At 55.9% G+C, this 55,190-nt stretch carries 65 protein-coding genes, 2 tRNA genes and 1 riboswitch (2 of these 68 only partly in view); of the genes, 35 read left to right on the top strand and 32 right to left on the bottom strand.

The window, feature by feature from the left end; translation table 11 throughout:
- Positions 1–346, bottom strand: partial view of a BtpA/SgcQ family protein gene (locus L2097_RS03015; protein ID WP_047369697.1) — the beginning only. The gene continues 455 nt to the left of window position 1, outside the view; only the first 346 of its 801 coding nucleotides appear in the window; the start codon lies at positions 344–346; its stop codon lies beyond the left edge, outside the window.
- Between the two features lie 42 nt (positions 347–388).
- Positions 389–1,246, bottom strand: a complete 858-nt coding sequence (locus L2097_RS03010) for a DeoR/GlpR family DNA-binding transcription regulator (RefSeq protein ID WP_250352100.1) — start codon at positions 1,244–1,246, stop codon at positions 389–391.
- A gap of 144 nt (positions 1,247–1,390) precedes the next feature.
- Here L2097_RS03010 and L2097_RS03005 point away from each other — a divergent pair, with 144 nt between their 5' ends.
- The 5 genes from L2097_RS03005 to L2097_RS02985 all read left to right on the top strand — a co-directional run bounded on the left by L2097_RS03005 (position 1,391) and on the right by L2097_RS02985 (position 6,507).
- Positions 1,391–2,191: an SDR family NAD(P)-dependent oxidoreductase gene (locus L2097_RS03005; protein WP_047369696.1), complete on the top strand. Its 801-nt coding sequence runs from the start codon at positions 1,391–1,393 to the stop codon at positions 2,189–2,191.
- Between the two features lie 99 nt (positions 2,192–2,290).
- Positions 2,291–3,427: an ABC transporter ATP-binding protein gene (locus L2097_RS03000; protein WP_250352099.1), complete on the top strand. Its 1,137-nt coding sequence runs from the start codon at positions 2,291–2,293 to the stop codon at positions 3,425–3,427.
- A gap of 9 nt (positions 3,428–3,436) precedes the next feature.
- Positions 3,437–4,237 carry a carbohydrate ABC transporter permease gene (locus L2097_RS02995; RefSeq protein ID WP_250352098.1) on the top strand — a complete coding sequence of 267 codons (801 nt, stop codon included), beginning with the start codon at positions 3,437–3,439 and terminating at the stop codon, positions 4,235–4,237.
- A gap of 65 nt (positions 4,238–4,302) precedes the next feature.
- Positions 4,303–5,577: an extracellular solute-binding protein gene (locus L2097_RS02990; RefSeq protein WP_085007207.1), complete on the top strand. Its 1,275-nt coding sequence runs from the start codon at positions 4,303–4,305 to the stop codon at positions 5,575–5,577.
- An 18-nt stretch (positions 5,578–5,595) separates the two neighbouring features.
- Positions 5,596–6,507, top strand: coding sequence for a carbohydrate ABC transporter permease (locus L2097_RS02985; protein ID WP_250352097.1), 912 nt, complete (start codon positions 5,596–5,598; stop codon positions 6,505–6,507).
- A 64-nt stretch (positions 6,508–6,571) separates the two neighbouring features.
- On the opposite strand, the gene L2097_RS02980 is transcribed toward L2097_RS02985, so the two are convergent.
- From L2097_RS02980 to L2097_RS25745, 3 genes are all read right to left on the bottom strand, one after another.
- Positions 6,572–6,647: transfer RNA gene (locus tag L2097_RS02980), tRNA-Asn, on the bottom strand.
- Between the two features lie 111 nt (positions 6,648–6,758).
- Entirely contained in the window at positions 6,759–8,192 is a 1,434-nt protein-coding gene (locus L2097_RS02975; RefSeq protein WP_120785370.1) for an EmmdR/YeeO family multidrug/toxin efflux MATE transporter, read from the bottom strand.
- 88 nt (positions 8,193–8,280) lie between these two features.
- A complete protein-coding gene (locus L2097_RS25745; protein WP_222708277.1) occupies positions 8,281–8,373 on the bottom strand; it encodes a DUF5951 family protein in 93 nt (30 codons plus the stop codon).
- Between the two features lie 6 nt (positions 8,374–8,379).
- Between L2097_RS25745 and L2097_RS02970 the strand changes: the two genes are divergently transcribed.
- A tRNA-Asn gene (locus L2097_RS02970) sits at positions 8,380–8,455 on the top strand.
- Between the two features lie 141 nt (positions 8,456–8,596).
- Here L2097_RS02970 and L2097_RS02965 read toward each other — a convergent pair.
- Together L2097_RS02965 and L2097_RS02960 are read right to left on the bottom strand one after the other, a co-directional pair.
- Complete coding sequence (locus L2097_RS02965) at positions 8,597–8,926, bottom strand: type II toxin-antitoxin system PemK/MazF family toxin (RefSeq protein ID WP_250352096.1); 330 nt, start codon at positions 8,924–8,926, stop codon at positions 8,597–8,599.
- 9 nt (positions 8,927–8,935) lie between these two features.
- Entirely contained in the window at positions 8,936–9,847 is a 912-nt protein-coding gene (locus tag L2097_RS02960) for a LysR family transcriptional regulator (protein ID WP_250352095.1), read from the bottom strand.
- Positions 9,848–9,946: 99 nt separating this feature from the next.
- On the opposite strand from L2097_RS02960, the gene L2097_RS02955 reads away from it, so the two are divergent.
- The 5 genes from L2097_RS02955 (at position 9,947) to L2097_RS02935 (ending at position 13,407) form a co-directional block, all read left to right on the top strand.
- A complete protein-coding gene (locus L2097_RS02955; protein ID WP_250352094.1) occupies positions 9,947–11,056 on the top strand; it encodes an alkene reductase in 1,110 nt (369 codons plus the stop codon).
- A 4-nt stretch (positions 11,057–11,060) separates the two neighbouring features.
- A complete protein-coding gene (locus L2097_RS02950; RefSeq protein WP_250353120.1) occupies positions 11,061–11,780 on the top strand; it encodes an SDR family oxidoreductase in 720 nt (239 codons plus the stop codon).
- 76 nt (positions 11,781–11,856) lie between these two features.
- Positions 11,857–12,396: an ester cyclase gene (locus tag L2097_RS02945; RefSeq protein ID WP_250352093.1), complete on the top strand. Its 540-nt coding sequence runs from the start codon at positions 11,857–11,859 to the stop codon at positions 12,394–12,396.
- Positions 12,397–12,656: 260 nt separating this feature from the next.
- On the top strand, positions 12,657–12,947 hold the full coding sequence (locus tag L2097_RS02940; protein WP_085007213.1) for a DUF3601 domain-containing protein: 291 nt from the start codon (positions 12,657–12,659) through the stop codon (positions 12,945–12,947).
- Positions 12,948–13,071: 124 nt separating this feature from the next.
- Positions 13,072–13,407, top strand: a complete 336-nt coding sequence (locus L2097_RS02935; RefSeq protein ID WP_250352092.1) for a gamma-glutamylcyclotransferase family protein — start codon at positions 13,072–13,074, stop codon at positions 13,405–13,407.
- Positions 13,408–13,465: 58 nt separating this feature from the next.
- Here the strand turns inward: L2097_RS02935 and L2097_RS02930 are convergent, their stop codons facing one another.
- A complete protein-coding gene (locus L2097_RS02930) occupies positions 13,466–14,491 on the bottom strand; it encodes an LLM class flavin-dependent oxidoreductase (RefSeq protein WP_047369684.1) in 1,026 nt (341 codons plus the stop codon).
- A 144-nt stretch (positions 14,492–14,635) separates the two neighbouring features.
- On the bottom strand, positions 14,636–15,550 hold the full coding sequence (locus L2097_RS02925) for a LysR substrate-binding domain-containing protein (RefSeq protein WP_250352091.1): 915 nt from the start codon (positions 15,548–15,550) through the stop codon (positions 14,636–14,638).
- A gap of 100 nt (positions 15,551–15,650) precedes the next feature.
- On the opposite strand from L2097_RS02925, the gene L2097_RS02920 reads away from it, so the two are divergent.
- The 3 genes from L2097_RS02920 to L2097_RS02910 are packed head-to-tail and all read left to right on the top strand — an operon-like array spanning position 15,651 to position 16,886.
- On the top strand, positions 15,651–15,953 hold the full coding sequence (locus L2097_RS02920; protein ID WP_047369682.1) for a carboxymuconolactone decarboxylase family protein: 303 nt from the start codon (positions 15,651–15,653) through the stop codon (positions 15,951–15,953).
- A 4-nt stretch (positions 15,954–15,957) separates the two neighbouring features.
- Complete coding sequence (locus L2097_RS02915; protein ID WP_047369681.1) at positions 15,958–16,344, top strand: tautomerase family protein; 387 nt, start codon at positions 15,958–15,960, stop codon at positions 16,342–16,344.
- Positions 16,344–16,886, top strand: coding sequence for a DUF4865 family protein (locus tag L2097_RS02910; RefSeq protein ID WP_250352090.1), 543 nt, complete (start codon positions 16,344–16,346; stop codon positions 16,884–16,886). Before L2097_RS02915 ends, L2097_RS02910 begins: the two co-directional genes overlap by 1 nt.
- A 395-nt stretch (positions 16,887–17,281) precedes the next feature.
- Here L2097_RS02910 and fusA read toward each other — a convergent pair whose 3' ends face one another.
- Positions 17,282–19,384, bottom strand: coding sequence for an elongation factor G (gene fusA / locus L2097_RS02905; protein ID WP_047369680.1), 2,103 nt, complete (start codon positions 19,382–19,384; stop codon positions 17,282–17,284).
- Positions 19,385–19,625: 241 nt separating this feature from the next.
- On the opposite strand from fusA, the gene L2097_RS02900 reads away from it, so the two are divergent.
- Entirely contained in the window at positions 19,626–19,937 is a 312-nt protein-coding gene (locus tag L2097_RS02900; protein WP_047369679.1) for an ArsR/SmtB family transcription factor, read from the top strand.
- A 568-nt stretch (positions 19,938–20,505) separates the two neighbouring features.
- Here L2097_RS02900 and cobT read toward each other — a convergent pair.
- From cobT to pduF, 22 genes are all read right to left on the bottom strand, one after another.
- Positions 20,506–21,564, bottom strand: coding sequence for a nicotinate-nucleotide--dimethylbenzimidazole phosphoribosyltransferase (gene cobT / locus L2097_RS02895; RefSeq protein WP_250352089.1), 1,059 nt, complete (start codon positions 21,562–21,564; stop codon positions 20,506–20,508).
- A gap of 28 nt (positions 21,565–21,592) precedes the next feature.
- Positions 21,593–22,333, bottom strand: coding sequence for an adenosylcobinamide-GDP ribazoletransferase (cobS, locus tag L2097_RS02890; RefSeq protein ID WP_250352088.1), 741 nt, complete (start codon positions 22,331–22,333; stop codon positions 21,593–21,595).
- Complete coding sequence (gene cobU, locus L2097_RS02885; RefSeq protein WP_250352087.1) at positions 22,330–22,875, bottom strand: bifunctional adenosylcobinamide kinase/adenosylcobinamide-phosphate guanylyltransferase; 546 nt, start codon at positions 22,873–22,875, stop codon at positions 22,330–22,332. Before cobU ends, cobS begins: the two co-directional genes overlap by 4 nt.
- Entirely contained in the window at positions 22,869–24,392 is a 1,524-nt protein-coding gene (locus L2097_RS02880) for a cobyric acid synthase (protein ID WP_250352086.1), read from the bottom strand. Before L2097_RS02880 ends, cobU begins: the two co-directional genes overlap by 7 nt.
- A complete protein-coding gene (locus tag L2097_RS02875; RefSeq protein WP_250352085.1) occupies positions 24,389–25,204 on the bottom strand; it encodes an energy-coupling factor ABC transporter ATP-binding protein in 816 nt (271 codons plus the stop codon). The genes L2097_RS02880 and L2097_RS02875 overlap by 4 nt, the downstream gene beginning before the upstream one ends.
- Positions 25,205–25,212: 8 nt before the next feature.
- The gene (locus L2097_RS02870; RefSeq protein WP_250353119.1) at positions 25,213–25,893 is read right to left on the bottom strand and encodes an energy-coupling factor ABC transporter transmembrane protein; all 681 of its coding nucleotides are present in this window, start codon (positions 25,891–25,893) and stop codon (positions 25,213–25,215) included.
- Positions 25,877–26,158, bottom strand: coding sequence for an energy-coupling factor ABC transporter substrate-binding protein (locus L2097_RS02865; protein WP_047369673.1), 282 nt, complete (start codon positions 26,156–26,158; stop codon positions 25,877–25,879). Before L2097_RS02865 ends, L2097_RS02870 begins: the two co-directional genes overlap by 17 nt.
- A gap of 1 nt (position 26,159) precedes the next feature.
- Positions 26,160–26,897, bottom strand: a complete 738-nt coding sequence (cbiM, locus tag L2097_RS02860) for a cobalt ECF transporter S component CbiM (protein ID WP_250352084.1) — start codon at positions 26,895–26,897, stop codon at positions 26,160–26,162.
- On the bottom strand, positions 26,894–27,604 hold the full coding sequence (locus L2097_RS02855) for a cobalt-factor II C(20)-methyltransferase (protein WP_229221855.1): 711 nt from the start codon (positions 27,602–27,604) through the stop codon (positions 26,894–26,896). Before L2097_RS02855 ends, cbiM begins: the two co-directional genes overlap by 4 nt.
- Entirely contained in the window at positions 27,601–28,395 is a 795-nt protein-coding gene (gene cbiK / locus L2097_RS02850; protein WP_085007226.1) for a sirohydrochlorin cobaltochelatase, read from the bottom strand. The genes L2097_RS02855 and cbiK overlap by 4 nt, the downstream gene beginning before the upstream one ends.
- A 10-nt stretch (positions 28,396–28,405) precedes the next feature.
- On the bottom strand, positions 28,406–29,191 hold the full coding sequence (locus L2097_RS02845) for a cobalt-precorrin-6A reductase (RefSeq protein ID WP_250352083.1): 786 nt from the start codon (positions 29,189–29,191) through the stop codon (positions 28,406–28,408).
- The gene (locus L2097_RS02840) at positions 29,188–29,913 is read right to left on the bottom strand and encodes a precorrin-3B C(17)-methyltransferase (RefSeq protein ID WP_250352082.1); all 726 of its coding nucleotides are present in this window, start codon (positions 29,911–29,913) and stop codon (positions 29,188–29,190) included. Before L2097_RS02840 ends, L2097_RS02845 begins: the two co-directional genes overlap by 4 nt.
- Positions 29,913–30,968, bottom strand: coding sequence for a cobalt-precorrin 5A hydrolase (gene cbiG, locus L2097_RS02835; RefSeq protein ID WP_250352081.1), 1,056 nt, complete (start codon positions 30,966–30,968; stop codon positions 29,913–29,915). Before cbiG ends, L2097_RS02840 begins: the two co-directional genes overlap by 1 nt.
- A complete protein-coding gene (locus tag L2097_RS02830; RefSeq protein WP_085007230.1) occupies positions 30,949–31,722 on the bottom strand; it encodes a cobalt-precorrin-4 methyltransferase in 774 nt (257 codons plus the stop codon). Before L2097_RS02830 ends, cbiG begins: the two co-directional genes overlap by 20 nt.
- A complete protein-coding gene (locus tag L2097_RS02825) occupies positions 31,715–32,284 on the bottom strand; it encodes a decarboxylating cobalt-precorrin-6B (C(15))-methyltransferase (protein ID WP_250352080.1) in 570 nt (189 codons plus the stop codon). The genes L2097_RS02830 and L2097_RS02825 overlap by 8 nt, the downstream gene beginning before the upstream one ends.
- The gene (cbiE, locus tag L2097_RS02820; RefSeq protein ID WP_250352079.1) at positions 32,274–32,879 is read right to left on the bottom strand and encodes a precorrin-6y C5,15-methyltransferase (decarboxylating) subunit CbiE; all 606 of its coding nucleotides are present in this window, start codon (positions 32,877–32,879) and stop codon (positions 32,274–32,276) included. The genes L2097_RS02825 and cbiE overlap by 11 nt, the downstream gene beginning before the upstream one ends.
- The gene (gene cbiD / locus L2097_RS02815) at positions 32,873–34,012 is read right to left on the bottom strand and encodes a cobalt-precorrin-5B (C(1))-methyltransferase CbiD (protein ID WP_250352078.1); all 1,140 of its coding nucleotides are present in this window, start codon (positions 34,010–34,012) and stop codon (positions 32,873–32,875) included. The genes cbiE and cbiD overlap by 7 nt, the downstream gene beginning before the upstream one ends.
- Positions 34,012–34,641, bottom strand: a complete 630-nt coding sequence (locus tag L2097_RS02810; protein WP_250353118.1) for a cobalt-precorrin-8 methylmutase — start codon at positions 34,639–34,641, stop codon at positions 34,012–34,014. The genes cbiD and L2097_RS02810 overlap by 1 nt, the downstream gene beginning before the upstream one ends.
- Positions 34,642–34,649: 8 nt before the next feature.
- Positions 34,650–35,612 (bottom strand): adenosylcobinamide-phosphate synthase CbiB, encoded by a 963-nt coding sequence (gene cbiB, locus L2097_RS02805; RefSeq protein WP_250352077.1) that lies wholly within the window; start codon positions 35,610–35,612, stop codon positions 34,650–34,652.
- On the bottom strand, positions 35,609–36,988 hold the full coding sequence (locus tag L2097_RS02800) for a cobyrinic acid a,c-diamide synthase CobB (protein ID WP_250352076.1): 1,380 nt from the start codon (positions 36,986–36,988) through the stop codon (positions 35,609–35,611). The genes cbiB and L2097_RS02800 overlap by 4 nt, the downstream gene beginning before the upstream one ends.
- Positions 36,989–37,087: 99 nt before the next feature.
- Positions 37,088–37,266, bottom strand: a riboswitch (cobalamin riboswitch).
- A gap of 218 nt (positions 37,267–37,484) precedes the next feature.
- The gene (gene pocR, locus L2097_RS02795) at positions 37,485–38,396 is read right to left on the bottom strand and encodes a transcriptional regulator PocR (RefSeq protein ID WP_041851902.1); all 912 of its coding nucleotides are present in this window, start codon (positions 38,394–38,396) and stop codon (positions 37,485–37,487) included.
- Positions 38,397–38,620: 224 nt separating this feature from the next.
- Positions 38,621–39,430 carry a propanediol diffusion facilitator PduF gene (gene pduF, locus L2097_RS02790; RefSeq protein ID WP_047369660.1) on the bottom strand — a complete coding sequence of 270 codons (810 nt, stop codon included), beginning with the start codon at positions 39,428–39,430 and terminating at the stop codon, positions 38,621–38,623.
- Positions 39,431–39,959: 529 nt separating this feature from the next.
- On the opposite strand from pduF, the gene pduA reads away from it, so the two are divergent.
- The 20 genes in view from pduA to L2097_RS02690 are tightly spaced (at most 35 nt apart) and all read left to right on the top strand, a layout consistent with a single transcriptional unit that may run on beyond the window.
- Positions 39,960–40,244, top strand: a complete 285-nt coding sequence (gene pduA, locus L2097_RS02785; protein WP_041851904.1) for a propanediol utilization microcompartment protein PduA — start codon at positions 39,960–39,962, stop codon at positions 40,242–40,244.
- Complete coding sequence (pduB, locus tag L2097_RS02780) at positions 40,241–41,053, top strand: propanediol utilization microcompartment protein PduB (protein WP_047369659.1); 813 nt, start codon at positions 40,241–40,243, stop codon at positions 41,051–41,053. Before pduA ends, pduB begins: the two co-directional genes overlap by 4 nt.
- Positions 41,054–41,071: 18 nt before the next feature.
- Entirely contained in the window at positions 41,072–42,736 is a 1,665-nt protein-coding gene (pduC, locus tag L2097_RS02775; RefSeq protein ID WP_142517942.1) for a propanediol dehydratase large subunit PduC, read from the top strand.
- 10 nt (positions 42,737–42,746) lie between these two features.
- A complete protein-coding gene (locus L2097_RS02770) occupies positions 42,747–43,418 on the top strand; it encodes a propanediol/glycerol family dehydratase medium subunit (RefSeq protein ID WP_085007237.1) in 672 nt (223 codons plus the stop codon).
- 12 nt (positions 43,419–43,430) lie between these two features.
- Positions 43,431–43,958: a propanediol dehydratase small subunit PduE gene (gene pduE / locus L2097_RS02765; RefSeq protein WP_085007238.1), complete on the top strand. Its 528-nt coding sequence runs from the start codon at positions 43,431–43,433 to the stop codon at positions 43,956–43,958.
- 15 nt (positions 43,959–43,973) lie between these two features.
- On the top strand, positions 43,974–45,806 hold the full coding sequence (locus tag L2097_RS02760) for a diol dehydratase reactivase subunit alpha (RefSeq protein WP_047369655.1): 1,833 nt from the start codon (positions 43,974–43,976) through the stop codon (positions 45,804–45,806).
- Positions 45,796–46,134 (top strand): glycerol dehydratase reactivase beta/small subunit family protein, encoded by a 339-nt coding sequence (locus L2097_RS02755; RefSeq protein WP_047369654.1) that lies wholly within the window; start codon positions 45,796–45,798, stop codon positions 46,132–46,134. The genes L2097_RS02760 and L2097_RS02755 overlap by 11 nt, the downstream gene beginning before the upstream one ends.
- A gap of 32 nt (positions 46,135–46,166) precedes the next feature.
- Complete coding sequence (pduJ, locus tag L2097_RS02750) at positions 46,167–46,442, top strand: propanediol utilization microcompartment protein PduJ (protein WP_041851911.1); 276 nt, start codon at positions 46,167–46,169, stop codon at positions 46,440–46,442.
- A 22-nt stretch (positions 46,443–46,464) separates the two neighbouring features.
- On the top strand, positions 46,465–46,956 hold the full coding sequence (locus L2097_RS02745) for a BMC domain-containing protein (RefSeq protein WP_250352075.1): 492 nt from the start codon (positions 46,465–46,467) through the stop codon (positions 46,954–46,956).
- 2 nt (positions 46,957–46,958) lie between these two features.
- Positions 46,959–47,591, top strand: a complete 633-nt coding sequence (locus L2097_RS02740; RefSeq protein WP_047369652.1) for a phosphate propanoyltransferase — start codon at positions 46,959–46,961, stop codon at positions 47,589–47,591.
- Complete coding sequence (gene pduM, locus L2097_RS02735; protein ID WP_047369651.1) at positions 47,588–48,079, top strand: microcompartment protein PduM; 492 nt, start codon at positions 47,588–47,590, stop codon at positions 48,077–48,079. The genes L2097_RS02740 and pduM overlap by 4 nt, the downstream gene beginning before the upstream one ends.
- 3 nt (positions 48,080–48,082) lie before the next feature.
- Positions 48,083–48,358 carry a EutN/CcmL family microcompartment protein gene (locus L2097_RS02730; RefSeq protein WP_041851915.1) on the top strand — a complete coding sequence of 92 codons (276 nt, stop codon included), beginning with the start codon at positions 48,083–48,085 and terminating at the stop codon, positions 48,356–48,358.
- 9 nt (positions 48,359–48,367) lie between these two features.
- Positions 48,368–49,372, top strand: a complete 1,005-nt coding sequence (pduO, locus tag L2097_RS02725) for a two-domain cob(I)yrinic acid a,c-diamide adenosyltransferase PduO (RefSeq protein ID WP_250352074.1) — start codon at positions 48,368–48,370, stop codon at positions 49,370–49,372.
- Positions 49,372–50,763: a CoA-acylating propionaldehyde dehydrogenase PduP gene (pduP, locus tag L2097_RS02720; RefSeq protein WP_250352073.1), complete on the top strand. Its 1,392-nt coding sequence runs from the start codon at positions 49,372–49,374 to the stop codon at positions 50,761–50,763. Before pduO ends, pduP begins: the two co-directional genes overlap by 1 nt.
- A gap of 11 nt (positions 50,764–50,774) precedes the next feature.
- Positions 50,775–51,887, top strand: coding sequence for a 1-propanol dehydrogenase PduQ (locus tag L2097_RS02715; RefSeq protein ID WP_250352072.1), 1,113 nt, complete (start codon positions 50,775–50,777; stop codon positions 51,885–51,887).
- Positions 51,888–51,922: 35 nt separating this feature from the next.
- Complete coding sequence (locus tag L2097_RS02710) at positions 51,923–53,254, top strand: 4Fe-4S dicluster domain-containing protein (RefSeq protein WP_250353117.1); 1,332 nt, start codon at positions 51,923–51,925, stop codon at positions 53,252–53,254.
- 2 nt (positions 53,255–53,256) lie between these two features.
- Entirely contained in the window at positions 53,257–53,811 is a 555-nt protein-coding gene (gene pduT, locus L2097_RS02705; protein WP_047369647.1) for a propanediol utilization microcompartment protein PduT, read from the top strand.
- A complete protein-coding gene (gene pduU, locus L2097_RS02700; protein WP_041851920.1) occupies positions 53,811–54,161 on the top strand; it encodes a propanediol utilization microcompartment protein PduU in 351 nt (116 codons plus the stop codon). The genes pduT and pduU overlap by 1 nt, the downstream gene beginning before the upstream one ends.
- Positions 54,162–54,165: 4 nt before the next feature.
- The gene (locus L2097_RS02695; RefSeq protein WP_047373220.1) at positions 54,166–54,618 is read left to right on the top strand and encodes a EutP/PduV family microcompartment system protein; all 453 of its coding nucleotides are present in this window, start codon (positions 54,166–54,168) and stop codon (positions 54,616–54,618) included.
- On the top strand, positions 54,603–55,190 hold the start of the coding sequence (locus L2097_RS02690) for an acetate/propionate family kinase (protein WP_165158326.1). 621 nt of this gene lie beyond the right edge of the window; only the first 588 of its 1,209 coding nucleotides appear in the window; it begins with the start codon at positions 54,603–54,605; its stop codon lies off the right edge, out of view. The genes L2097_RS02695 and L2097_RS02690 overlap by 16 nt, the downstream gene beginning before the upstream one ends.

Raw genomic sequence — 55,190 nt, 5'->3', positions numbered from 1 at the left:
CAAAGCTCGCGCCGGTGGCAGCGCCAATAGCGACGCTGGCGTTAGGATCCCACAGGTAGTTCACACCGAACGGGACCTTGAGCACCGACTTCGCCGCCTGCACCACAGCAGACATGGCAGAGACACCTTCCAGCGAGGCTTTGAACACATAAGGACGGTCATTTTCGTTGCCGAACATGATCGCATCCACACCGCCTGCCTGTAGTTTTTCTACATCGCTTATCACATCGTCGATGAGTTTGTTGAGTCCACCTTTAGCGTCGTACAACGGCGCGCCCGGCAGCGCGCCAATATGGGCCATTGCGATAACCGCTTTTTTCTTATTACCCAGGAATTCAAAGATCATAACTTTCTCCGGTGTTGGCTGATATGTCATGGAAAAAAGAAATCACGCGCCTTTTGGTAACGCAGGCGCGATGATCACATCAATATTTGCCGCCTCGAGCATTGCTGACAGCACCGGCGGCGGCTCCTGCTCGGTGATCAGAATGTCGAATTGCGCCAGCGTGGCGAGGTGAACCAGCGACATCCGTTGGAACTTACTGGCATCGCATAACACCACTTTCAGGCTGGAACGGTTGAGATAAAGACGCTTGAGTTCCGCATCCTCAAAGGCGTAGTCATAAATCCCCTCTGCAGTCAGGCCAGAGACGCCAATAAAAGTGATGTCGAACCACAGGCTGGAAAACTGGTGCAGGGCCGCAGAGCCGCCGGTCGACATTTCATCCGGACGCATTCGCCCGCCCGCAAGGTAGATTTCTGCCTTCGCGGGGGCAATGTCATGCGCCACGCGAATGCTGTTAGTAAAAATTTTCAAATGTGAACACTGGCTGAGGTAACGTGCGGCAAGAAAAGTCGTGCTACCGACATCCAGTGCCAGCGTGCGGAATTTCTTGCCGAGCTCTGCCGCTGCCGCCGCGATGCGCAGCTTAGCCTCGTGGTTTTGCAATAGCCGGGACTCAAAACTCGGTTCCACCTGGTCAATCGCCACCGCGGTTCCGCTCTGTGGCAACACCGCGCCACCATGTGTACGGCAGACACTGCCCTTCTGCTCCATCTCCATCAAATCGCGACGGATAGTCATTTCGGAAACGGCCAGCTTAGCGGCCAGCTCCGGCACCGATACCACACCTTGCTGGACCAGCATCTGCATGACCTCACTCTGACGCGACGCAGCCGAACGGCGTAAACGCGCGCCGGATCCGGCAGCGTCAGGCTGAAAAGGCAGTGCGTCGTTGTGCGTCATCGGTTGACTCCGAACATTGAAATTAACAAAAACAAACATACAAAACAAAATTTGTGATCGCAATTGTTTTTATCATAAGAAATTTGTTTTGTTGTGTTCGTTATATTGGTGTAAAAAATAATCATCAACACAGGGGAAGAGAACATGCACACATCACATTTGACGTCCGGACACTATCCGGACTTGCAAGGGAAAGTGGCGATTGTTACTGGCGGCGCAACGGGTATTGGCTATGCCATTGCCCGTAACCTGACTCGCCAGGGCATGCGGGTCGCCATTGGAGACATTAACGAAGAAGCAGCCTGGGCAGCGGCAACCGAACTGGGCGCGAACACCGTGGCGTTTCATCTGGATGTTCGTTTACGTGCGTCTGTCGAAGAAGGGTTCGGCTGGGTAGAGAAAACGCTGGGGGACTATGACCTGCTGATCGCCAATGCTGGCGTATCCACCATGCAAAAAGCCCTGGCAATAACAGATGATGAGTGGGATTTTAATTTTGACGTCAACACCCGGGGAATTTTTCTGACGAACCAGGTTGCCGCGCGCAAATTCGTGGCGCGTAAATCCGGTACTATCGTCAATACAGCGTCGCTTGCCGCCAAAGTGGGTGCGCCGCTACTGGCCCATTACTCCGCCAGCAAATTTGCCGTACTCGGCTGGACTCAGGCGCTGGCGCGGGAGCTTGCTGCAGACGGGATCCGCGTGAATGCTGTCTGTCCGGGGTTCGTTAAAACCGGCATGCAGAACCGGGAAGTCCAATGGGAAGCACAGTTGCGCGGCATGACGCCTGAACAGGTGATTGATGATTACATTCGCCAGACGCCGCTTGGTCGCCTTGAGACGCCAGAAGATGTCGCCGAAGTCGTGGCCTTTTTGAGTTCCGACGCCGCCCGCTTTATGACCGGCCAGGGCGTCAATGTCACCGGCGGGGTTTATACAGGCTGAGAACACGTCGTTGTGAACAAAGTAGCTTTATTTCGAACAAAACCGAACATGGATGTCACCAGTCCCAGGATGGGCAACACGTAACAGAGGTAACCCAATATGGCCTCCATTGAATTACGGAACGTGTCGAAATCCTACAACGGCAATCAGCACAGCGTCCGTAATGTGAATTTGCACATCCGGGATGGTGAATTTGTTATCTTTCTTGGTCCTTCCGGCTGCGGAAAGTCCACCACACTCCGCATGATCGCCGGACTTGAAAGTATTACCGATGGCACATTGTTAATCGACGGACGCGATGTAAGTCATGTGGCGCCGCGCGACAGGAACATTGCCGTGGTGTTCCAGAGCTATGCGCTCTACCCGCATATGACTGTTGCCGAAAACATGGCCTTCGGCCTGAAAATGCGTGGCGTACCGGGCAATGTGATCAACAGTAAAGTGGCCGAGAGCGCCGCGATGCTGGGGCTGGATAAACTGCTGCACCGCAAACCGGCAGCGCTTTCCGGCGGGCAACGCCAGCGCGTCGCCCTGGGCCGCGCTATCGTGCGTGAACCGCAGGCCTTTTTGTTAGATGAACCCCTCTCAAATCTTGATGCTCAGTTGCGTGGAGAGATGCGCAGCGAGCTGATTAAGCTCCATCGCCGGCTGGGCAAAACCATGGTCTACGTCACCCATGACCAGGTTGAAGCCATGACGATGGCGGATCGCATTTGCATCATGCGTGATGGCCATCTGATCCAGTGCGGAACGCCACTGGAAGTCTACAACTATCCGGTAAACACGTTTGTTGCCCGTTTTCTCTCCACCCCGTCAATTAATCTTCTCCCCTGTCTTGTGCAACGAACGGGCACGGATGTGAACCTGCAACTGTTCGACGGTCCTCTGCTCCCGGTACCGGGCTGGATGGCCGCCGACTATCAAAATCTGGCGGGCAAACAGATGACGCTCGGCGTGCGACCAGAAGATTTTCACGCCCAGCCGCGCAGACCGGACTGGATCCCGCTCGAGATTGGCGTCAGCGGGGTGGAAGCACTGGGCGCAGAAAACATTGTCAGCGGCACGCTCGGTAAAGTGCCGGTTGTAATTCGCCTTGATCACCATACGCACCCGAAGGTGGGGCAGACGCTGAGCATCTGGCTTGATCCCAACTCACTGCATCTGTTTCACCCCGGCAGCGGAGATGTGGTTGAGCGCCGTAAAACCCCGGACAACGCTGACACCATCGGAGCGTGAGGAGTAAACATGCTACGAAAAATTGGACTTCATACCGGGCTGGCGCTGGCCTGTCTTTCAATTTTACTGCCCGTGTTGTGGATTGTGAGAACCAGCCTGGTGCCGGAATCGATGGCTTACAGCAGCGATATCTTTCCGCAGTTTTCCGGGGAAAATTTCCGTTCGCTGATTGAGGACAACGGTTTTTTACGTCACTACGCCAACAGCCTGATTGTCGCCACCGGATCAGTTGTCCTCGCCCTGCCGTTTGCTGCCGCCACGGGTTATGCCTTCGCCCGTTTTAAAACCGGTGGTAAAGCGGCGCGCTTTATTATGCTGGCAACCCAGATGCTGCCTGCGGTGGCGCTCGTGTTACCCGCCTTCGCCATGCTGCGAACCGTTGGGCTGACCAACTCGCTGTTTGGGTTGACGCTGGTCTATGCCGCGCTAAACCTGCCGTTTCTGACCTGGATCCTGATGGGCTTTTTCGAAGGTATCCCGGTGGATCTGGAGTGGGCGGCGATGACCGATGGCGCTACAGCCTGGGGCGCGTTCTGGCATGTGGTGCTGCCTGTTTCGCTGCCGGGTCTTGCGGCTTCTGCTGTGCTGGGCTTCATCCTGTCATGGAACGAGTTTCTTTTTGCCCTGGTACTTAGTGGGCCAGAGACCGCCACGGTCCCGGTGTCGCTTGCCGCGCTACAGACATCAAACGGCGTGCAGATTGGCAAGGTTTCGGCAGGCATTGTGCTGGCCGTGTTGCCACTGATGGTCGCCTCACATTTTATTCAGCGTTATATCGTCAAAGGGCTCACCTTCGGCGGTGTTAAGTAAAGTCATGCCATCCAGACAGAAAATCGTCGCCGTTAACACTCCGGCACCTTCTCCAGGAGTTAATTATGTTGAATCGTAAGAAAGTCACATTGTTATCGGGTCTGATAGTCCTTAGCCTTTCGGCGTCCGTTCGGGCGGAAGATGTTGTGCTGCGTGCGTTGATGGAAGATGTTCCGGAAACGAAAATCATTGAAAAAATGCTGCCTGATTTCGAGAAGCAGTACCACATTAAAGTCCAGTTCGAGAAAATCGGTTACGGCGATATGCATGACAAGCTGGTTTCGCAGTTGATTCAGTCGCAGAGCTATTACAACTTGCTGGAAGTGGATTTTCTTTGGGCGGGGGAATTCAGCAAAGCTGGCTGGCTGACCGACCTCACCCCGGATGTGAAAAAAGCTAACTTTGATATGTCGGCGTTTATTCCGGCCACCGTGTCGCTGATTAATGTGACGCCCAATAAAACCACGCTGATCCCGATGTACAACTACTCCATGGGGCTGATTTACCGCACGGATGTATTGCAGGATGAGAAAATCAAGAGCGCCTATCAGGCCGAGTTTAAAAAGCCTCTCGAACAGCCCAAAACGCTGGAAGAATACGTCGCACTTGCCAAATTTATTAAGAAGAACAGTGACATGGCCGGGGCCGCTATGCAGGGGCAGCGCGGCGATCCGAACAGCATGGAATTCTCGAACTACCTGTTTTCCAGCGGCGGCGCTTACGTAGACGACAAAGGCAAATCCGCACTGAACAGCCCGGCGGGGAATAAAGCGATGACGCTGTATGCGGATGCCATCAAGAATGCCGCCCAGACCGGCGCGCTTTCCGCCACCCTCGACGATACCGTGCGCCTGATGTGCAGCGGTAAAGCGTTCAGTATGTTGACCTACTGGTGGATGCTGCCACAGCTGGATAATGCCACCGCCTGCCCGGCCGTGGCGGGTAAACTCGCGCTGACAACCGTTCCTGGTGGCCACGGTGAGAGCGGCGGCTGGGGCTGGGGCATTCCGAAAAACGTCTCTGATAAAGAAAAACAGGCCGCCTGGACCTTTATTCAGTGGGTACAGAGCAAAGAAGTCACCACCGCACGGGCATTGCAGGGGCACGCGCCTGTTCGCTCAGATGTCTATGAAAATGCGGAGGTACTGAAAAAGTATCCTTACTATAAAGACGCACTGAATATTGTGGCGTCCGGTAAATCCTTCCCGGTCTTCTCCTATTCCGCGCAGTATGAAGATGTTCTGGGGACGCAACTGTCCCTGCTGGCGAGTGGCGAAAACACCGTCGACAAGTCTTTGAAAAATGCATCCGAACAACTGGATAAGTTGCTGGTGAAATAAGACAAAGGGGGCCGGCAGATGGCTGTAGCTGAGGAATTTAGCGTGAAACCGAAGTACCGTTTAACAATAGACAGATTCCGGGTAACAGGCTGGGCATTCGCCCTGCCTGGGTTACTGGCTCTGGCGATTGTGCTCGGCTTCCCTGTTATCTATTCCGTTGTACTGGCTTTTTCGTCGTATACGCTGATGCATGCTGAGATCTTCCCTTTTGCAGGACAGGATAATTTTATTAGCGTGCTGAGCAGCGATACCTTCTGGCACTCTGCCTGGCTGACTATCCGTTATTCGTTACTGACGGTAACCGGTGAATTTATTGTCGGGCTGGGTATCGCTCTGATGCTCAACCGGGTGGTGAAGACCCGCCCGGTCTATTTTGCATTACTGACCATCCCAATGGCGATGTCGCCAGTGAGCGTGGCGCTCATCTGGCGGATGTTGCTGCAACCGAACCTTGGCATTATCAACCATATGCTGCAAAGCGTTGGCCTGCCGGGCGTAGACTGGCTGGGCAACCCAACGCTGGCGTTCTGGAGCATGGTGTTTATTGATGTCTGGCAGCAGATGTCATTTGTGGTGCTGATCCTCGCCGCAGGGCTGGCATCGTTACCTAAAGATCCGTACGAAGCCGCCGAAATTGACGGGGCAAATAGCTTACAGCAGTTCTGGTATATCACCTTGCCGATGCTGCGGCCGGTATCAGCCATTGCGATTGTGATTCAGCTGATTAACGAACTTCGCACCTACGACCTGCCCTATATTCTGACCCGCGGCGGGCCGGGGAATGCCACCGAAGTACTAAGTTTTTTTGCCTATCGTCGGGCATTTCTGGGGCTGTCACTCAACGAAGGGGCCGCCGCCGCGCTGATTTTGCTGTTGATCGTGCTGGTGATGACCGTCGTCTATTTCGTGCTGCTGGAACGGCGCAGATAAACTGAAGTGGAAGTATCAGAAAAGCAAAAACCCGCTTAAGTTGCCTTAAGCGGGTTTTCAAATTTGGCTCCTCTGACTGGACTCGAACCAGTGACATACGGATTAACAGTCCGCCGTTCTACCGACTGAACTACAGAGGAATCGTGTGAACGAGGCGCATATTAACGAGGCCACCTGCCCTTGTCAAAGGCTGTTTTCACAAAAATGTCCGTTTGCCGATTTATTCTCCACTCTGTGGGAAAATGAAGCGGTTACGTGTGATCTCGCGGTACTTTCGGGTATTTCCACAGCCAACGGCCACTCACCATACGCCAGTAAAAGAGCGCACCGCGCACCGCCCAGTCGAGGACCATCCCGAGCCACACGCCGACCACGCCCATACCGAGCATAATCCCAAGTGTGTAGCCGGCCACTACGCGACACCCCCACATACCCAGCATCGACACCCACATGGCAAAACGGGCATCGCGCGCCCCTTTCTGCCCCGCAGGCAGCACCCAGGACGCAGCCCAGATCGGCATAAACGCAGCGTTAAGCCAGAGAAGCGTCTTGACCACCTCTTTTACGTCTTCTTCGTGGGTATAGAACGACGCCAGCAGCCCGGCAAAGGGCGCCGTGCCCCACGCGATAAGCGTCAATATAATGGTCGAGAGCCAGAACACGTGGCGTAGCTGTCGTTCAGCCTGACTGCGCTGCCCCTTGCCCAGTCGCTTACCGGTAATGATGGTTGACGCCGAACCCAGGGCGTTACCGGGGAGGTTAATCAGCGCGGCGACGGAGAAAGCAATAAAATTACCGGCGATAACGTTGGTACCCATCCCGGCGACAAACATTTGCGTCAGCAATTTCCCGCCGTTAAACAGCACCGACTCAATACTCGCCGGAATACCAATGCCCATCACTTCCCAGATAATGGCGAAGTTAAGCGGCTTGAAATAGCTTTTCAGCGGGATGCGCAGCGCCGGATTAAAACCAATCATCAACACCCAGATAATGGCAATCGCGCCGATATATCGGGCAATGGTCAGCCCCAGCCCGGCGCCGGCAAAACCCAGCCCCGGCCAGGAGAACGCGCCGTAAATCAGGATGCTACTGATAATAATATTGAGGATATTCATCCCACCGTTTATCAATAGCGGAATTTTGGTGTTCCCGGCCCCACGCAGCGCACCGCTACCAATCAACGCGATAGCCGCGGCCGGATAACTCAGCACGGTGAGTTCCAGGTAGGTCAGCGCCAGCGCTTTCACCTCTGGCGTGGCGGCCCCGGCGATAAAGTCGATGATTTGCGCGCCAAAGTAGTGAATAACCGCCGCCAGAATAATGGAGAACAGGGTCATGATCACCAGAGACTGGCGCGCCGCTGCCCTCGCCCGCTTTTTATCGAGCTTGCCGAGGCTGAATGCCACGACAACCGTGGTTCCTAGGTCAATTGCGGCGAAAAACGACATGATGACCATGTTAAAGCTGTCGGCCAGCCCCACCCCCGCCATGGCTTCTTTACCGAGCCAACTGACAAGGAAAGTACTGAGTACGCCCATTAACAGGACGCAGGTGTTTTCGAGGAAGATGGGGATAGCGAGCGGCGTGATTTCACGCCAGAACAGGACCTTGTAGCTCTTGCGTTTGGCGTACCATGGCGTACGCATGATGGCCTGGCGTATCGGGGCGACGACGTTCAAAATTGACCTTAGTGAGAAAGATGAAACTTCATTTCAAATGATGGGGGAGAATTCGTGATCCTGCAAAGCATTTCCAAAAAATTGTTGTTAATTACAGCAAACTGCCGTGATTTGCGACAGTTGCACAAAACCGCCTGAAATCAGGTTTGACAAAAGTTTTTTCGCCGCTAAGATACGACTCCACACCGATTCCTCTGTAGTTCAGTCGGTAGAACGGCGGACTGTTAATCCGTATGTCACTGGTTCGAGTCCAGTCAGAGGAGCCAAATTTAAGAAGCCTGCTTTCGAGCAGGCTTTTTGCTTTTCTGATTCTTGATACTTCTTCTGTACCCGATGTGCACTCGCGGTCAGGCTTTGAGCATTTCACTTCGATGATTCACCAAATTTCCCTGCCTTACGGCAAAATCTCATCTCAGAATGGCTTCCAGTCGGGCCAGTACTTCATTCACGATAGCCTCTGGTACAGTTTCCAGGCGCTTGCCGTTTCGCGCGTCCATATCAATGATTCTGGGCTGGCCGCAGCGAATCCTAGTCGTTTTCGTTCCCGTACCGTCCAGTGAAACGGCAAACCCAGCCGCACACGTAACGTTTCCGCCGCTGGTGGCCGGAACAACAACGGGTAAACGGGTGAGCGCATTAAATGAGGCCTTCGATACGATAAGCACCGGACGTTTTCCGCTTTGTTCGTGCCCGGCAATCGGGTCCAGTGAAACAAGCCAGATTTTCCCTCTGTCCATTTACAGCTTCTACTCATTTTCCAGCCAGTCAATAAAAAACTGTGTGAAGGCGGTAACCGGTAGCGGCTGCAGGCGTCGCTGTGGATAGACAAATTGCAGCCCGACATTTTTTTTATCAAAGCGGCTAAACCCGATAAAACTTTCCGCAAACAACAGGCGCAGCCTCCCCTGTTCCACATCACGCTTTACATCCCACCATGACTTACTGGCAATACCCGCATCCGCCAGTACCCACTGGCGGAGTAGCGCACCATCGTCACACACCATGGCTGGGGTAAAACGTAATGCACTCTGTTTACCATCGTGCTCAAAACGCCATTCGTTCATGACCATGCCGCGCAGTTCCAGCGCCAGACATCGGTGATGGTGTAGATCCTCAATGGTATCGGGTGTGCCCGCCGCCTGGAGATAACTGGCGGAGGCGACCAGTACCCTGTGATTCGGGCGGATATTTTTCACGACCAGGCTGCTGTCTGGCAGGTTTCCGAAGCGAATGCTCATATCCAGACGGTTGGCGACCAGATCTTCAACATTTTCCCCCAGGTATACCGAGCTTTTCACTGCCGGATGTAGCCGGGAAAAATCGAGCAGTGCCGGGCTGAGATACTGTCGACCAAAATCGGAGGGGGCCGAAATGCGAATATTACCGCTGAGCACGCCTTCTTTTTGCGTAAGCAGCGACTCCGCGTGGTTCATTTCCTCCAGGACGCGCAGTGCAGCGTGATAGAACTCTTCACCGGCACGCGTCATGGTAATGGCGCGAGTAGAGCGATGAAATAACCGGGTCTGATAACGCTCTTCAATCGCCTTTAGCCTGGCGGTCATGGTAGCCGCCGAGAGTCCCATACGCCGACCCGCAGCTGAAAGCCCGCCCGCCTCCACCACTGCAACGAGCAGCGTCATATCTTCAAGCTTTCCCATTATTCAGTAATCCTGAAAAGAGAATCCTATTTTCATGCCATTATCAAAAAATCTGACGCCGCGTAAAGTACTTTCAACAATTCATTACGGGGACAGAAAATGGAAAATCGTACACTTTTTGATAGCTACCCGCTAAAGGCCCTCAGCCTGAAAAACCGCATCGTGATGGCGCCGATGACCCGGGCGCGGGCATTGCAGCCGGGAAACATTCCTTCCGCACTCATGGCGGCGTATTACCAGCAACGCGCCAGCGCGGGTTTGATCATCACAGAAGCCACGCAGATTTCACCTCAGGGCCAGGGGTACTCCTGGACACCAGGCCTGCACTCCCCTGAGCAGGTTGAAGGATGGCGGCTGAGCACAGAAGCCGTCCACCGTGCAGGTGGGGTTATCTTTTCCCAGCTCTGGCACGTTGGGCGCATGTCATATGCGGGTTTCCATGCAGATGGTAAACCTGTCGCGCCCTCTGCACTCGCACCCGATGCCCAGGTATGGGTTGTTGATGAGCAGGGGGAAGGACATATGGTCGACTGCCCACAACCGCGGGCACTTGAGCATGCTGATATTCAGCAGATTATCGCTGATTACCGGCAGGCCGCGCTAAATGCTATTAACGCCGGTTTTGATGGGATTGAGGTGCACGGCGGTAATGGCTATCTGATCGATCAGTTTCTTCGCCGGACATCGAACAAACGCACCGATCAGTATGGCGGCAGCCTGGCTAACCGGATCCGTTTTGCACAGGAGGTGCTGGAAGCCATCAGCGACGCCATCGGCAATTCGCGCACGGGCATACGCCTTTCCCCTTTCATCACCCAACGCGGAATGAACGACCCACAGGTGAATGAAGCGATCCTCGCGCTGGCTGCGTGGTGCGAGAAGAAAGGTATCGCCTATATCCACCTGGCGGAGGCCGACTGGGACGATGCCCCACAGGTACCTGCTGATTTTCGCGAAACATTACGCGCCACCTTCAGCGGCACCCTTATTGTCGCCGGAAATTACAACCAGGACAAAGTGGACAAACTTCTTAAGGCGGGGTTGGCCGACCTGTTTGCCTTTGGCCGCCCGTTTATTGCCAACCCTGACCTGCCGTACCGGCTCAGGAATAACCTTCCATTAGCAACCATAAGCAATCCCGCCACGCTCTTTGGCGGAAGCAGCGCAGGCTATACCGATTATCCGTTCTACAAAACCGACGAGGCATAACATGATGGCGAAGAAAACATTAATCATCGGCGGGGCTTCCGGGATTGGCTTTGCCGTAGCTCAGGCGCTGGCTGAACGGGGGGAGAGCCTGATTCTTGCCGGACGTGACAGTGAAAAGCTGGCGCGGGCCAGACAGTTTCTGAGCCAGAAAAAAGCCGCAGTGAACACCGTCGCCCTTGATATCAGCAAAGAAGAGGAAGTGATTCAGCTTAGCCAGACGCTCGGAGAGGTAGATAACATCATTGTGACGGCGGGATCGCATGCACCTGGCGGCGCGCTCACTTCACTGAATCTGAACGAGGCCCGGCAGGCTTTCGATACCAAATTCTGGGGCAGCATCCATGTCGCCAGGTATCTGAGTAAAAATATTCGTCCCCGGGGCACCCTGACGCTGACCAGCGGCTTTGTTTCCCGCCGCACTGTCGCGGGAACTATCGTCAAGACCACCATGAACGCGGCCCTGGAGTCAGCCGTTAAGGTGCTGGCGAAAGAGCTTTCTCCGCTGCGGGTAAACGCAGTGAGCCCGGGGCTGACAGATACCGAGGCTTATGCAGGCATGGATCCTGCGGCCCGCGAAAAAATGCTTGCCTCTGCCGCTGAAAATCTGCCGGCCAAAATCTTCGGTCGGCCAGAGGACATTGCAAAAGGGTATCTGTTTGTGATGGACAACCCCTTTGTCACCGGAACCCTTCTGGATATCGAAGGCGGCGCGCTGATTAACTGACCCTCACGTTTTATCCACGGGTGCCTGAAATGTGCCCGTGTCACCAGTTTCTCTGAGGCAACACCAAGGACCTTTTATGAAAAAAATAACGCTTTATCCTCCCCGTCTGGCAGCGCTTATGCTGCTTCCCATTTCCAGCGCTGTGTTTTCAGCGCCGCCTGAGCTGGTGAAACCCCATGAACTGATTGTGGAAAGCCATACATCATCAGCGCATGTGACTGCGCTTGAAACCGTTGCTCGACGTTACGCAACCTTCTGGAATACGGGTGATGAAGCCCTGGCCCGCGAGGCTCTGGCCGATAATTTTGTCGATAAGACGCCGCCTGAAGGCCGCAAGCAGGGGCCGGAAGGCGCGCTCCTGGCTTCCCGGGCCTTCCGTACCGCCGTTCCGGATCTGCGTTGCGAGGTTGAGCAGATGATCGTTGCAGGCGATCACGTGGTATCGCACCTTCATTTCCGCGGACATTTCACGGGAACCTTCGGCAAACTAAAAGGAAAGGGCCAGCAGGTTGATTTCATCGCGACGGATATCTATCAGGTCAGAAACAATAAAATCATCGCGAACTGGCATCTTGAAGATAATCTGACCCTGATGAAACAACTGGGCGTGTTATAACATGACCGCTTAGGGAGCGGTGATACTGCCAGGCCGTTTGGCAAGGGTTGAAATAGTTCAGTATGCGCCACTGGCACCGCGAAGGGTGGCGATGAATAAGGGGCAGAGATTCACGCTCTGCTCCACTCCTCGCTCTCAGCCGGCATCCAACCATTTTGCGTATACAACCTCCTTTTCGACCCCTGTCCATGATCACATAAATTCCCCTCTTCCTGCGTTCTCGCCTATCATTGCCAGCGTCAGGCAAAGGAACCCACACCATGGACACCCACAAACTCAAACAAACCTACAGACATCTGGTTGCCGGTAAATATTATAAGGTGACGAAAACCTTCGTCGATTACGACAGGTTCACCCGTTGCAAAGGTGACGTCTGGAAATTTGTGGGTTCAAGCTATTTGGCTTACGAGGATGGCTTGTCGCTGTTCTTTAGCATCAAAGGTAAGGTGGTACAAATCAGATTGCAGGCTATCCCGGAAGAACAAGGTCATATCACTGAACATCTCGAACAATACCTTGCAGAACATCATCCGTGGTGGCGATTCTGGTAATCCTTTGCCGCACAGCGATAACAAAACCCGATGAGCAACAGGTTGCGACGCGCGTGATAACCTCTTATTTTGAAGACACTTCTTTCCCCATTGGGGGCAATATTGCGTGAGCTAACGAGGAAAAATGGAACGCTTGTTTGTCTACGGGACACTACGCCCGGGCCATTCTAATGCATATATTCTGGAAAACATCGGCGGCGAGTGGCTGCCGGGGTATGTGACAGGCACGTTTTACGAACGTGGTTGGGGCGCGGCGGCAGATTTTCCGGGCATTGTGTTGCAGAAAAACGGAACGCAGGTCCAGGGTTACCTGTTTATCTCCGATAAACTTGACGCACACTGGCCGATGCTGGATGAGTTTGAAGAGGGCTACGATCGCGTTGAGGTTGACGTCACCGCTACGAATGGCGAGCGGGTCAGCGCCTGGATTTATCAGCTACAGCCGCAAGCTCACCCGTAAGCGATTTGAATGTGATGTAACGCCTCGCCTGTCGAACTGTGCGAGGCGTTATTACTTTTTAATCGCGCCAGCCCATCGCCGGAGCAACATGTTTCAGAATAGACTCAATCACATGCACGTTGTACTCCACACCCAGCTGATTTGGCACCGTCAGCAACAAGGTGTCGGCTTCGGCAATCGCCTCATCCTGTTTCAGTTGCTCGACAAGCTTGTCCGGCTCGGCGGCAAAGCTGCGTCCGAAGATAGCCCGGGTTTTCTCATCAAGAAAACCGACTTTATCGCTGTCGTCACGGCCTGAGCCGAAATACATCCGGTCCTGATCGTTCATCAGGGCAAAAATACTGCGGCTGACCGAAACACGCGGCGTACGGGTGTGCCCCGCTTCGGCCCAGGCTTCGCGGTAAGCACGGATCTGTTTTGCCTGCTGGATGTGGAACGGCTCGCCGGTTTCATCATCTTTCAGCGTCGAGCTTTGCAGATTCATCCCCAGCTTCGCCGCCCATACTGCCGTGGCGTTAGAGCCTGCCCCCCACCAGATACGCTCACGCAGTCCGTCGGAAAAGGGTTCAGGACGCAGCAGACCCGGCGGGTTCGGGAACATCGGTTGTGGATTGGGTTTCGCAAAACCTTCACCGCGCAGCACATCCAGCAGCACTTCGGTGTGGCGACGCGCCATATCCGACTCATTTTCCCCCTCAGACGGGGCGTAGCCAAAGTAGCGCCAGCCATCAATAACCTGCTCGGGGGAGCCACGGCTGATGCCCAGTTGTAAACGCCCACCGGAGATTAAATCGGCCGCCCCCGCGTCTTCAGCCATATAGAGCGGGTTCTCATAGCGCATATCGATAACGCCCGTGCCAATTTCGATTGTGCTGGTTTTCGCCCCAATCGCCGCCAATAGTGGGAACGGCGAGCTTAACTGGCGCGCAAAATGGTGCACCCTGAAATATGCGCCATCGGCCCCCAGTTCTTCGGCGGCAACCGCCAGATCGATGGATTGCAGCAGCGCGTCAGCGGCTGAACGGGTTCCCGACTGCGGCGACGGCGTCCAGTGACCAAATGACAAAAATCCGATCTTTTTCATGACGTGGGTCCTTATTCTCAGGGAAATGTCGACAGGGCTTTGCTGTCTTTGCTGCCCACTACTCTACGCATTCCCCGATGAGAATAAATATCGTTTGTTTAACATAATGCATCAAATTAATTGACCGACATGCAAGAAAACACCTTATTTCACGTTCAGCAACGCCGCTTCCATCAATTGCCCCAGCTTCGCCCGCGCACCGGTATCTGCCGCATTCCCCTGCCCCTGCCCCTGCCCCTGCCCCTGCCCCTGCCCCTGCGCCAGCATGATCCCCAGATTCCCCGGTGATGGGAGAATACCGCCCACTACGCGAAGATTACCTGGCATACCGACCCGCGTGCGCAATGTAATGCCCAGCCCCGCCTGTACCGCCGCCCAGATACCGCTCAGACTGTGGCTGACAAACACCACCCGCCAGGCAATCCCCGCCTGATCCAGACAGGCAGTAGCGCGCGAGCGCATCATGCACGGATGTTCAAACATCACCAGCGGCAACGGCTCGCCCTGGGACAGCAGCGTGCTGATGTCCAGTTCCGGATGCTGTATCCACTCCAGCTGGCACTGGCCGAGAAGTTTGCCTTCGCGCGGGGCGTTTTCCGGCTGCCACAGGAGTGCCATATCCAGCGCGTTGTCATCGAGCGCCGCGAGCAGCGCCGGGTTGCGATCCACCCGGGCGATGATCCGCAGCCCCGGATGGTGGCGCTTGAATTCGCCCAGAATGCCGGGCATCAGCGACTCGCCAAAATCCTCCTGCATGCCAATGCTGATCTCCCCCTGCAGCAATTCGCCTTTCAGCGCCCGCTGTGCCTCATCATTGAGCGCCAGCAGACGACGGGCGTAGCCCATCAGGATCTCGCCATTGCGCGTTAACGCCAGGTGGCGGCCCTGTTTCACCACCAGTTCGGCATCGCACTGTTGTTCCAGCTTTTTAAGCTGCGCGCTTACCGCCGACGTTGAGCGACACAGGCGGCTTGCTGCCAGTGCAAAGCTGCCACATTCAATGCCGGTTACAAAACTGCGCAGGGCATCGAGGTCGAGCGTCAGGGGAAGTTTGTTCATTATCGTCCTGAAATACGGGATTGTTGATTGCATATAATTTGATTTTCAGGATGAAAATATGGCGCCACAATCGCCTCACTGTCAATACGGAGAGAACACCATGGCGAAGTCCCTCGATCGTGAAACCCTGGCCCGCGTCGCACCGAAGCTGGCCGAGCTCAGCCAGGAAGTGCTGTTCAATGATATCTGGAAACGTGAGGCGCTTTCCCCGCGCGAGCGCAGCCTGATCACGCTGGGTGCGTTGACGGCGCTGGGCCGCGTACAGCAACTCCCCTGGCATATCAACTTCGCACAGCAAAATGGCCTGAGCCGTGAAGAGATAGCCGAAGTCTTTACCCATCTGGCGTTCTACGCGGGCTGGCCTGCGGCGGTGTCCGCCCTCGGTTGTCTGGAAGAGGAGTAAACACATGCCTTTCACCCGTATCACCCTGCGTCAGGGGTATAGCGACGCGCAGATCACGCAGATTTCCGACATCCTGCAACAGACGCTGGAGGACGAGTTTTCTGTTCCGCCCGGCGACCGTTTTCAGGTGTTTGAAGCGCTGCCGGCCAAGCAGCGGGTGTTTGACCGCCACTATAAAAGCGGCGGGCGCAGCGACAATTTCATCCAGTTTCATATCCTGGCGGGCAAACCCCGAACGCGTGCGCAAAAGCAAAATTTCTGCCGCGTACTGTGCCAACGGCTGCAGAGCGCGCTGGATATTCACCCAAATGATGTGATGGTGATGATCCAGTTCAATACCGCCGACGAATGGAGTTTCAGCCAGGGTCAATTGCTGTCGGAGGAGGCGTAATGATTGTGATGCAATACCGCTTTACCCTGCCTGCCGACTACGACATGGAAGTGATTGAGACCCGCATCCGGGAAAATGGCGCAAAGCTGGATGGTTTCCCTGGTCTGCTGTTTAAGGCGTACCTCTTCTCGCGGCACGATGACGTACATTGCGCTGAGAACCGCTACGCCCCGCTGTATGTCTGGAATGATACCGGGGCGATGGCGCGATTTTTACAGAGTTCCGGCTTTAAAAAGTTGACGGAAGATTTTGGCTGGCCGCAGATTGATACCTGGCTGGCGCTGCGTTTGCCAGCGATTGATACGGTGCGCAAAGCTGTCTGGCTGTCGATGAGAAAGCTGCCGATTACCGCGCACCGTGACCTTTCAGTCCTGCCACCAGAGGGGCAGCTTTGCGCCTGGGATGTCAGCCGCTGGCAATGGCTGCAGGTTGATTTTGGCGATGCGCCGCAGGCGGGTAGCGAGAATTACCGGATTGGGTATGTGGCGAGCGGGGAGTCATTCGGGGAGGCGCCTTGTTCGCTCTGCGGCCTCTCCCCATAGGACAGGAAAAAAACGGGTAGCCCGGATAAGGCGTTTACGCCGCCATCCGGGAAGATTGAGAATCTCAGATACCCCGGATCGCGCTTCGCTACTCCGGGCTACGTCTGGTGCGAGAGGGAAAAACGGGTAGCCCGGATAAGGCGTTTACGCCGCCATCCGGGAAGGTTGTGAAAAGCAGATACCCCGGATCGCGCTTCGCTACTCCGGGCTACGTCTGGTGCGAGAGGGAAAAACGGGTAGCCCGGATAAGGCGTTTACGCCACCATCCGGGAAGGTTGTGAAAAGCAGATATCCCGGATGGCGCTTCGCTAATCCGGGCTACGTCTGGGTCAGGGTGAGAAAAAATGCCCATAAAAAACCCCGCCGAAGCGGGGTTTTCATTTACAGCCAACAGATTATGCTTTGGCGCGGCTGGCAATGATGTCGTCCGCCACATTGCGCGGGGCTTCCGCGTAATGATGGAACTCCATGCTGTAGGTCGCACGGCCCTGCGACATGGAACGCAGTGTGGTGGAGTAACCAAACATCTCCGCCAGCGGCACGTCGGCGCGGATAATCTGGCTACCGAAGCGCTCTTCCATACCCTGCACCATCCCGCGACGGGAAGAGAGGTCACCCATGATATTCCCGGCGTACTCTTCCGGCGTTTCCACTTCCACATGCATAATCGGCTCCAGGATCGCCGGGTCCGCTTTGCGGGCGCCATCTTTAAAGCCGAAGATCGCTGCCATGCGGAAGGCCATTTCCGAGGAGTCGACATCGTGGTACGAACCAAACGTCAGGGTCGCTTTCACGTCCACCACCGGATACCCCGCCAGCACGCCATTGTTCATGGCTTCGCGCAGCCCTTTTTCCACGGATGGAATGTACTCGCGCGGCACTACGCCGCCTTTGGTGGCATCTTCAAACACAAAGCCACTGCCCGGCTCCAGCGGTTCCAGACTCAGCACGACATGGCCGTACTGCCCTTTACCACCGGACTGGCGCACAAACTTCCCTTCAATCTCTTTCACCGCTTTACGCAACGTCTCACGGTAAGTGACCTGCGGACGCCCGATATTCGCTTCCACGCCGAACTCACGTTTCATACGGTCGACGATAATTTCCAGATGTAACTCGCCCATCCCGGAAATTATGGTCTGCCCGGATTCTTCGTCAGTGTGCAGACGGAACGACGGGTCTTCGGACGCCAGGCGCTGCAAAGCGATACCCATCTTTTCCTGGTCCGCTTTGGTTTTCGGCTCAATGGCCAGCGAAATCACCGGTTCCGGGAACTCCATCCGCTCCAGGGTGATCACCGCATCCGGGTCACTCAGGGTGTCGCCGGTGGTCACATCTTTCAGCCCCACACAGGCGGCAATATCGCCCGCCCGTAGCTCGTCGACTTCATGGCGATCGTTGGCATGCATCTGCACGATACGACCAATACGCTCTTTCTTACCTTTCACCGGGTTCCATACCGCATCGCCTTTTTTCAGCACGCCGGAATAGACACGGATAAAGGTCAGTTGACCCACGTACGGGTCGGTCATCAGTTTAAACGCCAGAGCCGAGAACGGCTCGTCGTCGCTCGGATGACGTTCCGCAGGCTGGCCTTTTTCGTCCACGCCCTGAATCGCCGGAATATCCAGCGGCGATGGCATCAGCTCAATCACCGCATCGAGCATGCGCTGCACCCCTTTGTTTTTAAAGGCGCTTCCGCACAGCATCGGCTGGATCTCACCGGCTACGGTACGTTTACGCAGCCCGGCGATGATTTCTGCTTCGTCCAGCGAGCCGGTTTCCAGGTACTTGTCCATCAGTTCATCGCTGGCTTCGGCTGCCGCAGAGACCATTTTTTCACGCCATTCCTGGGCGGTGGCCAGCAGATCATCCGGCACAGGCGCATAGCTAAATGTCATGCCCTGGGTAGCGTCATCCCACACAATGGCGCGCATTTTGATGAGATCCACCACGCCGGTGAAATGTTCCTCTGCGCCGATAGGGATAACAATCGGCACCGGGTTGGCTTTCAGGCGGTCAATCATCATCTGCACCACGCGGAAGAAATCCGCGCCGGGGCGGTCCATTTTGTTGACGAATGCCAGGCGCGGCACATGGTATTTGTTGGCCTGCCGCCAGACGGTTTCCGATTGTGGCTGTACGCCGCCAACGGAGTCATAAACCATCACTGCGCCATCCAGTACACGCATGGATCGTTCCACTTCAATGGTGAAATCCACGTGCCCTGGGGTGTCGATGATATTGATGCGGTGCGGTTCGTAACCTCGGTCCATACCGGGCCAGAAGCAGCTTACCGCCGCGGACGTGATGGTAATCCCGCGCTCTTGCTCCTGTTCCATCCAGTCGGTTGTTGCCGCGCCATCGTGTACTTCACCCAGTTTGTGGCTCATCCCGGTGTAAAACAGGATGCGTTCTGTGGTTGTCGTTTTACCGGCATCGATGTGCGCGGAGATACCGATGTTGCGATAACGTTCGAGGGGGATGGGTCGGGGCATGATGCGTCCTTAGTCAGTTTGACAATAAATGACCGATATGGCCGGTTAGGTTTCGCAGACTATAATAGTCCAACTGTACGAGTATTCTAGTACTATTTTTAAATTTTGCGCTATCATTGAGATTGTTGGACCTGATGCATGGCGCATAGCCGTGCCTGTACGCATCGGGTATATTACCGGCCAGCCGCCGATACGGGCTGCTGCTCATCATGAGCAGAGCAACCGCCGACTCAGGAAAACTATGATTGCGAACCACCCCGATACCGAACAAATATTGCTCGAAAACGTCCTTTTTGCCCTTGGTAATCCTTTGCGCCTGGCGATGATCAAGCGCCTCGCCGATGGCAGTGAGTTGAGTTGTAATGCGCTGCGCCCGGAAGATGTGGCGAAATCTACGATGACCCATCACTGGCGCGTGTTGCGCGATAGCGGCGTGGTCTGGCAGCGTCCGCAGGGGCGGGAGAATATGATTTCGTTACGCAGGGAAGATTTGGACACCCGTTTTCCTGGGCTGCTGGATACGTTGTTGCAGGTGATGCAGGCGGGGAGATAAGTCCCTTCACCCCGGCAAGGGAGAAAAACACGTTGTGCCGTTGGTGGCATTCCCGGATGCGGCTTAAACGCCTTATCCGGTCTACAACCGGTTTTCTCCCTCTCCCCCGGGGTGAGAGGAATATGCGGCTCAGCTGGTGGGGTCCGTTCCCCTTATGTTCATGCCGAAATGGATCTCCCGAACACGTGAACGGGTAAAGGGGAACACCACGTTCCCCTTTACAATCCCCGCGGCCGCGCAAAAAATCGGTGCTTTGCACTGCGTTCGCCTCCCGCCCCGCTACCTGCGGTCGGTTTGACTCGCATTACTCGCCCCATACCTGGCGGCCTGACCTTGTCATCGGGTCTTCGTCTCACCGATTTCAGTGGGGACTCAACCCCCTCGCTGCACGCGCTGCGCCAGGAGGCACAAAGATGTCGCTTTGGTTGTCATGCGGGAAAACGAGTCAACCATGGCTAAAGAGGTTGAAGACGTTCACAGTATCTACCACGTAGCCCCGGTAAGCATCGCGCCACCGGGGACATTTTCCCCTCACCCAAAGGGGCGAGGGGATCATTCGAGCGGTTGGTTACTTCGTCTCTGGCAACACAATATTACTGCCAGCCAGCGTCCCCATGTTGTTGTGCATCGCGCAGGCGGCATCCACCAGTTGCATGGCTAATGCCGCGCCGCTGCCCTCACCCAGACGCATCCCCATATTGAGATAGGGCTCCAGGCCAAGGTTTTGCAGGGCAATGCGCGCCCCTTTCTCCGCCGAAAGATGCGATGGGATCAGGTAATCTTTCACCTTCGGTTCGATACGGCACGCGGCCAGCGCCGAGGCATAGGATAAGAAACCGTCCAGGACCACGGGCAGGCCACATGACGCGGCGCCGATCATCACGCCGGTCATCCCCAGCAGATCAAAACCGCCCACTTTCGCCAGCACATCCAGCCCATTGGTTACATCAGGCTTATTGATCTCAATGGCACGACGCACCACCTGCGCTTTATGCCCCAGCTGTGATTCCGGCAAATTGGCGCCAATACCCACTACCGACTCCGGCTCTTCCCCGGTCAGCACGCTGACAATCGCCGCAGCAGGGGTGGTGTTCGCCATACCCAGCTCGCCCACGCCAAAAAGCTGCACGCCATCGGCCGCCTGTTCACGGGTATAGCGGATGGTTTCCAGCAACAGCTCCTGCGCCTGCGCGGCACTCATCGCAGGCCCCGTGGCAATGTTGTTACTGCCACGAGCGACTTTCATATTAATAAGACCGGGGATCGGATCGCTGTCGATACCCACATCCAGCACATGCACTTTCGCCCCGGCCTGCGCTGCCAGCACGCAAACGCCCGTGGTGCCATGGGTCATATTTGCCGCCTGAATAGCCGTCACCACCTGCGGTGAAATCGCCACCCCTTCGTGCCAGACGCCATGATCGGCACACATCACGATGATGGCTTTCTTCCCTGTCTGCGGTTTACCACCTAACCCCGGCATCCCGGCGAGCTGCACCGCCAGCGACTCCAGACGTCCCAGGCTTCCGGGCGGCTTGAGTAAACCATCAATATGCTGTTGCGCCTGCGTCATCGCCCTTTGATCGAGCGCGGGAATTGCTGCCAGTAACGAAGTCAGTGTTTGCATAGGAATTCTCAGTAGTGGTAAGGGCCGCTCAGAGCAGCGCCATAAGGAAAACCAGTTCACCCAGTTCAATGGCGGCACCCAACGTGTCGCCCGTTTGCCCGCCGAGCGTGCGTTTAAGCAGCAGGCCGAGCAGAAAAATCGCCAGCACGGTTATCAGCAACGCTGTCAGACCACGCGTCCCTTCCAGCCCCACCGCCACCAGCAGCGCAAAAGCCAGCGTGATAACGGTCTGCATGAACGTAACCTTGCCGATAAACAAATTGCCCAGCCCCTCTTCCCGGGCGTAGCGATGACCATACATCATCACCACCGCGCACCCGCGCCCGGCGGCACAAGCCGCAGCGAACGCCGCAGGCATAGCAAGCCCACGCAGGGAGAGTTCGCTGATAACCAGGATTTTCGCCACCAGCACAAACACCAGCGCCAGCCCACCGTGGGTACCCAGGCGGCTGTCGCGCATGATCTCGAGCATCCGCTCGCGCGTGCGGGCAGAGAAGACCCCATCGCAGGTATCCGCCAGGCCGTCGAGATGAAACCCACCGGTCAGCAACGCCAGCGCCAGAACCGCAAACAATGCCGCCAGCGGTACACCACACCAGGGTTGCAGCAGCATAAACAAGCCGCCGCTGATACCGCCAAGCACCACGCCGACAAAGGGAAAAGTGACGATACCGCGCACGTAATCTTCGACATCCAGCCCCTGAACCAGGCGAGCGGGCACCGGCAAGCGGCTGATAAACGACAGCGTGGCAAAAAACAGCCTGATCATTTGATTTTGACTCCGATCCCGGACACCACCAGCCAGACATTATCCGCCGCCTGCGCCAGACGTTGATTCACCCGCCCCGCGATATCGCGAAAATGCCGCGCCAGACGGTTCTCCGGCACAATCCCCATGCCCACTTCGTTGGTCACCAGCACTACCGGTGCCGGACAACGCGCGCAAGCGGCAATGAGGCGTTCGATCTCTTCCTGCACCCGCGCTTCCAACTGCGCATAGTCCCAGCCGTCCGGGTCGCTTTCACCGCCCTGTGCGAACAGCAGATTAGTCACCATCGTGGTAATGCACTCCAGTAAAATGGCCTCATCCGGGGCGTTATCGGCGGTGATGATATCGGCCAGATCCTGCCAGCGCTCTTCGGTACGCCAGTGCGCCGGACGGCTATCCCGATGGTGCTGAATACGAGCCGCCATCTCCTCATCAAAAATTTGCGAAGTGGCGATATAGAGAACGCCCTTCGCGTTTGCAACCAGCGATTCAGCGTGTCGGCTTTTGCCACTACGCGCCCCACCTGTAACCAGCGTTAACATGCGCGTTCCTGATGTTGATGCATAATCTGATAGATCCTGTCGATGTCGATGTTCTCGCGCATGGCGTCTGCCAGCAGGTCAAACTGCTGCGCCTTGTAGCGAGCATAATCGACCATGCTATCCAGCGGCGGCAAGCCTTTGCGCACGCGCAGCGCGTTAATCAGCGTGCGGGTAAAATCGTTGCTGTCAAAAAGCCCGTGCAGATAGGTGCCAGACACCAGTCCGTCTTCGCTGACCGCACCGTCGGCAATGCGTTGCCCTTCTTTTTCCAGCCATAGCATCGGACGGCATCCATCATGCAGGGTGGTTTCCCCCATATGTATTTCATAGCCGTGCAACGCAATATCCCCGCAGGCCGCCAGCAGTCCGGGTAGTTTTTCCTGGACAGTGGCCGCCACCAGCGTGGTGGTTTTGTTCTGTGCAAAATGGGTGACGATATTGAGCAGCCCCAGCCCCGGTAGCGTACCGAGCCCTGATTCCACCTCATCAATGATGGTTTCACCCAGCATCTGATAGCCGCCACAGACCCCCAGTACCGGCACGCCCTGCCGATGCTGCTCTAAGACTGCCTGCGCCAGCCCGCTCTGCTGGAGCCAGGAGAGATCCCCCAGCGTATTTTTGCTGCCGGGCAGGATGACGAGGTCGGTATTACGCAGCTCTTGTGGCGAGCGAACATAGTGTACGCGCACGTCCGGTTGCGCGGCGAGGGCGTTAAAATCGGTGAAATTCGAGATGTGCGGCAACTGCACCACGGCAATATCAATGGCCCGCTCTCCGGTACGCTGGTATTTACCGCGCTGCAACGCTACACCGTCTTCGTCTTCTAAATCGACCTCCAGCCACGGCATCACGCCCAGCACCGGCACACCGGTCAGGTCTTCAATCTGTTTGATGCCAGGCGTCAGCAGGGCCACGTCGCCGCGGAATTTATTAATGATGACCCCTTTCACGCGCCAACGTTCGTGTTCCTGCAACAGCGCCAGGGTGCCATAAATCGCGGCGAAAACGCCCCCCCTGTCGATATCTGCCACCAGCACCACCGAGCACTGCGCCATCTCTGCCATGCCCATATTGACGATATCGCGATCGCGCAGATTAATTTCCGCCGGGCTGCCAGCCCCTTCCAGCACAATGGCGTCGTATTCATGAGCCAGACTCTGGTAGACATGGATAATCTGCTCGCGCAGGCGTGGTTTGTAGTCGTGATAGCTGACGGCGTCCATATCGGTCGCCACTTTTCCCATTAACACCACCTGCGCTTTGCGGTCGCTGGTGGGCTTAAGCAATACCGGGTTCATGCGCACATCCGGGACGATGCCCGCCGCCTCAGCCTGAAAAATTTGCGCGCGCCCCATCTCCTGGCCGCCTGGGGTAATACCCGAGTTAAGCGCCATATTCTGCGACTTAAAGGGGGCGGTCTTTAATCCATCCTGATACAGGATGCGACAAAGCCCCGCCACCAGCACGCTTTTGCCCACATCTGATGCCGTTCCCTGCAACATTATCGCCAGCGTCATGACGCCTCCTTAACAGGCATTGCCCGCATGCGGGTATAAAATTCAGCTTCACTTTTGCACAGCGGCATACCCAGTTCGGTATGCAGCTTTACCAGCCATGGCTGCGTTAACCCGGCCTGTTCAATTTGCGCTTTTTGGGCAAACACATCGCCGGGGGTGCCGTACGCCAGCATTTCGCCGCGGCGTAGAACATACACCGCATCGCAAATCTCATAAATCAAATCAATATCATGGCTGGAAATAACCACATGATTTCCCTGCGCCACAATCCGCTGAATAATCGCGATCATCTGCGTGCGCCCGGAGGGATCAAGCCCGGCAGTGGGTTCATCAAGCAGTAAATATTTGGCCTGTAATACCAGCGCCCCGGCAATGGCGATGCGTTTTTTCTGCCCATGGCTCAGGCACTGAATCGGCTGATGGCGAAAAGATTGCGCATCCACCAGCGTGAGTGCATCGTCGGTGCGCCGGGCAATCTCATCTTCCGCCACGCCAATATTGCGCAGGGCAAAAGCGATGTCGCTGTCGATGTCAGTGTAGAAAATCTGCTGATCGGGATCCTGAAACACGGTCGCAACCTTCTGGCGCAGCGCAAGCAGCCCGCGTTTGCTGTAATCAAGCGGTTTTCCCTGCCACAGCACCGTTCCTTGTTGCGGGCGCAAAATTCCGCTCAGATTCATAAACAGCGTCGATTTGCCGCAGCCGTTCGCCCCCACCAGCCCGGTGACAGGCTGGCGTGAGAAATCGAGCGTTAACCCTTTCAGGGTGCGCTCGTCCTGATAACTGAACCACAGCCCGTCGGTCGCCAGCATGCCATTCCTTACAGGTGAAAATCACCCTGATACAGTTTGATATCCAGCGTGGTCGCCATCTCTTTGTAACGCAGCAACACGCGGGTAAATAAAAGCCCAACCAGCATCGCCAGCGAGCGGTATCCCAGCGGCAAGGTACGATAACCAAAACGCAGCGTTTGCGCCCGGTGGATTGCCGCCGCCTCCTCCAGCAGGATGAAAATAAACCGCCAGGTCAGCAGAATTTGTTCGGTCAACAGACGCGGCACTCGCCCCTTTCGGAGTAGCACGATGAGTTGCGGAAACGGCAAGTTCAGCACCAGCCAGAAGGTTGCCGCCAGCGCCGCCAGGCTGCGCCAGAAGGTGGTATTAGCCATTGTCAGCCCTTCCGGCAAAACGCCCAGCCAGTAGCTTCCCAACGGGATGCCCACCAACAAATGCTGCGGATCCTGAGTGACGCTAAACAGTATCGTCAGCACCCCCACCAGCAAAAAACCGATGGGGATAGCCATCCAGCGCAACCAGCGCCAGAACGAAATGCGTAGCAGCCAGCAGGTAAAAGCCGCCAGCGCCACCAGCAACGCCCCCTGCCCGACAGGGGGCAGCGAAAACGCCAGGATCATCATCGCCAGCCAGAGAAAGAATTTGCGCTCCGGGGCAACAGAGAACCAGCGGCTCTGGTAGCTCAGCCGATCAAGCCCGTTCGTCAGCACGCTGCCTGCCTTTCATATAGCCCAGGATGTAGAAGATAACCGCAGCGCCCATCGATCCTTGCAGGGTAAAGAGCAGGCTTTCAATTTCCCCGCTGGCAGGTTCATACAGCGGCTGGAACCAGGGTTTATAATGCGGCGCGACGACCTGAATCTGGCTTTCCGCCTCGCCGTCGGAGCCACCGAACGCGCCGCCGTGATTAATAAAGAACGGCAGGATCACCAGCGCGATAACCATCGCAAGCAAAATCAGTGTCTTTTTCATCTTAATGTCCTTGTGCGGCGATCAGCTGGCGTTTGGTGAGCTGGTCGTAAATCATTACCGTGAGCAGCCCTTCGGCAATCGCGATGGGGATCTGAGTCAGGCAGAAGATGCCCATAAATTTGACGATGGAACCGGTCGCGCCGGACTGCGGATCAGGGAACGCCACGCCAAGCTGCACGGAGGTGACAAAATAGGTCACCAGGTCGGCGAGCATGGCGCACAAGAAGACCCCAACATCACGACGAATACCCGCACGGCAGGCCATCTGCCAGACCAGATAACCGACGAAGGGTCCGATCACTGCCATTGACATGCCATTTGCCCCAAGTGTGGTCAGGCCACCGTGCGCGAGCAACAGCGCCTGAAACAGCAGCACAATCGCACCAAGAATCGCCACTACGCCCGGCCCAAAGAGGATCACCGCCAGGCCCACGCCAGTCGGGTGCGAGCAACTGCCGGTCACCGACGGGATTTTTAGCGCCGACAGCACGAAGATAAACGCGCCGCAAAGTGCCAGCAGCACCTTCTGGTTACCGTCTTCCGCCACAATGCGGCGCAGGCGCACCAGCCCGTACCACAAACAAGGAAGAAATAACATCCACCAGGCCAGCGCCCACATCGGCGGTAAAAAGCCTTCCATAATGTGCATGGCAAATGCCTGCTCCGGTACGACAAGCAGCAACAGACCTGCTGCCAGCCCGCTTAACGACAGGCGTTTAAGCTGTTGTTCCCGTTTCATAGCCTCTCCCACTGTTTATTCACCAGAATCGTCGAAAAATACGGCAGTGCCTGTTCGTCGCTTACCTCTGCAAGTCGCCGCCAGCACTGCTCTCCCGGTAGGGTCGCCTCAGCCATCATCAATGCGCGGTCAAGCAATCCGGCATCGGCCAGCAACGCTTTGATACGCGCGAAACGGCCATAGACTTTCATCAACACCAGGCTGTCGTGGTTCGCCAGCGCCTGGGTAATCTCTTCCTCTGGCGCGGTACAGGAGACCACCGCCAGCGACTGTTGCTCCATGGCCAGCGGGGTTTGTGTGCGCGCGGCGATGGCGGCAAAAGAGGTCACGCCCGGCACAATTTCCAGCCAGTCAGGACGCCCCAGGCGCTGTAATAAGAAGACCCAGGTGCTGAACAGCATGGCATCGCCCAAGGTGATGAACCCCACCTGCTTCCCGGCCTCGGTTTCTGCGCTAAGCGCGGCGGCCACTTCATCCCAGACGGCTTCTTTTTCCGCGCTGTCGGCGCTCATCGGGAAATGGGTACAGCGGATTTCCGTCTGCTCGCCCAGATACTCCCGCACGATAGAGAGCGCCAGGCTATCTCCCCCTTTGCGCCCTGCCGGGGCATAGAGCACATCGAGCTTGCCGAGAATGCGCGCGGCGCGCACGGTGAGAAGGTCGCTGGCACCGGGGCCAATCCCTAATGCGTACAGTCTGCCGCTCATGCCGCCACCTCCAGTGACTGGCTCAGCGCCTGATGCAGATGTGCGACAAACATCGCGCGGATAGCCGGGTTTTCACCCAGCCCCTGCAACCAGGGCGTTGCGGCAATCCCGACCCGTTCAAACTGTGTTTTCCATGAGTCTTCATCATCAGACGCCATATCGTTAATGGCGTGATCGCCGGCCACCAGCATCAGCGGCATCAGATGCACCGCGCTAATGCCTTCGCGGCGTAGACTGTCGATCAGCACATCGACTTCCGGGTAACTTTCCACTGCGCCGACACGCGCCGGGAAACGGTGCGCCGCCATCATATGATCGAGGCAGGCGTAAGCGGCGAAGGCGTGGTGGCTGGCCCCGTGGCCCATAAACACGACTTTTTCACCCTCTGTCAGCACCGGCATCTGGCGAGCCAGCGCCTGCATCAGGAGCATGTAGTCATCGTGGCTACTGAGCAGTGGTGCACCGATCACCATGCGTTTGAAGAGATGCCGCAGGGTTTGTACCTCACGGACAATTTTTTCGTATTCATCACCGTTAATAATGTGCAACGACTGGATCGCCACATCCTGATAGCCCAGGTCGGCCAGTTTTTGCAGTGCCTGCAAAGGGGTGTCGATGTGCAGATTGTCCCGACGTTTGAGCTTGCGAATGATCATTCCAGAGGTAAATGCCCGAAAAAACGTGCGATCGGGGCAACTGGCGGCCAGTTCCCTTTCACAGGCCACAATGTTCTTTTCACAGGTGTCGTGATAGCTGGTGCCGAAACTCACCACCAGAAGCGCTTTTTTCATGTTCTTTTCCTCACTGTGTGGCAAGCCAGCGCAGCAGCCGCTGCGAAAAGGCATCCAGGCTTTCCAGTAGCTCCTCACCCGAAACCGAAGGCTGCGGGCGCGTAATAACAATGCAGGGGATCCCCGCGTCCAGACATGGCTGAACTTTTTCCTGATACCCGCCTTCCGCACCGGAGGCTTTGGTGATCACTACATCCGCGCGGCACTGACGGTAAAGAGCGGCGTTAAACTCTGCGCTAAACGGCCCGCACATGGCGTAGATCTCGCCAACGCCAAAACCGCTTTCGGCGCATTGCGTCATCACATCGGCCACGGGCAGCACCCGCGCCAGCAAAGTCTTCTCACCAAGCCCCGCGCGCCAGAGTGCCAGGTCTTTGCTGCCGGTGGTCAACAACACGCGCTGCCCGAGTCCGCGTACGACTTTGCAGGCTTCATCAATCGAGGCGACTTTGTGCAACAGTGGATGTTCCAGTTCCGGCAGTTGTTCCGGGCGCTGGTAACGGCTCAGCAGCACATTTGCCTGGCGACAGGCTTCGGCGATGTTCTGGCTGACCACCTCGGCATAGGGGTGTGACGCATCCACCACCCAGCGGGTCTGGTTATCGGTAAGCCAGCGCAGCATGGCGTCAGGCTCCATCCGCCCGCAGCGCACCTCACCGCGAATGTCTCCCGCCAGATGTTGTCCGGTGGGGGTTGCGACTGAAAGGGTGTAGCGCACCCCGGCGGCATCGAGTCGCTGGCAAATGGCCCGCGCATCGCTGGTGCCGCCCACCACCAGTACATCGCCTGGCCTCACAACTCGTAGCCTCGCGGGGTAATCATCAAGCCGTCCGCCACGTAGGTGGCTTTATTGCCGACGATCACCAGGCTGGTCATGTCGACCGGTTCAAAGTCCATCTCGCCGAGCGTGGTTATCCACTTCTCTTCCTTTTTACGTCCGGCGGATTTCACAATGCCCACCGGCGTTTGCGGGCTTTTGCTGGCCGCCAGCAGTTCGAATGCGCGAGCAAGATGCCCTTCGCGGCCACGACTGCGCGGGTTATAAAAGCAGATAACAAAGTCGGCTTCCCCGGCTGCGACAATGCGTTTTTCAATGACCGGCCACGGCGTCAGTAAGTCGCTCAGGCTGATATGGCAAAAGTCATGCATCAGCGGTGCGCCAAGCAGCGCCGCCGCTGCAATACTGGCGGTCATTCCGGGGATAAGACGCACTTCCACGTCCAGCGTCTGTTTACTGACCAGTTCCAGAACCAGACCCGCCATGCCGTAAATTCCGGCATCACCGCTGCTGATGAGCGCCACGTTATGCCCGGCCTGCGCCAGTTCAATCGCCGCCTGGCAGCGCTCAATCTCTTTGCACATGCCGGTTTTGATCACTTGCTTGTCGCCCGTGAACGCTTTCACCAGATGGGTGTAGGTTTTGTAGCCCACCACGATCTCCGCCGCCTGCAAGGCTTCTATCGCCTCCATGGTCATCATTGCCTGTGAGCCAGGGCCAATCCCGATAACAGTTAACATCAGTGTGAAACTCCCAAAGTAATAGTGACGCCCTGTTCACGCAGGGTCTCGCCAACCAGTTGCCCACCACTCATCAACCAGGCTGCGGGTCCGGATACGCTTCCCACGCCAGTGGTCTGACGCACAAAATCTGAGGCCGGGAAACGATGTTCATGCTGACGCAGAGCATCAGCGGTAAAAATTTCAAACGGCACATGCAGGCTTTCCGCCAGCAAAGTGAGCGCTTTTTCATGCTCTTTCAGGGTAATACTGCCTATCGCGCGCAGTGCCAGCGGGTCGAAAGCATGCGCCTGCAACTGTTGCTTAAGCAGTCCTGACACCACCGCAAACGGGGTATCGCGACGACAGCCAATACCTGCCACCACACGGCGGGGAACCAGCTTGTAGACCGGCACCCTAAGTTCGGGCAGTGAAGACTGCACGGTCACGCAAATCAGCGCCGTCAACTCAGGCATATCGTCGAGCGAAGTGACCGGAATAAACCCGCGCGTGTCGCAGCGTTCGACTTCACCGCGCAATGCTTCTTCACACCACAGGCCGATGCGCTCCCCGCTGACCAGCCCGTGGTTGATTGTCTTTACCGCTCCGCGCAGATCCTCCATGCGCGCATCCAGCTGACAGGCCAGCGTATCGAGCGCCGCCAGTTCGTTGACATCCGTTGCCGTGGTGATCACCGGGTCCGCGCCAAGGATGCCCGCCAGGTAACGCGCCAGCGCATTTGCCCCGCCAAAATGGCCGGAAAGCAGACTGATGACGTGCTGTCCACGCTCATCGATAACGATCACCGCCGGGTCGCTGAATTTGTCATTCACCAGTGGGGCCAGCACGCGCACGGCAATCCCGGTCGCACCGATGAACACCAGCGCGGAGTGCTGGGTGAAGGCATCGCGCAGCGACTGGGCAAAGCCGCCATCGAACGGCACAAACCCCTCTTCCAGCAATTTCTCACTGGTGTAGCAGGTCATGGGCAACGCCAGTTTCAGCCGGTTCGCCAGGGCAACACCGCCGGGCGTCAGGCAGAACAGCGCGACAGATTCAGGCTTTACGGTATTCATGGCTAAAATCCGCAGCATAAAGACGTGAGTAGTGGTACTCCTCGCCAAGGAATGGACCCACGAGGATCAATGCGGTTTTCCGAATACCGGCATCGCGAACTTTGTCAGCAATATCCGCGAGGGTTCCGCGCACCGTCTGGCTTTCTGGCCAGGTGGCTTTATAAATCACTGCCACCGGCGTGGTTGCCGGATAGCCGCCTTCGATCAGGCGCTCTGCCACCCGGTTAATGCGCTGTACGGAGAGATAAATCGCCATTGAGGTCTGATGGCTGGCAAAGGATTCCAGCTGTTCCAGCGGCGGAACCGGGGTACGCCCTTCCAGGCGGGTGATGATCAGGCTCTGCGAGACTTCCGGCACGGTGTATTCCACGCCCAGTTCTGCCGCCGCCCCGAGGAAGGCACTCACGCCGGGAACAACCTTCCACTGGATGCCGCGTTCGGTCAGCACTTCCCCTTGTTCACGCACGGAGCCGTAAAGAGAGACATCACCCGTTTGCAGGCGTACCACCACTTTGCCCGCCTTCACACCGGCTTCCATCAGGTCGATTATCTGCTCCAGGTGCAGTTCGGCGCTGTCGTGGCACTCAGCGCCCGGTGGGCAATATTCCAGCAGTTCGGTATTAATGAGGGAACCCGCGTAAATAACGACCTGAGCCTGCTGCAACAGGCGGTATCCTTTCAGGGTGATCAGTTCCCGGTCACCGGGGCCTGCCCCGACAAACCAGACGGTTTGCGCATCAAATTGTTCAGCCATGAGACTCTTCCTTCTCGCAGGAAATCACAAAAACAGGGTTATTCGGTTTGAAGTAGTGGCCGCTGCCCAGCGCATGAAGAAGCGAAACCTGAATCTGCTGGCAGTCCAGCGCGGCGACCTGGCGGGTGGCAAGGTGGCTCAGCGCGCTGCTGAGGTTCTCCTGCAGAATAAAAGTCATCACCAGACGGCCACCGGGGATCAATTGGGCCAAAGACCAGTCAATCAGTTGAGTAAGGTTGCCACCGCTGCCGCCCATAAAAACCGCATCGGCGGGCTGCTCGACAAATAACGGCGCCACGCCCGGGATGATGGTGATATTGCGACAGCCAAAGTGCTGGCAGTTCTCTTCCAGCAGCCCCAGCGCCGCCGGGTTGCGCTCAATGGCTGTTACCTGCAACTGCGGGTGGCAGACGGCAGCCTCAATGGAGACACTGCCCGTGCCTGCGCCAATATCAATAAAATGGCGTGCGCCGGATAAGTTCAGGCGCGAGAGCGCCAGTGCGCGGACCACTTCTTTGGTCATCGGGACGCTTTCACCGCGTAAGAACAGTTCATCTTTCATTGAGGATCACCACAACATTCATCTCATACTGCGCATGGACGTCACGGGCGAGCAGCCCGTGAATGCGCTCGTTGTTCATCGCCAGGTTTTCACCAATCACCAGCCAGCGCTCCCCGGCACCGCGCGCTACCAGGGCAGCGGCAATTTCCCGGGGCCCACAGCGGGCATCGGTCACCATCGCGGTTTTTGGCGAGCGGACCAGAGCGTCAAAATCGACATCGCGCCCGTGGGAGCTGGTCAGCCAGATATCATTCATGTCGATGCCGGTCTTTGCACACAGGTACTGCACGGCGCTGATGCCCGGAATAATGCGCACCTGTTCAATGCCAAACTCCGCCACCAGACGTTTGCCAATGCCGTAAAAGAGCGGATCGCCGGAGGCCAGCACTACTACGCGCTGATGCATCCGCTGTGCAATCCAGCGTATTAATCCGGGGATGTCGGCATCAAGCGCGCGGCGTTCACCCGTAAAGCCAGGGAACTGCTCCAGATGGCGCTTCCCGCCCACCAGGATATCGGCCTGCGCGACGGCCTCCAGCGCCATCGGGGTCATTAAAGTCAGAGAGGCAGGTCCCATGCCTGCAACGGTTAGCATTGCAAATCCTCCACAATCTCCCGGAATGGGCGATTCGCGCCGAGGATTTGGTTATCAAAGGAGAACATGATGGCATCGCACTGGGGAGGATTTTTGGTAAAGCGCAGGTTCTGCATGACGCGCTGACAGATACGCAGCGCCAGATGGTTATACAGATGGCCGAACCCCGCTGCGTCGATGTGCTCCATTGCTGCTTCGGTGGTATCGCACTCGCTGACGTTAAGCAGCAATTCATGAGGCGCGCCGAGCAATGCTAAATGCGCCACCAGCGTTTCCATACGCGCATCGGCGATATGGCTGTGAGTGTGGAAGATCCCGGCGGCGATTTTCACCAGCTTGCCGGGGTGACCAATCAGCACAATTTGCCGATAGCCCAGGCGGACAGCCTCTTCAATCATGTAGCCCACAAAGTTGCTCATGGTGACCACGATGTCGCTGGCAAGACCCATTTGCTCGCGGACAAAACGCTCGCCGTGGTTGCCAGGCACCAGTACCACCCGCTCCAGCCCCGCTTCGCGTTTGATTTCCAGCTCCAGGGAAAGGGAGCGTTTCCAGCTCTCTTCGGACATCGGCGTGACGATACCCGTGGTGCCGATAATTGAGATCCCGCCCAGAATGCCCAGCCTGCTGTTGTAGGTTTTTTGCGCCCGCGCTTCCCCTTCAGGGGCGAAGATTTCCACCTCCGCGCCGCGCGAAGGGCCAATCACTTCGCGTACTGCCGCTTCTATAGTCTGGCGCGGCGTGCGGTTAATGGCAGCACTGCCGACCGGCAGGCCAATGCCTTTGCGGGTCACCGTGCCTACACCTTCCCCCCCAGACAGCACAATCTCGCCGCTGTCGTTCAGGGTGACACGCGCAAAAATCAGCATGCCGTGGGTGGCATCCACATCATCGCCACCGTCTTTGCGGATAGCGGCTATCCCTTGCTGACCTTCAATATGCGGGGATTCAACGTTAAGACGCAACGTGACGCCAGAGGGCGTGACAATCGACACCTGATGAATGATGTGCTGGCGCAGGACCATCAGCGCCGCAACCTTCGCCGCCGCTGTCGCGCAGGACCCGGTGGTATAGCCTTTGCGTAACGCCTTGCCGTTATGCCACACCGGGGCGTCGAACGTCTCTTCGCTCATTACGCCTCCCGCATGGAATACAAAAAGGCGTTAATGATAGCCGCCGCCACATTGCTGCCGCCTTTACGCCCGAGTGCGGCTATCCCCGGCAACCCGCTTTCTACCAGCGCCTCTTTCGATTCCGCCGCACCGACAAAGCCGACCGGGACGCCAACTACCCCTCGTACCTGGATGTTTTGCTCCAGCAAGCGGAACAGCGCGGTGGGGGCGTTACCAAAGACGAAGACTTTCTCGCCCGCTTCGCTGAGCGCCAGGTCCACTGCCGCCATTGAGCGGGTGATCCCCTCAGCTTTCGCTTTGCGCACCACGCGCGGGTCGCTGATATAGCACTTCACCTCCCCGCCAAATTTTGCCAGCAGGGTTTTGTTGATCCCGGAAAGGGCCATCGTAGTGTCAGTGTAAAGCGTGCAGCCGCAGCGTATTGCATTGCCGAGGCTTTCCAGTGCGTCCGGGGAGAACCAGAGGATATCCAGCCAGTCGAAATCGGCGGTGGTGTGAATCACACGTTTGATGATGGCTTCATGCAGAGGGCTGGCAAAACGGTAGTCAGGCCGGCTTTCGCGAATGATGTCGCCGATAATGACAAAACTTTTGTCTTCAATGGCCTGAGGTTGCTGTAAATAATCCATTGTTTTCATCAGATTGCTGCTCCTGCCAGCGTAACGTGCATCAGCGCAAACACGGCCAGCGCCAGGGTAGAGGCCACCCACATCAGGCGGATGGTTTGCGAAATATCATCAACGGTGATGGCGCGGGTCTCATCGCCAATCCAGGGTTTTTCGACGCGCTGGCCGAAGTAGTCATTGGGGCCGCCAAGCCGCACGCCCAGCGCCCCTGCCACGGTAGCTTCCGGCCAGGCGCAGTTGGGACTGCTGTGATTGCGACGATCGCGCCAGCCGATGCGAAATGCGCGTGCCGGGTTCAGGCGGCAAATCCAGGCGGCAATGCTCAGCAATAACCAACTCAGGCGAGCCGGAAGAAAATTGGCCACGTCATCCATGCGCGCGCTCACCATGCCAATGGCACGATATTTTTCATGTTTGTAGCCGACCATCGAATCGAGGGTATTGACCGCTTTGTAGGCCATCGCCAGCGGCGCGCCACCCAATAGTAAAAAGAATAACGGAGCAATCACGCCATCCACGGTGTTTTCTGCCACGGTTTCCACCACCGCGCGGGTGATCTGCGGCGGCTGTAACTGCGAGGTGTCGCGCCCGACAATCCAGGAGAGTTTCTCCCGGCTTTCATCCAGCGAGCCGTGGCGTAAGGCGTGTTCCACTTCCCGTGCCGCATCTGCCAGGCAACGCGCCGCCAGCAGGGTGTAGATCATCCACACCTCCACACACCAGCCAAGCCACGGATGAATGGATTCTGCAAGGATCAACACGCCGTATGCCACGCCCCAGGTCGCCCCCACGACTACCAGCCACATCACACCACCGCCGACACGCAGCGCGGTATCGGAATGACAGACCCGGCGAACGGCCCGCTGGGTCAGGGTGATCAGCGCGCCAATCCAGCGGACCGGATGTGGCCAGTGCGGAGGGTCACCCAGCCAGCGGTCAAAAAGCCAGGCGGCACACCAGGCAAGGATCGTCATAACGTGCTCCTTGCGGCGGCAATCCAGCGGCTCAGCATGGCCGGACGTTGGGCAAAATGGATGTGCAAATAGCTGGCGTAGGTGCTGCCCACCTGCCAGCCGCCCTGCCACTCGGACAAAATCTTGCCATCGCGGGTTTTCTGGCACTGCATTACCGCGTCTTGCTCAGGGGTAAAATCGGAGTAGTGGAACTCATGGCCGCGCAGGGTTTCCCCTGCATCGGCAAGCAGCGTCGGCTGGCGGGCAGTGGCTTCGCAATAGCCAAAGCGGGTCAGACGCTTTCCCATCTCGCTGTGGCCGGGTATCGCCCCCACCATTGAATGAATATCGCCCTCAATATCGCGCAGCGTAGAGCCGAGATACATCAGTCCGCCGCACTCTGCGTATATCGCCACGCCACGCCGATGCGCAGAACGTATGGCGTCGAGCATGGAGGTATTAGCAGAAAGCGCGCGGGCGTGGAGTTCCGGATAGCCGCCACCGAGCCAGAGCATCTGGCATTCGGGCAGCTCAGCGTCATGCAGTGGGCTAAAGCGCACAATCTTCACACCCGCATTGCATAGCAGCTGGATGTTATCGGGGTAATAAAAGTTGAAGGCCTCGTCATCGGCCAGTGCGAGCGTTATCCCCTCCCCTTCGTCACACGCCGGTAAAGCGGGCCATTGCCCCTCCGGTAACGAAGGGAGCGAGATCAGGGAAAGCAGCTTATCGATATCCAGCGTTTGCGCGATGCGTTCGGCAAATTCACGCCACGGCCGGGAATCGATGACCGATTCGCGGGCGGCGACTAGCCCCAGATGGCGCTCCGGCAATGCCACGCCGGGCGTGACAGGAACATAGCCCAACGCGGGAATATCGCAATAGTGTTCGATAGCATGTTTGAGTAACTGAAAATGGCTGTCGCTGTTGACGCGATTAACAATTACGCCCGCAATGTTGAGCGCCGGGTCGAAATGTTGAAAGCCCATCACCGTGGCGGCGATAGAGGTCGACACCGCTTTCCCGTCAACCAGCAGGATGACCGGGACACCAAGCTGTTTTGCCAGTGCGGCGCTGCTGCAATAATTGGGGTCAGTACCATAACCATCGTACAGTCCCATAACGCCTTCAATCACGGCTATATCAGCGGCTTGCATTTGCTGGTTAAACAACGCATTGAGCGTAGGGGCGGGCAGCATAAAGCTGTCAAGATTGCGGGATTCCACACCCGTGACGGCAGTATGCCAGGCGGTATCGAGGTAGTCCGGGCCGACTTTAAATGGCTGCACCCGCATACCGCGCTGCTGCAAAACGCTCAGCAGGCCAAGCGTGACGGTGGTTTTACCACAGCCACTTCCGGTACCGGCAAGGATAAAGGCGCGACGCCCGTCAGACATACCTTAAAGTCCCGTTCAGGGTGGAAAGGCTGTGCCAGGCTATGCGTAGTCCCAGTCTATGACTGTACGCGTCTGAGCAACCGACTTCCCACCGAAGTTGTTGAGAGTAACCATCAGGCCGGTCTTCTGGCTTAGCGTCGTCCTCGCCCGTCCTTCCCAATCTTGCGATCAGTGGTGATTACGGGGTCGTCAGCATCACAGCAGCGGGGGCTGCGGGGGATTCTCACCCCCTTCCCAGCCGCGATAATTTGCGGCAAACCTGTTGGCTTCATTGTTCGTATCACTACGACAGCATATTGCTGAAAAAGTGATTTTGCTCCTGACTGCAATCTATCGCATCAGGAAAATAAAAACTGGTTCAGTTTATCCCTGCATGGGCAATAATTTGTTGCGCTATAACAATTTATTGTCCAACCCTTTCCCCAATGTCTTATTCAGACTGCCTTTCAGGCAATTTTATTGCCGTTATGAATAACAAAATATTGTTATCGGAAATTTAATCGCCGTCATAGTTTGCATTATTTTGCAGACGAAAAACCTGCGGTGTTACCTGATATGTCTGGCGAAAAACTTTGCAAAAATAACTCGTTTGAGAAAAACCTAAATTGCGCGCAATACTGGCAATACTCCAGTCGCTGTGACACAACATTTCTTTTGCGCTCGCCATCCGCTGGCGATTTACCCACGCATTAAAACCAATACCCTGATATTTTTTGAACAGCTTACTGAAATAGTAAGGGCTGAGATAAACATGCGCTGCTACATCCTCCAGACGCAACTCGTCCGAGAGATGGGCATCAATATAACGCAGCGCCTTCTTCATCTTACTGTCATGCGGCCCCTGATTTCGGCTCGTTCGTCCCGCTTCCTGCGCCTGTTGTTGATCTTTGATGACAACGAAGTTGAGTTGTTTTTTAAGACAATTTTCGACAATCAGCTTAAGCAAATCCGCTGACGCAATGACCCGCGAGTAGTCCATCTCCGGGACATTCAGAAACTCATCCATCAGCTTCTGATCCGCCTGCCAGCGGTCGTCAATATTAAGAATATTAATGAGTTCAACACTATCGCCTTCCCGCAAGCGTACCTGCCCGCACAGCACAAACCCGACCAGATGGCCGGCAATGACCAGCGGAATAGAAAAGTCGGTAAGCCCGGCGTGACAACGGTAGATGCAGGGTTGGTTGGATTTAGAAGCTTCGAAGCCGCCACAACGATCGCTCATACGACACCGTGCGCTGTGCTGCGGATTCTGACGCATCAGTTGGCAAAATGGGGTGAAGTTGAAAAGCTCGGAAATTTCTTCGCCGTGGATATTAACGACAACAACGGCCAAACCGGTGGCTTGTGCAAAATCCTGGGCGATTTTATTAATGAGTTCGGAGTTTAGTGCACTCGCAGAAATCATGATAAAACCTCTCAGTTAATTTTAATTTATTGTTATAAACAAACCTATTTTGTTTACAAATCATTCATATTAAAAGGCAACCAATAACGTCGAATGACCATAGGCTGAATTCAAGATAACAAAAGTCTCCCATCCCTGGGAGACGATTTAGCGCGTTCATGAAAGCAGATCACGAAATAAACAATTGTCGGACAGTAATTTCAGGATACTATTTCGAGAAGACGTCAACTTTTGCTCTCTTCCAGCTTACAGGCATTGCAAGGGAGGTTTTTGCCAATCAAATAGCGGTAGCAGGCTGCCCCTCCGCAAGCCCCAATAATGGGGGCAATAATCGGTACGAGGAAATACGGAATATCACGGCCCCCTGTGAAAGCAATGTTTCCCCATCCCGCGAAGAAAGTGAATAATTTCGGCCCAAAATCACGCGCCGGGTTCATTGCAAATCCGGTTAATGGTCCGGTAGCCGCACCAATCACCGCGACGAGTACGCCAATCAATAGCGGTGCTAAAGGCCCACGTGGTACGCCATTGCCGTCATCTGTCAGCGCCATGATCATACACATCAAGATTGAAGTAATGATAATTTCGACCAGCGCCGCTTCCCAGATACTCAGCGCGGTAGCCGGATAAGTGCTGAACAACGCCGCCAGTTGCAGGCTTTCCACGCTACCTTTAACGATGTGATGCGCGGTTTCATATTCAATAAATACGCTGTGGTAGAGCAAATAGGCCACAGCTGCCCCGCCGAACGCGCCCGCAACTTGCGCCACAATGTACGGCACCACTTTACGAGCTGGGAAGCAGGCAAATAGCCACAAAGCGATGGTAATCGCTGGGTTCAAATGTGCACCGGACACAGCGGCGGTCAAATACACGGCCAGCGAAATACCCAACCCCCAGATGATGCAAATTTCCCATAGCCCCAGCGTAGCCCCGGAAACTTTCATGGCGCACAGGCAGCCGATACCGAAGAACAAAAAGAGCCCTGTGCCTAAAAACTCGGCAATGCATTGTGCCTTAAGTGAATCATTCATTTGTGTCACCTTCCAGGTAGAGTCACGATCTCACCAGCACGCCTGAAGCTGGCAGCAGAGTACAACGCCGCTCACTATAGGAATGCGACACTGAAAAGTGTTGGCAATCTCAGGCGGAAAACGCCAAAAAAGTCGCCTCTGAATAACAATATTTTGCTATTCCAGCTAAATGAATATTAGGCTGCACCCAACTTCATTCGCGATTATTCGCTTTATTAAAATATCAAATTATTGTTTTTTTTTCGTGCATCGTTTTACAGCATTGCTCACAGAATGATTCCGCCCGCGCAAATATCACAACAGTTTTATAAAGTCACTTCCAAAAATGTAAAAGTGAAATTGACATAGCAATATTTTGCCATAACAAAAACAACAAAATAACCTTTAAAATCATAACCATGTTAATTAACAGAGCAATTATTTCACTTAATTAAACCAGTAAGTTCCGAATGTAATTTCAGGACAGCCATTCTTTTTCCTCGCTTATTTGTATAGTCCAAAAATCGGGGGCAACCTTATCGAGGTCTTTATGCAACAAGAAGCATTAGGAATGGTGGAAACCAAAGGCTTAACGGCAGCAATTGAAGCCGCAGATGCGATGGTGAAATCCGCCAATGTCATGTTAGTGGGCTACGAGAAAATAGGTTCTGGCCTGGTGACAGTCATTGTTCGCGGCGATGTTGGTGCCGTGAAAGCAGCAACGGATGCAGGTGCTGCCGCAGCCGCTCAGGTGGGTGAAGTGAAAGCCGTACACGTCATCCCGCGTCCGCACACTGATGTTGAAAAAATCTTACCTAAGGGAATTAGCCAATGAGTAGCAATGACCTGGTGGAACAGATCATGGCTCAGGTGATCGCCAAAGTGTCATCACCGACACCGGCGACCTCCCCCACTGTAACCCATCCCAAACGAGAGACGGCTATGGCAGAAAAAAGCTGCAGTTTAACGGAATTTGTAGGTACGGCGGTCGGCGACACCGTTGGTCTGGTGATCGCAAACGTCGATAGCGCATTACTTGATGCGATGAAGCTGGAAAAACGCTACCGCTCAATCGGCATTCTCGGCGCGCGCACTGGCGCAGGCCCGCACATCATGGCGGCAGATGAGGCCGTGAAGGCAACCAACACCGAAGTGATCAGCATTGAATTACCGCGTGATACCAAAGGTGGGGCGGGCCATGGCTCCCTGATCCTCTTCGGCGGTAATGATGTCTCCGACGTCAAACGCGCTGTCGAGGTCGCACTGAAAGAACTCGACCGTACCTTCGGCGATGTTTATGCCAACGAAGCTGGTCACATCGAAATGCAATACACCGCCCGCGCCAGCTACGCGCTGGAAAAAGCTTTTGGTGCACCGGTTGGCCGCGCCTGCGGCGTGATCGTTGGCGCACCGGCCTCTGTTGGGGTGTTGATGGCCGATACGGCGCTGAAGTCCGCCAATGTGGAAGTGGTGGCCTATAGCTCTCCAGCAAAAGGCACCAGCTATAGCAACGAAGCCATTTTGATCATTTCCGGCGATTCCGGCGCTGTGCGCCAGGCCGTCATTTCGGCCCGTGAGATCGGTAAAACCGTGCTGGGCACAATGGGTTCTGAGCCGAAAAACGACCGCCCGTCTTACATCTGATAACAGAGAGGCTGTTTCATGAGATCGAAACGATTTGAAGCGCTGGCGAAACGCCCTGTTAACCAGGACGGCTTTGTGAAGGAGTGGATTGAAGAAGGCTTTATCGCAATGGAAAGCCCGAACGATCCTAAACCTTCTATACGCATTGTCGACGGCGTGGTGACTGAACTGGACGGTAAACCCGCCAGTAAATTTGACCTGATTGACCACTTTATTGCCCGCTACGGTATCAATCTCGAGCGCGCGGAAGAAGTGATGGCGATGGACTCTGTCAAGCTCGCCAATATGCTCTGCGATCCTAACGTTAAGCGCAGCGACATTGTGCCGCTCACCACTGCAATGACTCCGGCAAAAATCGTCGAAGTGGTGTCGCACATGAACGTGGTGGAAATGATGATGTCGATGCAGAAAATGCGCGCGCGTCGTACCCCATCACAGCAGGCACATGTCACTAACGTTAAAGACAACCCGGTACAAATTGCCGCTGATGCTGCAGAGGGCGCATTCCGTGGATTTGACGAACAGGAAACCACCGTCGCGGTCGCCCGTTATGCCCCCTTCAATGCCATCGCGTTGTTGGTCGGCTCACAGGTTGGTCGTCCAGGCGTATTAACCCAATGCTCTCTGGAAGAAGCAACCGAACTGAAACTGGGCATGCTCGGCCACACCTGTTATGCGGAAACCATCTCCGTTTATGGTACTGAGCCTGTGTTTACTGACGGTGATGATACGCCCTGGTCAAAAGGCTTTCTCGCATCCTCCTATGCCTCTCGTGGCCTGAAAATGCGCTTCACCTCCGGCTCCGGGTCAGAAGTTCAGATGGGTTATGCCGAAGGCAAATCCATGCTTTACCTGGAAGCACGCTGCATTTACATCACCAAAGCCGCGGGTGTTCAGGGTCTGCAAAACGGCTCGGTAAGCTGTGTGGGTGTGCCTTCTGCCGTGCCGTCAGGTATTCGCGCCATTCTTGCCGAAAACCTGATTTGTGCCGCTCTGGATCTGGAGTGCGCGTCCAGTAATGACCAGACATTCACCCATTCGGATATGCGTCGTACCGCCCGTCTGCTGATGCAATTCTTGCCGGGCACCGATTTTATCTCCTCCGGTTATTCCGCCGTGCCGAACTACGACAACATGTTCGCAGGCTCCAACGAGGATGCGGAAGACTTTGACGATTACAACGTTATCCAGCGTGACCTCAAAGTTGATGGTGGTTTACGCCCGGTGCGTGAAGAAGATGTCATCGCCATTCGCAACAAAGCGGCTCGCGCTTTGCAGGCCGTCTTTGCCGGTATGGGATTACCGCCTATCACTGACGAAGAAGTGGAAGCGGCAACATACGCCCACGGCTCAAAAGACATGCCAGAGCGCAATATCGTCGAAGACATCAAATTCGCCCAGGAAATCATCAGCAAGAATCGTAACGGTCTCGAAGTGGTGAAAGCCCTGGCCCAGGGTGGCTTTAAAGATGTCGCACAAGACATGCTGAACATTCAAAAAGCCAAACTGACCGGTGACTACCTGCATACCTCGGCCATCATCGTCGGCGACGGGCTGGTGCTCTCTGCGGTGAACGATGTGAACGACTATGCCGGTCCGGCAACAGGTTATCGCCTGCAAGGTGAACGCTGGGAAGAGATCAAAAACATCCCGGGCGCACTCGATCCGAACGAAATGGGCTAAGGGGTGAATGATGGAAATTAACGAAAAATTGCTGCGCCAAATCATCGAAGATGTGCTGGCAGAAATGCAAACCAGCGATAAAAAAGTCTCGTTTAGCGCCCAACCTGGTAGTGCTGCTAAACCCGCAGCAACGGCTGAGGGCGGCTTTCTGACGGAAATTGGCGAAGCGAAGCCCGGCACTCAACAGGATGAAGTGATCATCGCCGTTGGCCCTGCTTTCGGTCTTTCGCAAACCGTAAACATCGTCGGTTTGCCGCATAAGAGCATCCTGCGTGAAGTCATTGCCGGTATTGAAGAAGAAGGGGTGAAAGCGCGGGTGATTCGCTGCTTCAAATCATCTGATGTGGCGTTTGTCGCCGTGGAAGGCAACCGCCTGAGCGGCTCGGGTATCTCGGTGGGTATCCAGTCAAAAGGTACAACGGTCATCCATCAGAAAGGATTGCCGCCGCTTTCCAACCTGGAACTCTTCCCGCAGGCACCGCTGCTGACGCTGGAAACCTACCGCCAGATTGGCAAAAACGCAGCGCAATACGCGAAACGCGAATCGCCGCAACCTGTACCGACTCTGAACGATCAGATGGCACGTCCGAAATATCAGGCCAAGTCCGCCATTCTGCATATCAAAGAGACTAAGTACGTCGTGACGGGGAAAAACCCGCAAGAGCTGCGCGTTGCGCTTTAAAAGGACAACACCATGAATTCTGACGCAATTGAATCAATGGTTCGTGATGTGCTGAGCCGTATGAATAGCCTGCAGGGGGCAGCCCCGGTTACGGCATCAACCGCGCCATCCGGCGGAACCACGCATCAGGCCAAAGTTAGCGATTATCCGCTGGCAAACAAACATCCGGAATGGGTGAAAACATCCACCAATAAAACCCTGGATGAGTTAACGCTGGAGAGCGTGCTGAACGGGAAAATCACCGCGCAGGATATGCGTATCACCCCGGAGACCCTGCGTATCCAGGCAGCTATCGCCAAAGATGCGGGGCGTGATCGACTGGCTATGAACTTCGAGCGCGCGGCGGAACTGACCGCTGTACCAGATGATCGCATCCTGGAAATTTACAACGCACTGCGTCCCTACCGTTCAACCAAGCAAGAGTTGCTGGATATCGCAGAGGATCTGGAAAGCCACTATAAGGCAAAAATTTGCGCAGCGTTTGTACGTGAGGCGGCAGCGCTTTACGTCGAACGGAAAAAACTCAAAGGCGACGATTAATCACAGGGATGACTTATGCGTTATATAGCTGGCATTGATATAGGTAACTCGTCAACCGAGGTGGCACTGGCCACGATGGATGAGACTGGCGTACTGAACATTGTGAGCAGTTCGCTTGCGGAAACGACGGGTATTAAAGGCACATTGCGCAATGTATTCGGCATTCAGGAAGCGCTGAACAAAGTTGTCGCCAATGTGGGTATCTCTGTCGGCGATATTTCGCTTATTCGTATCAACGAAGCGACCCCGGTAATCGGTGATGTGGCGATGGAAACCATCACAGAAACCATCATCACCGAATCCACAATGATAGGCCATAACCCTAAAACACCCGGTGGTATCGGGCTGGGGGTGGGTATCACGATCACTCCGGATGAGCTTCTGACCCGTCCAGCGGATCAACCTTATATTCTGGTTGTTTCCGCTGCATTCGATTTTTCCGATGTTGCGCGCATGGTCAATGCCTCAACGCAAGTCGGTTATCACATTAATGGCATCATTTTGCAGCGCGACGATGGCGTTCTGGTCAGTAACCGCCTCGATCGCCCTGTCCCTATCGTTGACGAAGTGCTGTATATCGAGCGTATTCCAATGGGAATGCTCGCCGCTGTTGAAGTGGCGATGCCGGGCAAAGTTATCGAAAGTCTCTCTAACCCTTACGGCATCGCCACTGTCTTTTCCCTGAGCGCCGATGAGACACGCAACATCGTGCCCGTGGCCAGGGCGCTGATTGGTAACCGTTCTGCTGTCGTCGTGAAGACCCCCTCCGGTGATGTAAAAGCCCGCTCAATTCCCGCCGGGAATATTGAGCTTATAGCCAAAGGCAGAACGCTCAAGGTCGACGTTGCCGCCGGGGCCGATGCCATCATGAAAGCGGTGAATGAATGTCCAACACTGGATAACGTCACCGGCGAGGCTGGCACCAATATCGGCGGCATGCTGGAACATGTCCGCCAGACCATGGCTGAGCTCACCAACAAACCCAGCAGCGATGTATTTATTCAGGATCTTCTCGCTGTCGATACCGCCGTACCGGTCAACGTGACCGGGGGGCTGGCAGGAGAGTTCTCACTCGAACAAGCCGTCGGCATCGCCTCGATGGTCAAATCAGACCGCCTGCAGATGGCCATGATTGCCCACGAAATTGAGCAAAAACTGCACGTTGACGTGCAGGTGGGCGGTGCAGAAGCAGAAGCCGCCATCTTTGGCGCGCTCACCACGCCGGGCACATCGAGGCCGCTGGCCATTCTTGATCTTGGCGCGGGCTCGACTGACGCCTCGATTATTACGCCGCAGGGGCAAATTACCGCCACCCATCTGGCCGGAGCCGGAGACATGGTGACGATGATCATCGCTCGCGAGCTGGGGCTGGAGGATCGCTATCTGGCGGAGGAAATCAAAAAGTACCCACTCGCGAAAGTCGAAAGCCTTTTTCATCTGCGCCATGAAGACGGCAGCGTGCAATTTTTCCCAACTCCTCTTCCACCCGCGGTGTTTGCCCGCGTGTGCGTTGTGAAACCCGATGAGCTGGTGCCGCTGCCGGGAGACCTGGCGCTGGAAAAAGTACGCATTATTCGCCGCAGCGCCAAAGAGCGCGTGTTTGTCACTAATGCCCTGCGCGCCCTGCGCCAGGTAAGCCCAACCGGAAACATCCGCGATATTCCGTTCGTGGTGCTGGTTGGCGGCTCCTCACTCGACTTCGAGATACCGCAACTCGTCACCGATGCCCTTGCCCATTACAGACTGGTGGCCGGACGGGGAAATATCCGCGGCGTCGAAGGTCCACGCAACGCAGTCGCAACGGGGCTGATCCTTTCCTGGCAGAAGGAGTATGCCAATGGACGTTAAGCAGGACAGCCCGGTCATTGTTATCACGGCGCTCGCAGAGTGCCAACCGCAGTGGCAGGAAGTGCTGTGGGGAATTGAAGAGGAAGGTATTCCCTGGCGCTGGCAACAGGCCTCCGGGCTTGATGTCGTCGCCCATGCCTGGCAGGCAGCGAACCAATCGGCGCTGCTGGTTGGTATCGCCTGCGATAGCCAGCAACTGGTTATCCATTACCGAAATTTACCCGCATCAGCGCCGCTTTTTACGCTGATGCTTCATGAAGACCTCCAGTCCCGGCGCAAGGCAGGTAATAACGCCGCCAGACTGGTGAAGGGGATACCGTTCCGGTAACCACTTTTATCCATAAACAGGAGAAACGCAGTATGAACAACGCATTGGGACTGGTTGAAACAAAAGGTCTGGTGGGTGCAATCGAAGCCGCCGATGCCATGGTGAAATCCGCCAACGTGCAACTGGTAGGTTACGAAAAAATTGGTTCGGGTCTGGTCACCGTCATGGTGCGCGGTGACGTGGGTGCAGTGAAAGCCGCCGTTGACGCAGGCGCTGCGGCAGCCAGCGCGGTGGGTGAAGTGAAATCTTGTCACGTAATCCCGCGTCCGCACAGCGACGTCGAAGCCATTTTACCGAAATCAGCCTGACTGGCAGATAAAGGAGCACAGCGTGAAGCAATCACTCGGATTACTTGAAGTTAGCGGTCTGGCGCTGGCTATCAGTTGCGCGGATGTTATGGCGAAAGCCGCTTCCATCACGCTGCTGGGTATGGAAAAAACCAATGGCTCTGGCTGGACGGTAATCAAAGTCGCTGGTGATGTGGCCTCTGTTCAGTCGGCCATCATCACTGGCGCCAACTTTGCGCAAACGCGTAACGGGCTGGTGGCACAAAAGGTCATTGCACGGCCTGCTGAGGGGATTCTGGCCTCTGCACCAACGCGTGCAGCCATCCCTGAAACGCCGCCTGTGTCGATAACAACAACGGAAAAACCGGTTCAGAGCATTGAGCACGTGCAGCCATTGCGTGAGGAAACATCCGCCGCTTCCGAATTGACGGCGATTCAACTGGTGACCTGCAATCTTTGCCTTGACCCGGCGTGTCCACGCCAGAAAGGGGAACCGCGCTCGCTGTGTATTCATAGCGGTCAGCGAGGGGAATAAATATGGATAAACAGTTAGTCGAAAATGTGGTCACTCAGGTTCTGGATGAGATGCGTGCGCGTCCCATCCCTCTGGGTATATCGAACCGACATATCCATCTTTCACCTGAGGATTTCGAGCGGTTATTTCCCGGTCAGACGGTGACGATTAAAAAAGCGTTGCTGCAACCCGGTTATTTTGCCGCTGAGCAAACTGTCACACTGGTAGGACCAAAAGGGCAACTGAAAAATGTGCGCCTGCTTGGCCCGCTACGCGGCGCCAGCCAGGTCGAGATCTCACGTACGGATGCCCGTACGTTGGGTATCGCCGCCCCGCTACGCATGTCCGGCAATCTGGCGGGTACACCAGGGATCAGGCTGGTGAGTCCGTATGCGGAAATCGACTTACCCAACGGCGTCATCGTCGCACAACGGCACATTCATATGTCGCCGCTCGACGCCCTGGTCCTGCGTGTTTCCCATGGCGATAACGTCTGCGTTGCAATTGATGGCACCGGGCGCCGGGTGATTTTTGATGATGTCGCCATCCGCGTGGCGCCGGGTTTGCTTCTCGAAATGCATATCGACACCGATGAAGCGAACGCCTGTGGCGCAGATGAATCCGGCGCTCGCGCTCGTCTGGTACCACGCGCATGAACAGCGAACAGTTGGCGCACATTGTCGAGCTGATCGTTGCCCGCCTGCAGGCCAGGCAGGGCAATACCATCACGCTGAGCCAGGAAGAACTGCGTCATGCTTCTGCAATGAAGTGTTTTCTGAACCATGATGCGCTCTGCGTGCAACAGACTGACATGTGTTTCTTACGTGCTCTGGCAGACGGCGACCAGGACAACACCGCCGTTGCGCACCTGTTTGAAGCCCTGGCATTGGGCATGTCCGTGAGCATTACGTTAAACAGCAGGCTGCTGCCCTGCTTGCCCCTGAAAACATTGGCAAAACTGCCTGTGACGTTCATGGACGAGCAAGGAAGCTCGGTGGTTATCCATCAGGCAAAAGTATTGAGTTACCGCGATGTCGTCGGTCTCAACGCATGCTGGCTTGCCATCTCACGTAAAACGGTCATCACGGCGCTTGCCCGCGACGCGGTGATTTCGCAACACATACGACTCGTGAAGCAGGAGTAAAGCATGCATCTCGCAAGGGTAACTGGCTCGGTAGTCTCGACACAAAAATCCGCTTCTCTGGTGGGCAAAAAATTGCTGCTGGTCCGGCGGGTTACGGCAGACGGCGAACTTCCCGCCAATCCATTACAAGGTGATGAAGTGGCCGTTGATTCCGTTGGTGCAGGTGTCGGCGAACTGGTTCTGCTCAGCAGTGGCTCCAGTGCGAGGCATGTTTTTTCCGGCCCGAACGAAGCCATTGATTTGGCGGTGGTGGGCATTGTCGACACCCTGTCCCGCTAAGGAGGAATAATGGCTATTTATACCCGCACTGGCGACGCTGGCACAACAGCCCTGTTTAGCGGCCAGCGCGTCAGCAAAACCCATCCGCGCGTCGAGGCGTACGGCACACTGGATGAACTCAATTCCCAGTTGAGCCTCTGCGCATGCGCCGTGCAAGCACCCACCAGCAAGCCCTTTCTGGAAGCGGTGCAGCTGCAGATTTTCTGGTTTAGCGCCGAACTGGCGAGCGAAAGCGAAACACCCTCGCCAAAACAGCGCTATGTCAGCGCCGAAGATATTGCAATGCTGGAACAGGCCATAGACAACGCGATGTCCCAGGTCGACAACGTCCACAGCTTTGTGTTGCCTGGCCGCTGCGAAGCAGCAGCCCGTTTGCATGTTGCCCGGACACTGGCTCGCAAAGCCGAGCGTCGCCTGGTGGAGTTAAGTGAACAGGTAAACATCCGTCAGGTGCTGATGCGCTATATCAACCGCCTTTCCGACTGCTTGTACGCGCTGGCCCGCCTTGAAGACCATCTGGCGCACCAGGAAAAAGTCATTCACGAAGTCGCGACGCGTTATCGCGCTGCGGCGCAAGCCAAACCGGCGAAGGACACCCCCTTGTCACTTTCATTTCATGACCTTCATCAGCTGGCAAAAACCGCAATGGCACGCGCAGGCGAGCTTAACGTGCCGGTGGTGATAAGCGTCGTGGACGCCCATGGTATCGGCATGCTGACCTGGCGCATGCCCGACGCGCTGCTGGTCAGTAGCGAACTTGCGCCGAAAAAAGCCTGGACGGCGGTCGCGATGAAATCGGCGACACACGAACTATCAGACGCAGTGCAACCAGGACGCGCGCTGTATGGGCTAGAGGCGCACATGGAAGGCAAAGTTGTCACATTTGGCGGCGGTTTCCCCATCTGGCGTGACGGCAACATCATTGGTGGTCTTGGCATCAGCGGTGGTTCCGTTGAGCAAGACATGGACATTGCTCAGACCGCACTTGCGGCGATTAACACGGGAAAAAAATAATGAATACGACCGAAATTGAAACCCTTATTCGCACCATCCTGAGCGAACAACTAACACCTGTGCCAGAGAAAAAAGAGAGCGGCACACAGGGAGTTTTCACCACGCCAGAGGAGGCTATCAACGCAGCGCACCAGGCCTTCCTGCGCTACCAACAGTGCCCCTTAAAAACCCGCAGCGCCATTATTTCTGGCATTCGCGATGAGCTGGCTCCCTGTCTGGCCGAACTGGCAGAGGAGAGCGCCACAGAAACCGGTATGGGCAACAAAGAAGACAAGTTTCTCAAAAACAAAGCCGCGCTGGAAAACACCCCGGGTATTGAAGATCTTACCACCAGCGCACTGACCGGTGACGGCGGCATGGTGTTATTCGAATATTCGCCGTTTGGCGTCATTGGCTCCGTTGCCCCCAGCACGAACCCGACCGAAACCATCATCAATAACAGCATAAGTATGCTGGCAGCAGGCAATACCATTTATTTCAGCCCACATCCGGGGGCGAAAAAAGTTTCACTCAAGCTGATCCGCATGATCGAAGATATCGCGTTTCGTCATACGGGTATTCGCAATCTGGTCGTCACCGTTGCCGAGCCCACTTTCGAAGCCACCCAGCAGATGATGGCGCATCCAAAAATCGCCCTGCTGGCCATCACCGGTGGTCCCGGCATTGTGTTGATGGGCCTTAAGAGCGGTAAGAAAGTGATCGGCGCCGGTGCCGGAAACCCACCGTGTATTGTTGACGAAACCGCCGATCTGGTGAAAGCCGCAGAAGACATCATCAATGGCGCATCCTTCGATTACAACCTGCCCTGTATCGCGGAAAAGAGCCTGATTGTGGTCGACTGTGTTGCAGACCGCCTGATGCAACAGATGCAGGCATTTGGCGCATTGCGCATTACCGGTGCGGATATCGATAAACTGCGCGCCGTCTGTATCCAGGATGGGGTGGCCAACAAAAAACTGGTGGGTAAAAGCCCTGCGCAGATTCTGCAGGCCGCAGGTCTGAGCGTACCGCCGAAAGCCCCACGTCTGCTGATCGCCGAAGTACAAGGCAACGACCCGCTGGTTACCGCTGAGCAATTAATGCCTGTACTGCCTGTCGTTCGGGTTAACGACTTCGATGCTGCCCTCGCCCTTGCCCTCGTTGTTGAGGAAGGCTTGCACCATACGGCGGTAATGCACTCACAAAATGTCTCCCGCTTAAATCTGGCCGCGCGCAGTTTGCAGACCTCCATTTTTGTGAAAAACGGACCGTCCTATGCGGGGATTGGCGTCGGCGGTGAAGGCTTTACCACGTTCACCATCGCCACACCAACCGGCGAAGGCACGACATCGGCAAAAACCTTTGCGCGTTCGCGCCGTTGCGTACTGACCAACGGCTTCTCCATTCGCTAACCGAGGTCGTTATGAAGAGATTTTCGCTGCAAACGCGACTCTACAGCGGAGCAGGAAGCCTTGAGGTGCTTAAGCGCTTTCGCAATAAGCACATATGGATTGTTTGCGACGGTTTTCTTGCCAGCTCGCCGCTTATTGAGATGCTGCGCCAGGCCATTCCGGCAGATAACCGCATCAGTGTCTTTAGCGACATCACTCCGGATCCGACCATCGTCACGGTTGTGGAAGGCATTACGCAAATGCATGCACTCCAGCCGCAGGTGGTGATCGGTTTTGGCGGCGGCTCCGCGCTGGATGCGGCAAAAGCGATCGTCTGGTTCAGCAAACAGCAGGGCGTCAATATTGAAACCTGTGTCGCTATTCCGACCACCAGCGGCACTGGCTCAGAGGTGACCAGCGCATGCGTGATAAGCGACCCGGATAAAGGCATCAAATACCCCTTATTCGATAATGCGCTCTATCCCGATATCGCCATTCTCGACCCGACGCTGGTTGTCAGCGTCCCCCCCGCTATCACGGCGAATACCGGTATGGATGTGCTGACCCATGCCCTTGAAGCCTATGTATCACCCCGGGCCAGTGATTTTACCGATGCGATGGCGGAGAAAGCAGCACAGCTTGTCTTTCAGTATCTGCCGACGGCGGTGCGTAAAGGCGATTGTCTGGCGACGCGTGGAAAAATGCACAATGCCGCCACTCTTGCCGGGATGGCATTCAGTCAGGCGGGCTTAGGCATTAATCACGCCATCGCCCATCAACTTGGTGGGCAGTTTCACCTGCCACATGGGTTGGCTAACGCCCTACTGCTGGGTGCGGTCATCCGCTTTAATGCAGGCGATAAACGCGCAGCAAAGCGTTATGCCCGGCTGGCAAAAGCCTGCCATTTTTGCCCGACTGGCGCGAATGACCTGGTTGCGATTAATTCACTGATTCGCCAGATAGAGCAGCTTCGGCAACAGTGTGAGATGCCAATGCTTACAGCCACGCTGAAAGCAGACAAAGGCAAATTCCGTGAGCGGATCCCCGCCATGGTTCAGGCTGCACTGGCTGATGTCACGCTCAAAACCACACCTCGCCCTGCTGATGGCGATGACATTCGACATCTTCTGGAGGAATTGCTGTGAGCGAAGCGGCCCTTCTCCCGCCCCCCTGGGGCGAACTGACCCCGGCAACGGCTGAGACCGTTCGCCAGCGCGTTCGCGAAGCTGGCGTCGTTGGCGCTGGCGGCGCTGGTTTTCCAACCCATGTAAAACTACAGGCGCAGGTCGAGATTTTTCTGGTTAATGCCGCCGAATGCGAACCGATGCTGAAAGTAGACCAGCAATTGATGGCCCAACAGGCGGCACGACTGATACGCGGCATACTTTATGGCATGACGGCAACGGGCGCTACAGAGGGTATTATTGCGCTCAAAGAAAAATACCGCGCCGCCATTGCCGCACTTACCCCTCTGCTACCGGCGCAGATTCGGCTGCATATTCTGCCTGACGTTTATCCCGCCGGAGATGAGGTCATCACTATCTGGATGGCAACAGGGCGCCGTGTCGCACCAGCCGCGCTGCCGGTTAGTGTTGGAGTTGTCGTCAATAATGTGCAGACCGTCCTCAATATCGCACGTGCCGTGGAACAGCAATATCCCGTGACCCGCAGAACCCTGACGGTAAACGGCGCGGTACGTCATCCCATGACCGTAACGGTTCCGCTGGGTATATCGTTACGCGAAGTGCTGGAAATGGCGGGTGGCGCCACGCCAGATGACCCTGGTTTTATTAACGGTGGCCCGATGATGGGTGGGCTTTTGCCATCGCTGGATTCACCGGTGACGAAAACCACGGGTGGTCTGCTGGTTCTACCGAAATCGCACTCGCTGATTCAACGCCGTTTGCAGGACGACCGTACCGTGCTGTCTATCGCCCGTACCGTCTGCGAACAGTGCAAGTTATGTACCGATCTCTGTCCAAGGCATTTGATCGGCCACGAACTCTCGCCTCACCTGCTGGTGCGGGCCGTCAATTATCAAAATGTCGCTACACCACAAACGCTGCTAAGCGCCTTGACCTGTTCTGAATGCAATGTCTGCGAGAGCGTTGCCTGCCCGGTGGGCATCTCGCCGATGCGGGTCAACCGTCTGCTGAAAGCTGAGTTACGCGCCAGCGGTGCTCGCTATAACGGGCCGCTGCGCGAAGCTGATGAGATGGCACGCTATCGCCTGATCCCCGTCAAGCGTCTGGTGACCAAACTTGGCCTGGGCGACTGGTACCATGATGCGCCGCTGGAAGCGTTCGATATTACCCCTTCACAGGTCGTCTTGCCGCTGCACCAGCATATTGGTGCGCCAGCGATTCCCTGCGTAACAGAGGGTGAAACCGTCATCCGGGGGCAACGCATAGCCGACGTTCCCGAAGGTGCGCTGGGTGTTCCCCTTCATGCCAGCATCGACGGCATTATTGCGTCGGTCACAGATACAGCCATTACGGTTGCACGAGGATAACCATGTCACAGGCTATTGGAATACTTGAATTAACCAGCATCGCCAAAGGCATGGAATTGGGTGATGCCATGCTGAAAAGCGCCAATGTGACGCTTCTGGTCAGCAAAACGCTCTGCCCCGGTAAATTTCTGATCATGGTGGGAGGCGATGTGGGCGCAGTCCAACAGGCTATTGCCACCGGTGACAGCCAGGCCGGAGAGATGCTGGTCGACAGCCTGGTTCTCCCCAATATCCATGCCAGCGTCCTGCCTGCCATTAGCGGGCTTAATACCGTAGAACAACGCCAGGCCGTGGGTATCGTTGAAACCTGGAGCGTGGCCGCGTGCGTGAGCGCGGCTGATCGAGCGGTGAAAGCGTCGAATGTCACCCTGGTACGCGTCCATATGGCATTCGGCATCGGCGGCAAATGCTATATGGTCGTGTCCGGCGATATCTCGGATGTGGAAAATGCCGTCGCCGTTGCCAGTGAAAGCGCTGGCGAAAAAGGGTTACTTGTGTACCGCTCGGTGATCCCACGTCCCCATGAAGCCATGTGGCGACAGATTGTGGAGGGGTAATGGAGACACAACGCAGTACTGAACGCATGATTCAGGAATATGTGCCCGGTAAGCAGGTCACCCTCGCCCATTTAATTGCCAACCCAGGCAAAGATCTCTACAAAAAGCTGGGGTTAAGCGAGACGGCTTCTGCCATTGGCATCCTGACGATTACCCCCAGCGAAGCCTCGATTATTGCCTGCGATATTGCGACCAAATCCGGGGCGGTAGAGATTGGGTTTATCGATCGTTTCACGGGCGCCGTGGTCCTCACGGGCGATGTCTCTTCGGTGGAATATGCACTACGCCAGGTGACGCGTTCGCTCGGTGAAATGCTGCATTTTACGACCTGTCAGGTCACAAGGACCTGACATGATGAAACGAATGATGTTAATTGGTCCAAGCCAGTGCGGTAAGACCTCGCTGACACAGCGCTTGCGCGGTGAGGCAATGCGCTATCAAAAAACGCAGGCGATCGTCTGGTCGCCAGAAACCATCGATACACCAGGAGAATATCTCGAAAATCGATGCCTCTACAGCGCCTTGCTCACCAGTGCCTGTGAAGCCGATGTGGTGGCGCTGGTATTGAATGCCGACGCCGAATGGTGCCCTTTTTCACCCGGATTTACCTTGCCGATGAACCGCCAGACCATTGGCATCATCACCAAAGCCGACCTCGTAGCAGAACAACAGATTACGCAAATTGGCGAATGGTTACGGCAGTCCGGCGCAGAACACCTTTTTATCACCAGCGCGCACACCGGTCAGGGTATCGCTGAGGTCATCGCTTTTCTTCAACCCCAGGAGCACGCATGTCCCGTACAATAATGGCGATCAACGCCGGTAGTTCATCGCTTAAATTTCAGCTTCTCCTCATGCCTGCTGGCACGCTTCTCTGTCAGGGTCTGATCGAACGTATCGGACGTTCCGATGCCATTTTTACCCTCAGGCAGGGGGAACAAAAATGGCAGGAAACGCGCGCCATTGCCGACCACAAAGAGGCCGCGGCATTACTGCTGGAAAAATTGCTTTCCCATCATATTATCCCCTCATTATCGGCAATAGACGGCGTGGGGCATCGCGTCGCACACGGTGGGGAAACATTCAAAGACTCCGCGTTGATTACCAATGACGCACTGGCAGAAATCGAACGCCTTGCGGAACTGGCACCGTTACACAACCCGGTTAACGCGGCAGGTATTCGCATTTTTCGCAAAGCGCTGCCACATGCCCCGGCGGTTGCCGTGTTTGACACTGCATTTCATCAGACGCTGGAACAAAGTGCGTTCATCTACCCTCTGCCGTGGCGCTATTACGCGGAACTCGGAATTCGCCGCTATGGGTTCCATGGCACCAGCCATAAATTTGTCAGCCAGCAATTAGCCGAAAAACTGGGCGTC

Source organism: Citrobacter sp. MNAZ 1397, assembly GCF_023613995.1.
Taxonomy (GTDB): Bacteria; Pseudomonadota; Gammaproteobacteria; order Enterobacterales; family Enterobacteriaceae; genus Phytobacter; species Phytobacter ursingii.
This window is presented reverse-complemented; position numbering and strand designations above follow the sequence as displayed.

Coding starts and splice junctions, on each gene's coding strand:
- L2097_RS03010 (WP_250352100.1), bottom strand. CDS start 1,246: ATGACGCACAACGACGCACTGCCTTTTCAGCCTGACGCTGCCGGATCC.
- L2097_RS03005 (WP_047369696.1), top strand. CDS start 1,391: ATGCACACATCACATTTGACGTCCGGACACTATCCGGACTTGCAAGGG.
- L2097_RS03000 (WP_250352099.1), top strand. CDS start 2,291: ATGGCCTCCATTGAATTACGGAACGTGTCGAAATCCTACAACGGCAAT.
- L2097_RS02995 (WP_250352098.1), top strand. CDS start 3,437: ATGCTACGAAAAATTGGACTTCATACCGGGCTGGCGCTGGCCTGTCTT.
- L2097_RS02990 (WP_085007207.1), top strand. CDS start 4,303: ATGTTGAATCGTAAGAAAGTCACATTGTTATCGGGTCTGATAGTCCTT.
- L2097_RS02985 (WP_250352097.1), top strand. CDS start 5,596: ATGGCTGTAGCTGAGGAATTTAGCGTGAAACCGAAGTACCGTTTAACA.
- L2097_RS02965 (WP_250352096.1), bottom strand. CDS start 8,926: ATGGACAGAGGGAAAATCTGGCTTGTTTCACTGGACCCGATTGCCGGG.
- L2097_RS02960 (WP_250352095.1), bottom strand. CDS start 9,847: ATGGGAAAGCTTGAAGATATGACGCTGCTCGTTGCAGTGGTGGAGGCG.
- L2097_RS02955 (WP_250352094.1), top strand. CDS start 9,947: ATGGAAAATCGTACACTTTTTGATAGCTACCCGCTAAAGGCCCTCAGC.
- L2097_RS02950 (WP_250353120.1), top strand. CDS start 11,061: ATGGCGAAGAAAACATTAATCATCGGCGGGGCTTCCGGGATTGGCTTT.
- L2097_RS02945 (WP_250352093.1), top strand. CDS start 11,857: ATGAAAAAAATAACGCTTTATCCTCCCCGTCTGGCAGCGCTTATGCTG.
- L2097_RS02940 (WP_085007213.1), top strand. CDS start 12,657: ATGGACACCCACAAACTCAAACAAACCTACAGACATCTGGTTGCCGGT.
- L2097_RS02935 (WP_250352092.1), top strand. CDS start 13,072: ATGGAACGCTTGTTTGTCTACGGGACACTACGCCCGGGCCATTCTAAT.
- L2097_RS02930 (WP_047369684.1), bottom strand. CDS start 14,491: ATGAAAAAGATCGGATTTTTGTCATTTGGTCACTGGACGCCGTCGCCG.
- L2097_RS02925 (WP_250352091.1), bottom strand. CDS start 15,550: ATGAACAAACTTCCCCTGACGCTCGACCTCGATGCCCTGCGCAGTTTT.
- L2097_RS02920 (WP_047369682.1), top strand. CDS start 15,651: ATGGCGAAGTCCCTCGATCGTGAAACCCTGGCCCGCGTCGCACCGAAG.
- L2097_RS02915 (WP_047369681.1), top strand. CDS start 15,958: ATGCCTTTCACCCGTATCACCCTGCGTCAGGGGTATAGCGACGCGCAG.
- L2097_RS02910 (WP_250352090.1), top strand. CDS start 16,344: ATGATTGTGATGCAATACCGCTTTACCCTGCCTGCCGACTACGACATG.
- fusA (WP_047369680.1), bottom strand. CDS start 19,384: ATGCCCCGACCCATCCCCCTCGAACGTTATCGCAACATCGGTATCTCC.
- L2097_RS02900 (WP_047369679.1), top strand. CDS start 19,626: ATGATTGCGAACCACCCCGATACCGAACAAATATTGCTCGAAAACGTC.
- cobT (WP_250352089.1), bottom strand. CDS start 21,564: ATGCAAACACTGACTTCGTTACTGGCAGCAATTCCCGCGCTCGATCAA.
- cobS (WP_250352088.1), bottom strand. CDS start 22,333: ATGATCAGGCTGTTTTTTGCCACGCTGTCGTTTATCAGCCGCTTGCCG.
- cobU (WP_250352087.1), bottom strand. CDS start 22,875: ATGTTAACGCTGGTTACAGGTGGGGCGCGTAGTGGCAAAAGCCGACAC.
- L2097_RS02880 (WP_250352086.1), bottom strand. CDS start 24,392: ATGACGCTGGCGATAATGTTGCAGGGAACGGCATCAGATGTGGGCAAA.
- L2097_RS02875 (WP_250352085.1), bottom strand. CDS start 25,204: ATGCTGGCGACCGACGGGCTGTGGTTCAGTTATCAGGACGAGCGCACC.
- L2097_RS02865 (WP_047369673.1), bottom strand. CDS start 26,158: ATGAAAAAGACACTGATTTTGCTTGCGATGGTTATCGCGCTGGTGATC.
- cbiM (WP_250352084.1), bottom strand. CDS start 26,897: ATGAAACGGGAACAACAGCTTAAACGCCTGTCGTTAAGCGGGCTGGCA.
- L2097_RS02855 (WP_229221855.1), bottom strand. CDS start 27,604: ATGAGCGGCAGACTGTACGCATTAGGGATTGGCCCCGGTGCCAGCGAC.
- cbiK (WP_085007226.1), bottom strand. CDS start 28,395: ATGAAAAAAGCGCTTCTGGTGGTGAGTTTCGGCACCAGCTATCACGAC.
- L2097_RS02840 (WP_250352082.1), bottom strand. CDS start 29,913: ATGTTAACTGTTATCGGGATTGGCCCTGGCTCACAGGCAATGATGACC.
- cbiG (WP_250352081.1), bottom strand. CDS start 30,968: ATGAATACCGTAAAGCCTGAATCTGTCGCGCTGTTCTGCCTGACGCCC.
- L2097_RS02830 (WP_085007230.1), bottom strand. CDS start 31,722: ATGGCTGAACAATTTGATGCGCAAACCGTCTGGTTTGTCGGGGCAGGC.
- L2097_RS02825 (WP_250352080.1), bottom strand. CDS start 32,284: ATGAAAGATGAACTGTTCTTACGCGGTGAAAGCGTCCCGATGACCAAA.
- cbiE (WP_250352079.1), bottom strand. CDS start 32,879: ATGCTAACCGTTGCAGGCATGGGACCTGCCTCTCTGACTTTAATGACC.
- cbiD (WP_250352078.1), bottom strand. CDS start 34,012: ATGAGCGAAGAGACGTTCGACGCCCCGGTGTGGCATAACGGCAAGGCG.
- L2097_RS02810 (WP_250353118.1), bottom strand. CDS start 34,641: ATGGATTATTTACAGCAACCTCAGGCCATTGAAGACAAAAGTTTTGTC.
- cbiB (WP_250352077.1), bottom strand. CDS start 35,612: ATGACGATCCTTGCCTGGTGTGCCGCCTGGCTTTTTGACCGCTGGCTG.
- L2097_RS02800 (WP_250352076.1), bottom strand. CDS start 36,988: ATGTCTGACGGGCGTCGCGCCTTTATCCTTGCCGGTACCGGAAGTGGC.
- pocR (WP_041851902.1), bottom strand. CDS start 38,396: ATGATTTCTGCGAGTGCACTAAACTCCGAACTCATTAATAAAATCGCC.
- pduF (WP_047369660.1), bottom strand. CDS start 39,430: ATGAATGATTCACTTAAGGCACAATGCATTGCCGAGTTTTTAGGCACA.
- pduA (WP_041851904.1), top strand. CDS start 39,960: ATGCAACAAGAAGCATTAGGAATGGTGGAAACCAAAGGCTTAACGGCA.
- pduB (WP_047369659.1), top strand. CDS start 40,241: ATGAGTAGCAATGACCTGGTGGAACAGATCATGGCTCAGGTGATCGCC.
- pduC (WP_142517942.1), top strand. CDS start 41,072: ATGAGATCGAAACGATTTGAAGCGCTGGCGAAACGCCCTGTTAACCAG.
- L2097_RS02770 (WP_085007237.1), top strand. CDS start 42,747: ATGGAAATTAACGAAAAATTGCTGCGCCAAATCATCGAAGATGTGCTG.
- pduE (WP_085007238.1), top strand. CDS start 43,431: ATGAATTCTGACGCAATTGAATCAATGGTTCGTGATGTGCTGAGCCGT.
- L2097_RS02760 (WP_047369655.1), top strand. CDS start 43,974: ATGCGTTATATAGCTGGCATTGATATAGGTAACTCGTCAACCGAGGTG.
- L2097_RS02755 (WP_047369654.1), top strand. CDS start 45,796: ATGGACGTTAAGCAGGACAGCCCGGTCATTGTTATCACGGCGCTCGCA.
- pduJ (WP_041851911.1), top strand. CDS start 46,167: ATGAACAACGCATTGGGACTGGTTGAAACAAAAGGTCTGGTGGGTGCA.
- L2097_RS02740 (WP_047369652.1), top strand. CDS start 46,959: ATGGATAAACAGTTAGTCGAAAATGTGGTCACTCAGGTTCTGGATGAG.
- pduM (WP_047369651.1), top strand. CDS start 47,588: ATGAACAGCGAACAGTTGGCGCACATTGTCGAGCTGATCGTTGCCCGC.
- L2097_RS02730 (WP_041851915.1), top strand. CDS start 48,083: ATGCATCTCGCAAGGGTAACTGGCTCGGTAGTCTCGACACAAAAATCC.
- pduO (WP_250352074.1), top strand. CDS start 48,368: ATGGCTATTTATACCCGCACTGGCGACGCTGGCACAACAGCCCTGTTT.
- pduP (WP_250352073.1), top strand. CDS start 49,372: ATGAATACGACCGAAATTGAAACCCTTATTCGCACCATCCTGAGCGAA.
- L2097_RS02715 (WP_250352072.1), top strand. CDS start 50,775: ATGAAGAGATTTTCGCTGCAAACGCGACTCTACAGCGGAGCAGGAAGC.
- pduT (WP_047369647.1), top strand. CDS start 53,257: ATGTCACAGGCTATTGGAATACTTGAATTAACCAGCATCGCCAAAGGC.
- pduU (WP_041851920.1), top strand. CDS start 53,811: ATGGAGACACAACGCAGTACTGAACGCATGATTCAGGAATATGTGCCC.
- L2097_RS02695 (WP_047373220.1), top strand. CDS start 54,166: ATGAAACGAATGATGTTAATTGGTCCAAGCCAGTGCGGTAAGACCTCG.